Below are 57,671 nucleotides of genomic sequence, written 5' to 3'. Positions count from 1 at the left end.
TTCCCGTGAAAACGGGAACGACGACTTTTGGCGAGAGTAACAAGGTTTGATGTAATTTTTCACAATAAAAACTGGAGGTTAAAAATGGAACGTTCTTTAGTATTGGTAAAACCGGATGGCGTGCAGCGCGGTCTTACAGGCGAGGTCATCAGCCGCCTGGAAAGACGCGGGCTGCTGCTTGCGGGCGCAAAATTCATGCAGGTAAGCCGGGAACTTGCCGAGGAGCATTATGCCATTCACAAGGGAAAGCCCTTTTATGAGGGACTGATCGCCTATATAACTGCGTCGCCGGTCATGGCGATGGTCTGGGAAGGGCCGAACGCGATTGCCGCAATCCGGCAGACGATGGGGGCCACCCGTCCTATAGAGGCGGCGCCGGGGACGATCCGCCACGACTTTGCGCTGGAGGTCGGCCGCAATCTTACCCACGCCTCCGACAGCCCGGAAAACGGCGCAACGGAGGCGGCTTTGTGGTTTAAAAAAGACGAACTTGTTTCCTGGCGCCGCGCCGTGGATCCATGGATATTTGAAAAGTAAAGTTCCTGAAATTAAGGATATTTCAATGGCAACAGCGCGACGGGCACTAATAGCGGCTATTTTTATTTTGCTGCCGCTCGCAGCCTTGGCGGCGGGAGAGACAAGCGGCGATGAAGCTGTTGTGGCGGCTTACCGGGCCTTTTTGGCCCGCGATGAGGCCACTGTGTTCAGTCAGGTTGAACAAACAAAACACCACGTTCTTACCGCCTATGTCCGCTACTGGTCAATCAGTCTGCGCCTTAAAGATGTGGACCCTGCGGAAGTCAATGCCTTTCTGGACAAATACGCAGGAACCGTGCTCGCCGAGCGGTTTCGGCAGGAGTGGCTGCATGAACTGGGCAAGCAAGGCCGGTGGGAGCAGTTCCGACTGCAATTCCCGCTTTTGCCGAGGGCCGATTCCGAAAACAAATGCTACGCCCTCCAGGAAAGTCTGCGGCGGCAGGGGATAGACAATCGCCTTGCTGCTGACTTCAAAGGCTTCTGGAATGCCCCGCGCTCCTTGCCGGAGGGATGCCTACCGGTCGCCGCGGCATTGGTCAACGCCTGCCGCCTCTTTGCCCCGGACATCAAGGCGCGGCTGCGGCTGCTGCTAATGGAGAATCTTGTTTCAGCCGCGCGGCGTACCAGGGAGCTTTCGTCCGCAGATGATCTGCCGGGCGCAAAACAGATCGAGGAGGTTTTTCGATCCCCGGCCTCTTTTTTGGCGCAGGATGAAGCAATTCTCCAAACTGCGAAAGGTGCGGAACTCGCCTTTATTGCCCTTTTGTCTCTGGCCCGCAGCGACTTGCCGCGTGCGGCAAAATTGCTGGAAGGCAAGCTAAAAACAATCCTTTCCCTGCAGGATCAGCAGCGCTTATGGACGTATCTCGCAACCAGAGGCGCCCGCAGTCACCTTCCGGAATCACTGGAGTGGTTCAAAAAGGGCGAGAAGGAAGCGCTTGCCGGGGAACAGCTTGTCTGGCGAGCGCGCATCGCGCTAAGACAGGAAAACTGGCCTGAGGTAAAAACCGCGATAGAAGGCATGACCGCCCCGCTGCGCAACGAATCGGCCTGGACTTACTGGCTGGGGCGGTCGCTTGGCATGACTGGAAACAACGACGCAAGCCGGGAGCTTTTCAAGAAGATTTCCGGTCGTTATGATTTCTATGGACTGTTGGCCGCCGAGGAGTTGGGAATTCCGTTGCCGATTCCCGCCCAGGCGGCAGAGTCAACCAAGGAAGAGCTATCCCGGGTTGCAGGGCGCCCCGCCCTTCAGCGGGCGCTTGCCCTCTACCGGCTCAATTTACGAACGGAGGCAGCCCGGGAGTGGCGGTGGGGTTTGCGTTCGCTGAGCGACCGACAACTACTGGCGGCGGCGGAACTGGCAAGAATGAACGGCGTTTGGGATCGCTCCGCCAACACGGCGGAGTTGGCAGCTTCCGAACAAAACTTTTTACTGCGCTATCCAACGCCGTACAAAGACATCCTCATAAAGAATGCCCGCAACTGCAATCTCGACGAGTCGGTAGTGCTGGGGCTTGTGCGCCAGGAAAGCCTCTTTGCTGCCGAGGCCCGGTCGTCAGCCGGGGCAAGGGGGCTGATGCAGTTGATGCCGGAGACAGCGCGGATCACCGCCCGCAAAATCGGCATGGCTGGGTTCAATAACGCGATGTTGACAAGGCCGGAGGTAAATATCGAATTGGGGACGGCCTATCTGCGCGACATACTGAAACGGTTTTCCGCAAATTATGCGTTTGCCGCGGCCGCTTACAACGCCGGACCACGCCGCGCCGAGAAGTGGCGAAGCGCCAAACCGCTGGAAGGCGTGATCTATGTCGAATCAATCCCGTTTACGGAAACGCGCCTTTACGTAAAGAAGGTTCTGGCCAACGCCGTTTACTACTCGGCCCTTTATGGGAGCAAACAGCGGTCTCTCAAGCAGCTTCTTGGCACAATCGCAGGCAGCGCCGGGAAGAACGAGGCTTCTGCACCGAACCAGGGCGAGCAGGGTTATGATTACTGATAGGGAGTTTTACATTTGTTCGTCGAGCATGGCCTTGATTTTCGCCTCCGGAACGGCGCCGATGACCTGATTTGCCTTTTCGCCGCCCTTGAAAACCATCAAGGTAGGAATGCTGCGGATGCCGTATTTGATCGCGGTTTCCGGCGCCTGGTCAACGTTGATCTTGCAGAAGCCGGCCTTTCCCGCATATTCTTCAGCCAGTTTTTCGACAACGGGGGAAATCTTCTTGCAGGGACCGCACCAGGGCGCCCAGAAATCAACAAGCGTCGGCAGTTCTGCCTTGATAACCACATCTTGAAAATTGTTATCTGTGACCTCGTGAACCATCAGTCTTTGACCTCCTTTTGCCGAAAAATAATCCTTTGAGCCAATTGCAAAACTCCCCATTCTTGTCGTTCCCGCAACGATTCTGAGCGGTAATCTGGTTCTAACTGCTTGAAAAACCATATTCCCGATAAAGACATTATGGACATTAAGCTGCGCTTTCGGGAATGACAAATGGTTTTGCAATTTCCTCCTTTGTTTCGGTTTTACACTGCGAACCGCAGTGTTGGTTCATCCCCCTCAGGAAGAATGACAGGGCGCAGAAAAGGACGATAACGCCCCCGCTGCACTGCCGCTTCCTGAACAGGAAAAAGCCGACAACTGGATATCCGTTTTTTTATGCCCGCAATCAGGGCAGACAGCGTGATCCCTGTCATCGCTGCGCATGCACAGATATTCGAAGATCTTCCCGCATTTTCTGCATTTAAACTCGTGTATCGGCACTGCCTTCACCTCCTGAACATTGTGCAAAACAACCTTGAAGCCGTTCTTTTTCTTGCTGCGATTATATGGACGGACTTCTTCTCTGTCAAGCGAGCAGCCTTTCCGGTCCTTCAAACAGCCGCAGTCTTTACCTTTCTTTTGCGAAAGGTCTGCAACAGGAAAACCGCCAGCAGGACAAAGAAGCCGATAAAATCGGTCTTTGTTTCCGGCACGATCAGAAAGGCAGCGGCGATTCCGGTAAGAATCCTTTCCCAAACCGTAGAGATCGTCCGGAAATAGCCGATCATCGTTGCACCTAACGCCATGATTCCCAGGATGGCGGTAATCATGACCTGGGCAAACAGCCAATAATCAAACGGCGTTTTTCCATCGATTATGGTCGGATGCCAGAGGATGATCGGCGCGGAAACAAAGACATAGGGTATCAAAAAACCGGCAGACGAGAGGCGAAAGGCGGTGAGTCCCGTCCGGAAAGGATCGGCCCCGGAGACCCCCGAGGCGGCGTAGGCGGCCAGCGCCACCGGCGGCGTTACGTCGGCCAGCACGGCGAAATAGAGAACGAACATGTGAGATACCAGCGGATGGATTCCCCACTGCATCAAAGCCGGCGCGGCAATCATCGATGCCACAATGTACTGGGCGGTCGTCGGTATTCCCATCCCGAGGATGAAGCAGGCGATCATCGTGTAGAAAAGGGTAAAGAAAAGGATCAGCCCCTTGCCGGTGATCAGGTGGAAAATATCGAGCTGGGCGATGCCTCCCACCGTCGCCTGGGCAAGGTTGATAACGGTGGCAGCGAATTTGAGGCCGAGGCCGGTCAGCGTTGTTCCCCCGACTATGAAACCAACACAGGCTACTGCGGCGCCAATGGAAATGGCGTTTTTTGTTCCCCATTCCAGGGCGCTTAAGATGTCCGGCAGGCGCATTTTGCTTTCCTTGTAGGAAATGCCGACGAGAATAACCAGGATGTTAGCCCAGAAAGAGCATAAATACGGATTCATTCCCGACAGAAAGCCCGCCGCCAGCAACAGGGAAATTACAACGGATGCGCTCAGGGCGATGCGGTCGCCGCGGCGCAATGCCAGTGCCGCCCCCAGGATGAAGACGCCAATCCAGAGCAGCGCCTGAGTCATATTGAGCAGCGGATTGACTTCAAAGAGGATGGCCGGCAGCGACAGAACAATCGGCAGTAAGAAGGATGAAGTGCGCTTATGGATCTGACCCATCGAAACCGAGAGGATGATCCCCCAGTAGGCGGCAAGAAAAGGACTTCTCCCGGAGATCAGCAGATAGACGATAATCAAAAGGGGAACGACCAAAAGACCGCGCTCTTTCAGAACAGTGGAAACCCGGGGGAGCATCTCCCGCGGCAGACCGGTCAAGCCGTATTTAAGGGCTTCAAGGTGAACCATCCAGCCGACCGCCAGATAGTAAAGAAAGGCAGGGATGACGGCGGCGGCGGCGATTTTTATGTAGGGGATCCCCAGAAAATCAGCCATGATAAAGGCAGCAGCGCCCATAACCGGCGGCATCAGTTGTCCGCCGGTGGAGGAGGTTGCCTCCACGGCGCCGGCGAAAACAGGTCGATACCCCACCTTTTTCATCAGCGGGATTGTAAAGGAGCCGGTTGTCACCGTATTGGCGACGGAACTGCCGCTGATGGAGCCGAACATTCCGCTGGAGACCACGGCCACCTTGGCCGGCCCCCCCGGACTGCCCCCGGCGATTGCCATCGCCAGGTCCATGAAGAGCTGTCCCAGCCCCGTCCGGGAGATGAAAAGTCCAAAAAGGACAAAATGAAAGACGAAGGTGGCAACGACGCCCAGGGGAATGCCATAGATTCCCTCTGTGCCGAGATACATATAGTCGATAATGCGGGAAACGGGATAGCCGCGATGCGCGAACAGCGAAAGCCCCGGGATATTAAGGAAATAAGGCCCCAGATAGCAGTTTATCAAGACCAGGGTGGCGATGATCGGCAGCGGCGCCCCGATGCTCCTTCTGGCCCCTTCGAGAACAAAGAGAATGGCAACTGCCCCGATCAGGAGATCAGTCGGCACGGGGCTTCCCGCCCTCATGCCGATGTTGTTGAATTCCAGAAAAATGTAAATGGAAACAAAGGCGGACAGCATGGCGAAAAAGACGTCGAAATAGGGAATATTGTTTTGATTGTAGCAAAAGGTGCGTCTTTTGACAATGCCGGCAAGCGCATTTAGCCACTGCAACACAAAAAGCAGGATCAGGCTCAGAAACATTCCCAAAAGCAGGACGCCCCAAAAAATCAGGGAGGGGTTGAGATCATTAAACCAGCTCAGGAAATGGAGATCGGAAAACTGAAGGTAGGCGCCATAAAACACCGCCAGCAGCATTGCCGTAAAAATGGGGAAATCGATGGAGGCGGCGATTTTTTCAGACAGGAACTCCCGGCGTTTAAAATAAAGAATCATGGCGAATGACAAAAGCGCCGTCCCCCAGGAAGCGGCGGGAACGAGGTGGAAAAGCTCCCTGCTCATAACGGTAATAAAGCCGCTGCCGATGGCCGCGTAGATGATGTCGTAAATAACTATTTTCCTTCCCTCTGACTTGCCTTTCCTCATCGTATATAGAAAAAAGACGAGCGGCAGCACAAAGGCAAGATGGAAGGTGCGGTGACGCCACTCCTGAAGAACGCCAAAGCCGGCTGTGTAGATGTGGAACAACGAGAGGATGATCGTCATCGCGTACATGATTTTCAAGGTCGCGCCGGAAAGTCTCCGGAAACGGAGTTCCGGGTCGTACTTGGCAACCTCGTCTATCTCATCGATAACGTCGGCTTTTAAGGGGTCGGGATTCGCTGCTTCTTTTTTGGGCGCGTCATTCATAGCGGCTCCTCTTTATAATGGGGTAAACACCAGCACTTTTTTGCAGGCAAATTCAAACAATGAGGCTTTTTGGATACTGAGGCGCAGCAAGGAATCACCTGCCAGAGAGGGAAGATTGATATTGTCCCCGGCGAATTCCAGGGTGTTTTCGTATTTTTTGTTAACCCAAAAATCGACATGGGGAAGAACTCTCCTCATGTTGGCAATGCGGTAGTTATTTCCTGCGCGCGATAATATTTCCCCTTCGCCCAGGATGGCGGGCAACCCCGTATTGGACGAGCCAAACACCGTTTCATCGAGCACCAGACGGTATCGGTCGTCAACCAGATAGCCATCCCAGATACTGCACAACTCAACCGAATGCTTATACCTGAGGGAAAATTTATCTTTTGCCAGTACGCGCCGAACGAGCAATGCTTTCCCTGTTCGCTGGTTTTCGATCTGGAGAAAATGCAGCGGATAGAACCCCGCGGCGACCAGCATTGCGATCACAAACAGTGTCAGAATACCGTTTTTTACAACTAAAACCGGACGCCGCAACAGGGGCGCCCGGTTTGTTAGCGAAGCCATCGGCGCTGCTTATTTGATGAGGTTCTTTTCCCTGTAGTATTTTGCCGCACCTGGATGCAACGGAATCGCCATCCCGCTGAGTGCGGTTTTGAGCTGCACCTCCTTGCCCTTGGCATGCACCTTGGCCATGACATCCGCGCCGCTCAAGTTGTCCTTGCTTTTCTCCCACAGAGCCTTTGTCAATTTATACACCGTCTCTTCGGGCACTTGCTCGTCCACAACCCACTGGGCCATGGTGGTGATAGTGGGCACGTCCGCCGCCATTCCCTTGTAGGTGCCTTTGGGGAGAACCACCTTGCTGTAGAACGGATACAGCTTCGTGAGTTCGTTGATCGAGTTTTCGTCAATGGCCACGAGCACGATATTCGTTGACATGGCAAGTTCCGTGATCGCGGCGGTCGGCCAGCCGGCGGTTATGAAGGTTACGTCGGCCTGTTTGTCCTGAAGACGCTGCGCTGCGCCGGAGAAACCAAGCCAGTCAACGCCGGCGAAGTCCTTGTAGGTAAGCCCCATCCCCTTGATAACGTTCAGCGTATCGACCTCGGTACCACTTCCCCTGTCGCCGGGGATCAGTTTTTTACCCTTGATGTCCTTGATGGTCTTGATCCCGGAGTCACCCCGGGCCACGATCTGGATCGTTTCCGGGTAAAGCGAGGCGATGCCCCGGAGATTCTTCACGGGCTTGCCTGCGAACTGGTCTTGGCCGTTGTAGGCGCTGAAGGCCACGTTGTTCTGCACAAAGGCCGATTCAATCTGGTGGTCTTTGATGAGATTGCAGTTCGCGACGGAGGCGTTGCCTGCCTGCCCGGTCGCCACTATTTCCGGAACCCTGTCCGTCAGGGCCTGGGCCAGAAGCCCTCCGAGTGGATAGTAGGTGCCGCCGGTTCCCCCGGTCGAGATGGCAAAGAACTTCTTGTCAACAGCGCCAGCCTGTCCCGCAAACAAAACTGCCGCTGTCAATATGAACGCCGCAACGATGAGAAGATATCCTTTTCTGTTCATGACATTTTCCTCCTTAATTAGTTTATGCAGGCCGCGACTTGCGATTAGGTCTGCGCCATCCACGAAATACAACAAGCTTTTTTGATAATGACCCGGTTAAATGCTGCCAGAAAAACACAGCCGCGCCCAAAACGCGGCAAACATTAAAATGTTTTCAATTTGTTGTCAATCAAATTTGCCATCCTCAAAAATGCCCACCGGTTTGTTGAAAGATAAGATTTCCCGAAACCGCCCCTTCCCGGAGGATCCGAAAGGGAAAGACGGTGACATCGAGGATGGTTGAGCCTGCTCCACCAGGGGTTGCACCGCCCTCAATAATCAAATCGGGAAGGGCGCCGAGGGAGCTTTCCACCCCGGCGGCGGTGTCCTGCTCCGCTTCGCCTGAGCGGTTGGCACTGGTTGCGGTAAGAGGGGCGCCGAGTTCCCGGGCAAGCATGGCGGCGATTGGGTGACTGGAGATCCGGATTCCAATCTTCCCGGTTCCGGCGGTCAGGCGGGGGGAAACAGCGGGCGCTGCCCCAAAAACCATGGTGAGCGGACCGGGCCAGAATCGCTTCATCAATATTTTCGCCCCGTTCGGTATTTCCGCCACGAGGGGAAGCAGATCATTTTCTGCTGCAACTATAACCGCAAGGGGATTGTTGAAGGCCCGCCCCTTGATGTTGAATATTTTCTCAACCGCGTTTTCATTGTTTGCCGCCGCACCCAGGGCGTAGAAGGTCTCCGTCGGGTAGGCGACGACGCCGCCATCCCTTAACACGGCAACGGCCTCCGCCAGTTTTTCCTGGTCTGGATTTCGGGGATCGATCGCAAGTATGGCCATCTTCTCACTTTTGTAGATGGAGCTGTTTTTTCTCGACATCCTCGGCCATCTTGCCGATGTAGGCGTCAAGCTGCGCGGCAAGGCCGGGATTTTCGAGGGCGAGGATGCGGATGGCCAGCAGGGCGGCGTTTTTTGCCCCGGCCTTGCCGATCGCCATGGTTGCCACAGGAATGCCGCCGGGCATCTGAACGGTGGCCAAAAGCGCGTCAAGACCGTGGAGCGAGGTGGCATCGATCGGCACTCCGATCACCGGCAGCGGGGTCTGCGCCGCAATTACCCCCGCGAGATGAGCGGCAGCTCCCGCGCCGACAATGATTGCCTTTATCCCCCGTCCAGCGGCGGCGCGGGCAAACTGCGTCGTTCGCTCCGGCGTCCGGTGCGCCGAGGTGAGAAAAAGCTCATAAGGAACGGCGAAGGACTCCAGAATCTTTGCCGCTTCTTCCATTATGGGAAGATCGGAATCGCTTCCCATAACCACGCTGACCAGCAAAGCTGCTTTTTTTGGCATATTTTCACCTCAAAACGACGTTTAATGTTGAGCCAATTGCAAAACTCCCGACTCTGTCATTCCCGCGACGCTTCTGGGCGGGAAAACGAAGTTTAATGTTCATAATCCAGTTTTTAACTATTTGAAATCATGGATGCCCGACAAGAGCATTGTGTACATTAAGCTCCGTTTTCGGGGATGACGAAACGTTTTGCCATTACCTCAATGTTTGAAATGCCTCATGCCGGTAAACAGCATGGCTATGTTGTGCTCGTCTGCCGCCTTGATCGCCTCTTCATCCTTCAGCGAGCCTCCCGGCTGGACGATCGCGGTTATTCCCGCCCGGGCGGCGATGTCTATCCCGTCGCGGAAGGGAAAAAAGGCGTCCGAGCCGACCACGCAGCCGGAAGTGGGGATGACCGCCTTCATGATCGCCAGCTTGACCGAATCAACCCGGCTGGTTTGACCGGCGCCGAATCCGACAAGCTGATCGCTGGTTGTAAAGACAATCGCGTTGGATTTCACGTGTTTGACGATCCGCCAGGCAAAATCGAGCGCCTGGTATTCCATTTCAGTAGGGCTGCGGCGAGTGGCGACGCGGGCCTTTTTGATGTCATATTCAGCGCTGTCCCTTTCCTGCACCAGCAATCCGCCCATCACCCGTCTAAAATCATGGCCGGCGGTGCGCCGGTCGCACGCGGCTGGTATTTCCAGAACCCGGACATTCTGCCGGGTTCCCAGAATTTCTGTCGCGTCGGAGGAAAAGGCGGGGGCAATAATCACCTCAAAAAAGGTTTTAATCAACTCTTGGGCTGTTTTGGCATCCACCGGACGGTTCAGGGCGACGATGCCGCCAAAGGCGGAGACGGGATCGCCCGCAAGCGCCTTCTGAAAGGCCACAGTCATGTCCCCATCCGAAGTCGCGGCGCCGCAGGGATTGGCGTGTTTGACGATCACCGCCCCTGGGAGCGAAAAATCGGAGACGACCTGCCAGGCGGCGTCGCTGTCCATGATGTTGTTGTAGGAGAGTTCCTTTCCCTGGAGCTGGCGGGCGTTGGAAAGCGCGGAGAGGCTGGGATTGTTCTCCCGGTAGAAGGCCGCTTTCTGATGAGGATTTTCCCCGTAGCGGAGCTCCTGCGCCTTGGCAAACTGAAACGTGAAGGTGTCGGGAAAATCCTTTTTCTCCTCTTCGCCGGCGGCAAGCAGTCCGAGATAATTGGAAATTGCCCCGTCATAGCGCGCGGTAAGCTGAAAGGTTTTTTTGGCCAGTTCGAAGTTGGTTGCCGCCGAGATGCTGCCCCCCGTTTCTCGCAGCGCGGCGATAATTTTCGGGTAATCGGCCGGATCGGTGACAACGCTCACGAAGCGGTAGTTTTTGGAAGCGGCGCGCAGCATCGTCGGCCCGCCGATATCGATGTTTTCGATCGCCTCCTGAAGTGTGCAGCCCGCCCGGGCTACTGTGTCCTCAAAGCGGTAGAGGTTGATGACAACCATGTCGATCAGGCCGATTCCGTGCTTTTTCAGAGCTTCCAGATGCCCCGCGTTGTCCCTCAGCGCCAGCAGGCCGCCGTGGATTTTCGGGTGCAGGGTTTTGAGCCGGCCGTCCATCATTTCCGGGAACCCGGTGTAATCCGAGACATCGATAACGGCAATCCCGCCGTTGCGCAATTGCGCGGCGGTGCCGCCGGTAGAGAGTATCTCGACGCCGAATTCCTGAAGGCCCCTGGCGAATTCGACGATCCCCGTTTTGTCCGTAACGCTGATCAGCGCCCGTTTTATCTGATTTTGTTGCATCATAACCTCCCGTGCAGATTGCCGAAACGGCAGTTGCGGCCACCCTGGCCCTGTATCTTAAAATACGTTTTTCAGTTTTTTCATGTGCTCGATGCGTTTCTGAATGAGCTCTGCGCCGCCGATGTCCGGGCGGTGATCAACCGGCCCCCGGATCGCCTGGACGGCGCCCTCCGCAATTCTTTCCGCGGCGGCAATGTCGGCGGCGATTCCGACCACCCCGATCGCCCGTGACGACGTCATGTAGAGCCCATCAGGTTTTTGGTCAACGGAGGAGTAGTACAGCCTTGCCCCGCTTGTGTCGCCGATTTCGATCCGGGCAGCTCGGGACGCATCGCCCGAACCGGGTTCCGCCAGACCGTAACCTTGCGGAACGACATATTTGCAGACCGTAGCCTGGCCTGCGAATTTTACGTCGAGACCCTCGAGCCTGCCGGTTATAATCGCCTCGCAGATCTCGATGAAATCGGTTTGCAGAAGCGGGAGGATGTTCATCGCCTCGGGATCGCCGAAACGGGCGTTGTATTCGATAAGCCGCACCCCGGCGCTGGTTGTCATGAACCCGCCGTAGAGCACCCCTTTGTAGGGCGCTCCCGTTTCTATCCTCAGCGCCTCGGCCACCTTGCGGGTGATCGCAAGACCATCGGCGACGGCCTCGGCATCAAGAAACGGCAGGAGATGGTCGGCGCCGGAGTAGGAGCCCATTCCCCCGGTGTTCGGGCCGCGATCCCCGACAAACCGCCGCTTATGATCTTGCACCGGCGGAGTCGCGACGACCGTCCAGCCATCGCACAGACATTGCAGGGAAAACTCCTCCCCCTCTAGCTTTTCCTCAATGGTAACGCCTGGATGTGCGGCGATGATTTCACGGCAGAACTTGATTGCCTCCGCCTTTTCCTGAAAATGATCCCCCTGAACCAGCACCCCCTTGCCCCCGGTGAGGCCGTCCGGTTTGAGGACAACCTCTGCGAGCTCGTTGAGAAATTCCGGAATTCCGTCCATTGTCGTGAAATTCCGGAAGCGGGGATTGCCGGCGATGCCGTATTTCGCCAGCAGATTTCGCGTAAAAGACTTTGAGGTTTCCAGCCGGGCCAGAGAGCTGGTCGGCCCGACGGCGGGAATTCCCTTTGCCGCAAGCGCGTCCACCACGCCGTTGCCGAGCGGCTCTTCCGGACCGACGAAGGCGAAATCGGCTTTGCACTCTCCAGCGAACGCCGTTATCGCCTGCGGATCGTCATAGCGACCCAGATGAATTTTTTCCGACAGGGATGCTATCCCGGGGTTGTTTGCCTTCATAAAAGAGTAAAGGCAAGGGGACTGTTGCGAGCGCATGATCGCCTCCGCGAGCGCGTGTTCTCTTGCCCCGTTGCCGATGAGAAGGACTCTGGTCATAGGGTAATCTCCTTTTATTGCTCCAGCACTGAACAATCGAAAAACGCCTTTTTTCGCTACCTTTTGCGACGCCTTCAGGTTGAAAGGCACAAGTCTCCTGCGGTACATAACGGAAAAAGGGCTGTTAGTCAAATTAATCTGCTTCCAAGAGTTGACCAGCGACAGGATTGACAAAATTTCATCTATCATGATACCGTAGTACAAAATTGAGCGATAGAGGAAATGCCCTGCAATCGTTAACAGTATCGCCAAAATATCAGGCAGTTATGCCAAAAAATACCGGGGAGGCATTGAACATCCATCCGGGCCGAAAAATGCAGATTTTAAAGATATCGGCAATGTTGGATATTTCCCAAAGAAATACTGATTTATTCAGAGGTTATTGATGAGCGACAAAGGAACGGGATTTTCGACCATTATTCTCGCGGCCGGCAAGGGTACGCGGATGAAAGCGGAGATTGCCAAGGTATTGCACCCCCTCGGCGGCGTTCCGCTGCTTTCCTGGCCGATCAAGGCGGCGCGGGAAGCCGGCTCCAGTCGAATCGTTGTGGTGATAGGCCATCAGGCGGAGCGGATTCGTGCGCTGTTTCAGGAGTCGGATTTGCTTTTCGTGGAACAACGGGAGCTCCTGGGAACAGGACATGCCGTGCTTCAGGCCCGGGAGGCGTTTCAGGGGCAAAGTGCAGAGGTTGTCATCCTGTGCGGCGATGTCCCGCTCATCAGGCCTTCCACCATCAGGGCCCTTTACGAGAAGCGCAGAGGCGACCGGGCAGTGGTCACAGTGCTCACGACGGTTGTTGCTGAGCCGACCGGCTATGGCCGGGTGATAAAAACGGGTGATGGCCAGGTGGCCAGAATCGTTGAGGAGAAGGACGCGACCGCCGAGGAAAAGCTCGTCCGTGAGATAAACACAGGCATCTACTGCGTCGAGAGTCCCTTCCTTTTTACCGCCGTGGCCAGCCTCGGCGACAAAAACGCGCAACGGGAGTATTACCTCACCGATATAATTGAAATTGCCTGCAAAAATGGCCTGTTGGCCACATCTTTGCTGGTTTCTGATCCGGCGGAAGTCGCAGGGATCAACACCCCGGAGGACCTGCAGCAGGCGGCTCTCGTCCTTGCCAATCTCCCCTGACGGCACAGCTATTGAAAATCGGACATTTACAACTGAAAAGCAATGTTTTTCTGGCCCCGCTGGCGGGGATCACGGATCTGCCTTTCCGCACCATTGTGCGTTCGTTCGGCTGCGACCTCGCCTATACCGAGATGATAAGCGCGGTCGGACTGGTCAGGCAAACGGGCAAGACACTGCGGTATCTCGCTTCCAGCCCCCTTGACCGTCCACTCGGGGTGCAGCTTTTCGGAAATGACCCGGAGGTCATCGCCGAAGCGGCAAGAATCGCCGAACAGCACGGGGCCGATTTAATAGATTTTAATATGGGATGTCCGGTAAAAAAGGTGACCAAAGCCGGCGCCGGCTCAGCGCTGATGAAGGAGCCCCAACTCGCAGCGGCGATTATGCAGGCGGTGAGAAAGGCGACGGTCCTGCCCTTTACGGTAAAAATTCGTTCCGGATGGAGCGGCCGGCAGGTAAACGCCCTGGAGATCGGCAAAATCGCCGAGGATGCCGGGTGCGAGGCCGTTACCCTCCACCCCCGCACCGCCGACCAGGGTTACAGCGGTCACGCGGACTGGGATTTGATTGCAGCCTTGAAAGGGCACATCGGGATTCCCGTTATCGGCAGCGGGGATATCCGCAAACCCCGGGATGCCGCAAGGATGTTTCAGGAAACGGGATGCGACGGCGCCATGATCGGCAGGGGAGCTTTGGGAAACCCCTGGGTTATTGCCGAGACCTTGGCTTTTCTCGCAGGAAATACGTTTTCGGCGCCCACCCCTGCAGAAAGAGAGGAGATAATTATCCGCCATCTGGCTCTGGTCTCTGATTTCTATGGAGAACAGACCGGAGTCCGAGACTTTCGCAAGCACCTGCTGTGGTACACAAAAGGACTTGCAGGGGGCGCCCGGTTTCGGGAGGCGGCCGGGAAGATAAATAACCGGGAAGCGGCAATAACGGCCCTGCACAACTACTTTTTGGCGATTGAAAGCGACAAATGAGTCAAGCGCCTGCCGATAATTCCTGTAAATAATTCCTTGACTTTCCGATGGCATCCCGGCATAATCGCGCCGAATTTTGCCGTGTCGGAGTTTTTTCCGGCATGATAATAATATTAACTGAAAAGGAGATTTTAAGAGCCGTGGAATTTCAGAAATTTTCCGAGCTGGAAAGCAAGATAAGCGGTCTGTTGGGTGATTATGCCCTGCTGAAGAAGAGAAATCTCGAGTTGGAGGAAGAACTTCAAAATAAAACCAGTGAGTTGGAAGAGGCTAATTCGAAATTGGAGGGGTTAAAGGAAGACAAGGATGCCGTGCGCTCAAAGGTGGATTCGCTCCTTGACTTGCTTCAGGAAATAAAGGCGCCCTGACAACAAAGTCCATGTTCATAATTTGTTGAGAGGTTTATGGTGAACAAGCGCTTTGAATTTAATATCCTGGGGCAGCAACTGTCGGTAGTAAGCGATTCGGGGGATGAGCATGTAGCCAATGTTATACGGTATGTCGGCAGCAAGGTTGAAGAAGTGCAGAAATCAGCCGGTAGCAATACCCTTACTGTCGCCATTCTGGCCGCTTTGAATATTGCGGATGAGTATTTGCAGATTGCTGAAAAAAATGAGCATATTTACGAAAATTTGGAGAGTAAAGCCGAACAGTTGATACGTTCGATAAATGAAACAAGATAAGCGGGCAATCCCCTGAGATGTAAGTTATCAATATTATTTCTTTTTAGATGAGGAGTTACGGTCGGTCGCTCTTTAATGGCTGTATGCAAATCTGCCTTTTCGGAAATGATTGATATCATACGTCGCCTTTCCAAATAGTTCCAGACAACTGCCGATTACGACACAGGACTTTTTTTCATAAGCACCCCGCCAACGGCGCCTCTTGCATCCCTATCAATGCCAGACAGTTTTCCTCTGTCCAGTCTTTACGTTTGGACGCAAAAACAAGGAGGTGACAACTTTGTTATATACAACAATCTTTATACTGTCCCTGCTGGCGGCCCTTACCGCAGGCGGGATAATCGGCTTTGCCCTGCGGCAAAAACTCGCGAAAAAGAAACTGGAATCCTCCGAAAGTCTCTCGGCGAGAATCCTCAACGAGGCAAGAAAAGAAGCGGAGACAATCAAAAAGGACGCCATCCTGCAGGCAAAGGAAAACCTGCTCAAGGTCAAAACCGACTTCGATAAAGACGCAAAAGAAAGAAAGGAAGAGCTGGAATCACTGGAACGCCGGCTCCGGTCGAAGGAAGAGAACCTCGAACGGCGTTCCGATACTTTCGCCCAGAAGGAAAGCGCGTTGGAAAACAGGGAGCGCCTGAGTCTGCAGAAAGAGGCGCAGATTAACGAAAAAAATGAAAAGATTGAGCGCCTGTTGCAGGAGCAGCGGGTAAAGCTGGAGCAGGTCGCCGGCCTTACCGCGGAGGAGGCAAAAAATGTCCTCGTCCAGTCTATGGAAGCCGAGGCGAGGCGCGAAGCGGCGCTGATGATTAGAAAGATAGACGAGGAGGCCCGGCGCACCGCGGATAAAGCGGCCAGGGAAGTAATCGCCTACGCAATCCAGCGCTATTCGAATGATTATGTTGCGGAAAATACCGTTTCCGTTGTCAATTTGCCGAATGACGAGATGAAGGGGCGCATCATTGGTCGCGAAGGCCGGAATATCCGGGCCATTGAAGCGGCAACCGGGATAGATCTGATTGTTGACGATACCCCGGAGGCGGTCGTTCTGTCCAGTTTTGACCCAGTCCGGCGGGAAGTGGCGCGTCTTTCGCTGGAGCGCCTGATAACGGATGGGCGCATTCATCCCGGGCGGATAGAGGAAATTGTCAAAAAGGTCCGGTCGGAGGTGGACGCGATCATCAAGGAGACTGGAGAGCGGGTCTGCTTCGATGTCGGCGTGCACGATCTGCATCCGGAACTGGTGGCGATGATCGGCAGTCTCAAATATCGGACGAGTTATTCGCAGAATGTTCTCGAACACTCGATAGAAGTGGCTCACCTGACCGGCATGATGGCGGCCGAGCTCAAGATGAACGTGAAGGAGGCCAAACGGGCAGGTCTGCTGCACGATATCGGCAAGGCGATTGACCATAAAGTGGAGGGTTCCCATCCCGCAATCGGCGCCGATTACGCGAAGCGTTTCGGCGAGCCGGCGCGGATTGTCCAGGCAATCGCCGCCCACCATGAAGATCCGATGATCAATACCCCGCTCGGTGTCCTGATTCAGGCCGCGGACAGCCTGTCGGCGGCGCGGCCCGGGGCGCGCCGGGAGATGCTGGAAAACTACGTCAAGCGTCTCGAAGAGCTCGAAAGCATTGCCAATTCCTTCAGCGGCGTGGACAAATGCTTTGCAATTCAAGCGGGCCGGGAGATCCGCATCATGGTCGAAAACGAGAAGATTTCCGACAGCGATGCGGTCATGCTCTGCAAGGACATCGTCAAACGAATCGAAGCGGAATTGACGTATCCCGGCCAGATCAAGGTGACCGTCATCCGGGAAACGCGCGTTTCCGAACTCGCGCGATAGAGGCTTTCATGAAGATACTTTTTATAGGCGATATTGTTGGGAAACCCGGGAGACTCGCCGTCCGCGAACTGCTTCCCGAGATCATCGAGCAGCGTGGGATCGATTTTGTTATTGCCAATTGCGAAAACGCCGCTGCCGGGTTCGGCGTGACGGCTGATATCGTGAAGGAACTCTACAACGCCAATATCGACGTTCTGACCTCCGGAAACCATATCTGGGACAAAAAAGAAGTGCTGGGTTTCATCGATAATTACGAAACCCTGCTGCGCCCGGCCAACTATCCCGAGGGGGCGCCCGGCCGGGGGAGCGTCCTGGCTTATACCGAAGGCGGGGTTCCCATCGGGGTCATCAATCTTCAGGGTCGCATCTTCATGAACCCGCTCGACTGCCCGTTTCGCACCGCTGACCGGGAAATCGAAAAGCTGCAGAAGGCGCAGATCATTATTGTCGATATGCATGCGGAGGCTTCCTCGGAAAAGATCGCCCTGAGCTGGTATCTGGATTCCCGGGTAAGCGCCGTTTTCGGTACGCACACCCATGTGCAGACGGCTGACGAGCGCATTTTGCCCGGAGGAACCGCCTGCATCACCGACGCCGGCATGACCGGCCCCCTCGATTCGATCATCGGCATGCAAAAGGATGCGATCGTGCAGAGATTTTTACTACAGATCCCCAACAAGTTCGATGTCGCCAAAAACGACGTGCGCCTGCAGGGGGTGATTGTGGAAGTATCGCCGGCGGGCAGGGCACTGGAGATAGAGCGCCTGAGCGTGCCTTTCCGGATGCGCTGATTGCCCCTGCTGGGGCAGTCAAGCTATTAGAAAGTCATGAGGAAAAGAGTTTTGAGAAGCGTTTACGACATATTCCGAGAACGGGGTTTTATCGAACAGATCACCGACGAAGCGGAAATAGCGGAGCTCCTTCGGGAGAAATCCATAACCTGTTATATCGGCTTTGATCCGACGGCGGCTTCGCTGCATATCGGTTCGCTCGTCCCGATCATGGCCCTGGCCCACATGCAACGACAAGGTCACCGCCCCATCGCGCTTGTAGGAGGCGGCACCGCGCTGATCGGCGATCCGTCGGGGAAAACCGAGATGCGCAAGATCCTCTCCCGGGAACAGATCAACGCCAATGCGGAGGGCATTAAAAAACAGCTCTCCCGCTATCTGGATTTCAGTGAAGGCAAGGCGCTGCTGCTCAATAACGCCGACTGGTTGACGCCGCTCAACTATATAGAATTTTTGAGAGATATCGGACGGCACTTCAGTGTCAACCGGATGCTCGCCGCCGAGAGCTACCGGATGCGTCTGGAAAAGGGGTTGAATTTCATTGAATTCAACTACATGCTTCTCCAGTCTTACGACTTTCTGCATCTCTTCAAAAACTGGGATTGCCTGATGCAGATGGGGGGAAACGATCAGTGGGGCAATATGGTTGCCGGCATTGACCTTATCCGCCGGATGGAAGAAAAAAAGGCCTACAGCCTCACCTTCCCGCTGATCACCACCTCCCAGGGGCACAAGATGGGAAAAACGGAGAAGGGGACCGTCTGGTTAGATGCTGCTCTTACCTCCCCTTACGAATATTACCAGTTCTGGATCAACACGGAAGATGCCGATGTGGCGCGTTTTCTTTCCCTCTTCACCTTCCTGCCGAGGGAAGAAATTGACGCGGTGCAAGGGCTGGCCGATGCCCGCCTGAACATGGCCAAGACGGTGCTGGCCTTCGAGGCAACAAGGATCACCCATGGCGAGGAGGCAGCGACCGCCGCCTGGAAGGCATCCGCCGGCGCCTTCGGCTTAAAGCCGGTAGAAGCAGGGTTATTCCCCGCAAGCTCCATACCGCGCACAGCCGCAGGACTGGATACCGACGCGATTACGTCATTTCCAAAAAGCCGGGCTGAGCTGGAGGCGGGCATTCCCGCTTTCGAACTTTTTCAGGAAGCAGGCTTGTGTTCCTCGCGCGGAGAGGCCAGACGCCTGCTCTCGCAGGGGGGCGGTTATGTAGGCGACCGGCAGATCAAGGCCTTTGATGAAAAGATTTCCCTGGCCGACGCCGACGCGCAGGGTGAAATAAGGCTGCGCAAGGGAAAGAAGCATTACGTTATCGTGAACGCTGCTTAAAGCCCCCAAGCGCGGGGCGGCGCGACGAAAGCTGAAAACGTAGAGGTAATTGCAAAACTCCGTGTCATGCCCGAAAGCGGAGCTTAATGTTCACAAAGCGGAGCTTAATGTTCACAAAGCGGAGCTTAATGTTCATAAAATGGAGGGACGCGCTCCGTCGCGTCCGGTCAGCCTTTCGGTAAATTCATCAGGCTTAAAACTGTATTCCTGAGTGCCGTAACACTCCACCGCGAACGACGCGCAGACGCTTCCCATTTTCGCGCTCTGTTCAAGTTCCAGTCCCCGGACAAGCCCGCTGATCAGCCCTCCCCGGTAGGAGTCGCCGGCCCCGGTCGGGTCGGTAACCCTTCTCGTCTTTGCCGGAGCAATGCTTATATCGCCCTCCTTGGTGGATATCCGTGAACCTGCTTCTCCCAACGTGGTTATGATCGCGCCGGCCAGTTCCAGCAGGTCTTTTTGCTTCATCCCTGTTTTATTGACGATAAGCTCCAGTTCGTAGTCGTTGACGATCAGTATTTTACAGCCCGAGATCGCCCGGAGCAGTTCGTTTGCATCCCAGACAGGCAGCGATTGCCCGGGATCAAATATGTAACTGATTCCCTTTTGCTTGCAGGCGGTTGGGTAATTGATCATATCATCCATATTGCCGGGAGAGACGATAACAATGGTCTCTTCCGCCTTCATGCCCTCAAAATTCATGCCGGCGGGATGCTGCATGGCGCCAGGGTTGAACCCGGTAATCTGATTGTCGGCAAGGTCGGTCGTGATATAGGCCCCGGCGGTGAATTCCTCTTCGATGATTTTTATGGCCTCCGTTGATATCCCGTTCCGGGCAAGCCAAGCGAAGTAGCGCGCATAGTCCTGACCGATCGTCGCCGAGATGATCGGCTTTTCACCCATCAATCCCAGGGAGTAGGCAATATTTCCCGCGGTGCCGCCATACTTTTCCTTCATCCCGTTTACCTGAAAGCAGACGTTCAGAACGTGTATCTTGTCAGGCAGTATATGGTCGGAAAAATGTCCGGGAAAAGACATGATGCGGTCATAGGCAAGCGATCCGGAAACAATTATGTTCATAGCTGATCCTTTCTTGTGCGCTGTGGAGCGTTATTGGCGAAGACTAAGGAAGTTTTCCTTCATTTAACAGTTTCCGCTGAATTTCTATTATTTTCTTCATTAGATGCCGTTCATACTCCCTGCTGCTGCCGACAAATTTTACACAAACATGGCGCAGGCTGCGGTCATGAGGCAGGGGCGTCGTTATCCGCAAAACATTTGCCTTCAGCCGTAAAGAATCGCTATCTATAATCATGGTCATTTCAACATCTTCATTGATCCCCGGTAAATCATCGCCCCGATAGCTGAACCGAAATCCGCCGGAGGAAACATCGATGATGCCGAGTTTTCTGCCTTCCATTTCAATGGCGAAATTGCTGTCGGCGGGGGAATGGACGCGAAAATCCATTCGCAGGTTGCATATTTCCGGGTTGGTTGTACGTTCAAGACCGACGGCCATAACCTCGGTGGAAGCCAGCTTGTAATTGGGGATAAAATCGGTTACCCTGGCCTGCGAACCATAACGAAAGGGGGTTCCCCCTTGCTTGAGAATAAAGGTTAGCGTTATTTCCCGGTTTAAATTATATTTGGTAAGCGGAGGGGCGGTTTGGGCAATAATGATCCGGCGGTCTATTACGTCATAGGCGATGGACTTCATGTGTCTGTCCTGCTCCACCACATCGATGGGCATCCCTGGTCTGATTGCCGTCCTGCTTTTTTCCATACTATCTTCTCTTATCGCCTGTTGCCAAAGTTGCTGCTGCAAGTTTTTTACAAATGGCTAATGAAAAAATAATTGACCATTTGCGCGCCGGGTATATAGAAAGAACGGACGCCGTCCGTCAAGGAAATTTTTCTTTTTCGGAGGAGCAGGCGGGTAGATGGGAAGCAAGCATGACATTGCCGAACGGGGGAAATATAGACATGGATTGCCGGAACCAGGCGTAAATTACCAAGCTGCAACTGGAGAGAACCAATGAGAAGAGCGGACAAGGAAATAACAGAGCGGCAGCTGATTGATTCCATTATCCACCAATCCCTCGCCTGCCGGATAGCCCTGTGCGACGGCAAGATGCCCTATGTCATCCCCATGTCATTTGGCTATGACGGGAAAAACATCTACCTGCACAGTGCCAAAGAAGGAAGAAAAATCGAGATACTCAAGGGCAATCCCCTTGTTTGCTTTGAGTTTGAAACGGACTGCGAGGTTATCCCCACTCCCCGGGCCTGTTCGTTCACCATGCGCTACAAAAGCGTGATCGGCTACGGAACTGCTTGTTTTATCGATGATATTGAAGAGAGAAGCGCGGCGCTCCGGACAATCATCAGTCAATATACGGACAAAATCGTTGTCTTGAGTGAGAATGATCTGGCAAAAATAACAATTATAAGGATTGATTGCGTGAGCGGTTTTCTGACATCCTCAAGGAAGCCCTATTCAAGAATGATATCAAGAGCGGTAATTGCAAAACGTCTGTCATCCCCGAATTCTTTTATCGGGGATCTGATTTTTCGAGGCTTTTAACCCTACAACGATACATAATGTTCAGCTTCCAACGCAGCAAGTTTTCGTTTCCGATGAGAGAGATAAGCCCGATGGTTCTTCATCTGTATCCATGAGACAAGGTTAATGAGATCAATAAGATCCAACTTTTTCATGGGCAAGACTGCGCTGATGAGCAGCCTAAGCTGCGACAGCGTAATAGCTGGTGCTTTTTTTCCCCCACCGGATTCTCATGTGCCAGAGGAAAAAATGAGCCAGCATGCAGGTCAACATATGGTGTCGCCACCCGGGAAACTTCCTCACCTCGTAGTGATCCATCCCGAGATCGGATTTGGCCTCCTCAAAGCACTGCTCGATGGCCCAGCGAACTCCCGAGAGCCAGACGAAGTTATTCAAGTGGGCGGATCTGTTTGCGTTCGAGATGAAGTAGGAATAAACGGCACCTTCTCCAAGAGTCCTGCGAACGATAAGCCAAACCGTCCGGTAGGGCTGCGCGTCTTTACAAAGAACAATCCGGCGCTTCATAAACTCATAGGACACTGGCCCCTTCGTCCCTTCGGAAACCGTCCTGCGATACCAGAAGTAGTCGTTCGTCCCCTTGGCGATCTTATCAAAAGTGATAGGCTTCTTCTCAGTTTCAACAAGGATCCGTTTCGTCCTCTTCTCCCCGCCATACCGGTAGGACTTCTCCATCGTGGCCGGGTTTTGCAGCCAGCAGAGGGTGTCATGGGGAAGGGCGACAAGGAACGACACTCCAGGAATCTTTTCTACCGCCTCCAGAAACTCCGGGCTGTTCCCGTAAATCGAATCCGCTACCACATATCGGAAAGGAATCACCCCCTCGCCAACAATCTTCTCGAGCATCTCCACAGCCAACTGTGGTTTCGTCTTGAAAGAAATCTCGGCAGGAAGTCTGCACTTCTCCCGGCGCTCGGCGTAATCCGAGCCGAACCACTTCTCCGGAATGAACAGTCGGTTGTCCAGGAAACCGTAGCCGTGGCGCGAAGCATAAGCCGCATAGACCCCTACCTGGCAGTTCTCCACTTTTCCGACATTGCCGCAGTACTGCCGGGAAACTCCGACGGAATCATTCCCCTTCTTCACAAAGCCCGATTCGTCGATAATCAGCACCCCCTCGGCATCGCCAAGATCATCGAACACCAGACCGTGGTATCTGGAAAGAATCCGCTCCTCCTCCCAGACGATATCGCTAACAAAGTGCTGCATGGCCCGAACCTTGGCGCTCTCCACGTTCAGGGCGATCGGCTCGATGGATTTTCTCTCCAGTTGGCTCATCTGGCCTGCCATGTACTGATAAAAGTTTTCCCGCGGTTCCTCACGGGAAAAACAATCGGCAAAATGGGCGTGAAATCCCTTGAAGTCCTCCATAAAAAGGGTAATATCCTCTTTGTCAATAAACAGTTTCGGGATGGGAAAGCTACCATTCTCAACACGATTTTCCGGTATCATGGCCTACCTCCTGTCCTTGTTTTTTTAAACAAGTAACAGAGTCAGACCCATTTGTCAAGCATTTATTTCATTATGTATCGTTGTAGGGCTGATAAGGTCGGTGAACTTCTTCATGGCATTGTCCTTCATGGTTTACGGATGTCTGGTCAGGCTAACCCTGCACCCGTTTCCTTCTTTAATAAAAAGAGCTGCCGCCGGCATTCCGGGGAAACGATCTTTACCCCGCGGACGGAGTCTGTTCCCACGCAAGAGATGCGAAATTTTTCCGGCGTGCATGGGTATTCAAAATATTATGATTTGTCAATAGAGATTGTGCATCACGCCCGTCCGGTTAATTGTTGAATGATTTAACCGGTTGGATGGACATGGTTCCGGTTATTGCTTGCAGGCATCTTTTTCCAGCGGGAGGATATCCCGGACATTGACATCGTGTACGTTGCCGGCAGTCAGGCTGATAAACGACGGAATACTCCCCGCAGAGCGAGGAAGGCGTGCATCTTGATGGCGGCTGGCGTGTGCGTATAACTGCTTTTTCTTTCGACAGGCAGCCAATTTTATTTTTTACAGACAGCCTTGTGTTTTTCTTCTTTTCGTGTTTACTCTCACTGTCAAGCTTCCGTGTTTTGTAAGACACCCCCTTGGGAATTTTTACACAACAGGAACCAGACTGAAATTTTCAATTTAAAACTATGTCCATTGCCAGTAATGATGGCGGCCCGATTTATGGAAAATTTTCTCATCAAGGACAGAAGGGGAAAATGGAAAAACCGATTTTTTTAGACTATAGCCTGTTGCTGGATTCAATTTATAACGGCATTATCGCGATCAATGCCGAAGGCATTATCGCATATTTTAATAAAACAGCAGAACGGATATTCAAAACACCTGCTCGTGATGCTTTGGGTCAATACATACTTGATATTCTGCCAAATACGGGCGGGAAAATCCTCGAATCCCTGAAAACAGGGAAGCCCTTCCACGGAGAAAAACTCAAAGGCAAAGAGGTAAACCTCATTTCCAATATCAACCCGCTCATGAAAAACGGAGCGATTACCGGCGTCGTCAGCGTTTTTCATGACATCTCCGACATTGAAACTATTTCCAAAGAACTGGATATGTTCAAGAATATGAAAAGCTGGCTGGATACTATCATCAATTCGTCCTATGATGGCCTCTGGATATGTGATCACGAAGGCAACGCGCTTATGCTCAACAAGGCGTCGGAACGGATTAACGGGGTGGAGGCTGCGAATATTATCGGGAAAAACATGAGGGAACTGGTACGTGCAGGCCTGTTCGACAAGTCAGTGACGTTAGAAGTTCTCCAGAAAAAGGCCCCCGTAACGATGATTCAACGGGCTCATGGAGATAAAAAAATCCTGGTTACCGGCAACCCAATTTTCAATGACAAGGGAGACATTGTTTTTGTTGTAACAAACGACCGGGACATAACCGAGCTGGATAATCTGAGAAGCCAGCTCCAGGAAGCGCAGGCGCTGGCGAAAGGCTACATCTCAAGGCTTTCCAATCTTCAACAGGAAGCGGCCGACCTCGCGAACATTATTTTCCGCAGTGCAGAAATGCAGAGAATCATTGAAATGGCGATGCGGGTGGCCCAAGTTGACTCAACTGTTTTGCTTCTTGGAGAATCAGGGGTAGGAAAAGGCATCATCGCTACCTTAATCCACAAGCAATCGGATCGGAGCAAGTGCCCGTTCATTCGCGTTGATCTTACGGGCATTCCAGATTCTCTGATTGAATCGGAATTGTTTGGATACGAAAAAGGGGCCTTTACCGGGGCAAAGGCGGAAGGGAAACTTGGATTATTCGAACTTGCCAACAAAGGAACCCTCTTTCTGGACGAAATCGGGGAAATTCCGTTTGCCTCCCAATCAACGCTTTTACGATTTTTGGAGGATCACAAAATAACTAACGTCGGGGGAACAGAATCAAAGGAAATTGATGTGCGGATTATTGCGGCAACAAACAGGCAGATCGAAGAAATGGTAGCCTCTAAAAATTTCAGGGCAGACCTGTATTACAGGCTAAACGTCGTTCCCATCCATATCCCCTCGCTAAAGGAAAGGACGGATGATATTTTACCCATAGCTTTTCATTATCTGAGAAAATTCAACAAAGCCTACAAGAGAAAAAAGATCCTCTCTCCCGGAGCAATCGATGCTCTTTGCAACTATGGTTTCCCGGGGAATATCCGCGAACTGGCCAACCTAATTGAACGTTTAGTTGTTTCAACCGACAATGACTACGTTGAGTTGCGGGAGTTGCCTGGCTATCTTACCGAAAAGTACCCCCCCCCAACAGTACCCGCCTCATTGTTATTCGAAGGCCTCCCCCTCAAGGAAGCTCTGGAAAAATGTGAATGTGAGATTATCCAACGGACAATTAAACAATACGGTTCTCAGCGGGAAGCCGCACGAATACTGAAGATAGATCAGGCAACAGTTTCCAGAAAAAGTAAAAAATATTCGAAGTTGCGCCCTGATGCGCTATTGCATAAATAGATGTCATCCTGCATGCATTTATATCGTATATATTTCAATATCTTAAAAATAAAAAGACAAACATAAAATGTTTTTGATGTATAAACGCATATATCCTTAGTGCCTTCACTTATTTTTGCTCCTCCAATCAAGTCTGCGAATAAAGGGCCTCGATGAAATTTTTGAAAGATGCTCGCGAGTTAATCAAATATATCCCGCGAGAAACCGGGGTATTCTTTCCACTAAAACCATTCATCAAATTTTGGCATATAAAATGCTTTTCAGTAGCGTTTAACATCATCGAAAATGGACGTCTCTCGTTCCCCGTGGATGCCTTGTCCCGGAGATATTTGAGGTCATTCAGAAATCGGACATAGAGGAATACCTGAGAATTTTCAAGACTGTGCCTGCTTTCACTGGGGAACAAGAACTGTTTCTTCGGAGCATAAAGGCAAGAACGGAAGATTAAGGAGGAAACAACGAGATGAAAGCCACGAACAAATCAATCGATAAATTGAGAAACACCGTTATGGCAAAGGGTTTTTCCAGCGCCAAACCAGCATACATTGCATCGGCAAAAGGGGCCCTGCTCTACGACGTGGAAGGCAACGAGTACATCGATTTCGGCGGCGGCATCGGCGTGATGAACGTCGGTCACTCCCATCCGCAGGTAATCAAGGCCATCCAGGAACAGGCCGAAAAGTTTACCCACACCTGCTTCATGGTAACGCCTTATGAGACCGCCGTGAAGCTGGCGGAAAGACTCTGTAAACTCGCCCCGGGCAAATCCCCCAAGCGCGCCTACTTCGCCAACAGCGGCGTTGAGGCGGTCGAAAACGCGGTGAAGATCGCCCGCTACTACACCAAAAAGCAGGGGATCGTCGTTTTGGATCACGCCTTCCACGGCAGAACCCTGCTCGGCATGACCATGACCAGCAAGGCAAATCCCTACAAGTTAGGGTTCGGGCCATTCGCGCCTGAAGTTTACCACATCCCGAATGGTTACTGCTACCGTTGCCCTCTCGGTATTACCTATCCCAAGTGCAACTGTGCGTGCGCGGACTCCCTGCAGGACTTTTTCGGCAAGATCGCACCCGAAATGATCGCCGCCGTCGTTGTCGAACCTGTTCAGGGCGAGGGCGGATTCATCACCCCGCCCAAAGAATATTTCCCGAAGCTTGCCAAAATATGCAAAGATAACAGCATTCTCTTCATCGCCGACGAGATACAGTCCGGAATGGCCAGGACTGGCGGTAAAATGTGGGCCATTGAGCATTGGGGCGTAGAACCTGATATGATAACCGTAGCCAAGAGCCTGACAGCCGGCATGCCACTTTCCGCCGTGGTGGGAAAACAGGAAATCATGGACTCCGTACATAAAGGAGGCATCGGCAGCACCTTTGGAGGCAACCCGGTGAGCTGCGCAGCGGCGCTGGCGGTACTGGACATCTATGAGGAAGAAAAAATCATTGACAAAAGCGAGAAACTCGGCAAGAAACTCAGTAAATATCTGGATGAACTCAAGAGCAAACACGATGTGATCGGAGAGGTGCGGGGGATCGGTTCCATGCTTGCACTGGAACTGGTAAAGAGCCGCAAAACGAAAGAGCCGGCTCCGGAAGAAACGGCCGCGGTCGTAAAATACGCCTTCGAAAAGAGGCTAAATATTCTCTCTTGCGGCCAGTACGGCAACGTGATACGCATCCTGATGCCTCTTGTAATCACCGATGAGCAACTGTCGAAGGGGATCGGCATTCTCGACGAGGCCTTTGCCTCGCTTGATAAAAAGTAATTTAAACATAGAGCCATCTGGAGCTCCGGGGAAAAGTCATGAGCAGTCTGAACGATATCGCCGCGCGGAGCATTCTTTCTCTGGATAAGCTTGTTCGTATTGAAGAATATATCGTCAATACCGGCTATATGAATCCGGAAAAGGCGCGCCGCGAAATGGAGTGGTTCATCATTGATCTCGGCCTCGACGAGTATTATTTCCGCACGACCTCTGAAACCGACATAGCCCGGCAACTGATTTCCCTGAGCGCCTCGGAGTTCATCGCCCGGCACGGCGGCGGCTCAGGGGCGCAGCTCATCAGCGAGCGTGAGGATCAGGCCGTCTATATCGTGGATGATGTAAACCAAAAGACACTGGAAATCGAGGAACGGATCGAAAAGAATTATCCGGCCTTTCACCTGGAAAGCTACATCACACGGAAGACTGCACGTAATAGTCCTTTCCGTTTCTATGTTCTGACAAAACCCGCCTTCACTGCTGAAAATAAGAAGGGGGCGGTTTTATCCTTTGAAGGTGCGGCCGATGTTGCCTTTTTCTCCCGCGCCGTCCCGGAGACCGTGACCCGTTACCGCGAGTTTTGGGAGAGAATGAACACCATGGAGGTGCCGCATATCTCGGTTTCCTTAAAACCGGAGACTGACGAGACGCGGATCATGATCGGCGTGAAAGGCAGTCAACAGCGCCGGTTGCTAACGACCTTCGCGCATCTGGTGGTAAGCTGCGGGCTCACGATCAGACGCAAATATGTGGAACCATTCGCCGATGAGAAGAAGATCGCCAGTTTCTATTTTTCCAGATTGCCCGACAATGTCGTCGGAGACCTGACCCGCAGCATCAACGTCTCTCTGATGCTGCCGGATGATCCGGTAACTGCCCTGTTCCACGACGGCCTCATTTCTGCGCAAACGACGATGTACGCAATCTCGGCCGCCGCGTTTACTCACCATTTCCTTTCCCTGCTGACAGAGGAATACCAGATTCTTCTGCGGGCTTTGAAAGACCAGCCCGAGGCTCGCGGAATCGCATATAACATGAAGATGCACCTGATCAAGGATACCTATTCTACCACGCGCATCTCAGATACTATCGCAAAACATCTGAAAGTCGTGGAGATGCTCTTCAACCACTTCGAACTTCGTTTCAAAGGAGGGAATCAAGAGCTGTGCGTAGAAACGGAAAAACACATACGCCGGACGCTTGAACGGGAGGTTCTTTACGGAAAGGAACGAGCCATCCTCAATTACTTTCTCATGTTCAATAATTCGATACAGAAGACAAATTTCTATAATAAAGAAAAGGCATGCATGGCGTACCGTCTGGATCCGGGAATCGTCGATCCTGTCGATTTTCCGGAAAAAATTTTCGGACTCTTTTTACTCATCGGACATGATTTTCATGGTTTCCATGTGCGTTTCCGGGACATCGCCAGGGGCGGCATCCGCATCGTCAAATCGCCTTCCATTGACCTGTACGCCCACAACATCGACACGATATTCACGGAAAATTACAATCTGGCCCTTACCCAGCAGCGAAAGAACAAGGATATACCCGAAGGAGGAGCAAAGGGGACAATTCTGCTTAACCGCAACAGTCAGGAGTTTGCCGAGCGGGCTTTCAAGGATTACATCGACGGTCTGCTCGATTTGCTCATAGAAACCGACGAAAAGGGAAACACACAGGTGCGGGAGATTCTTTTTTTCGGTCCCGATGAGGGAAGCGCCGGATTCATGGATTGGGCCGCCCTCCATGCCCGATCGCGCGGGTACCCCTTCTGGAAGGCGTTCAGCACCGGGAAAACGCCGGAGCTGGGCGGGATTCCCCATGACCTGTTCGGAATGACCACAAACGGAATTCATGAATACGTCCTCGGAGTCCTGAAAAAACACGGACTGAGGGAAGAGGACGTCGTCAAGATACAGACAGGCGGACCGGATGGTGATCTGGGCAGCAACGAGATACTCATCTCTAAGGACCAGACTATTGCAATCGTCGACGGAAGCGGCGTTCTCTACGATTCCCGGGGGCTAAACCGGGAAGAACTCATCCGCCTTGCACAAAAACGGGTCATGGTCGAGAAGTTCGACCGGGAAAAACTTTCCAGAGAAGGCTTCTTCATTTCCGTAAACGACCGAGACGTCTCCTTGCCAGACGGAGAGCTGGTAAAAAACGGAGAGGAGTTCCGCAATAATTTTCATCTGGGGAAATACGCCGTCGCCGATCTGTTCGTGCCTTGCGGGGGACGGCCGGGCGCAATCAACATTGGCAACTGGAAATCCCTGCTTGACGACCGGGGACGGCCCAAATTCAGATTCATCGTGGAGGGCGCCAACCTCTTCATTACGGAAGACGCCCGACTCAGACTTGAAGAGCAGGGCATTGTCGTGATCAAGGATGCATCCACGAACAAGGGCGGTGTAACATCCTCTTCGTTCGAGGTTTTCGTATCGCTTGCCATGAGCGACGAGGAGTACAACAAGTATCTGCGTGTGCAAAAAGACAAGATTTCGCCGTTCCGTCAAGCCTACGTGGAATGGATCATTCAGACTATCCGGACCTATGCCCGCTCCGAGTTTGAGCTGTTGTGGCAAGAACGGACGAACACCAAGTCGGCGCTTACGACGCTCTCCAACGCCATCAGCGACAAGATCAACCGGCTTGCCGACTCCATCCGGGAATCCCCCTTGGCGGACGATCCGGCAATACGGGAAAAGATCATGAGGGAGTACGCGCCCCGCATCCTGCTGGAACTGCTTGGCCTTGACACCATCCTGAAGCGGGCGCCTGTCTCTTACATAAAGGCAATTACGGCAAACAAAATGGCTACCGATTTTGTGTACGGACGCGGCCTTTACGCCAACGAGGTTGATTTCGCCGCTTATGTGGAAAGCCTGAAAAAATAAAACTTTATTAACTTGGCACATTGGAGAGACATCATGAGAAGACAGGAAAAAGAAATAACCGATAGAAATCTTATCGATTCCATAATCCGTAAATCCCTGGTTTGCCGGATAGCCCTGTATGATGGGGAAATGCCCTATATTGTCCCTCTATCCTTTGGGTACGACGGCACGAGCATATATTTACACAGCGCAACCGAGGGCAGGAAGATCGATATACTTAAGACGCATCCCCAGGTCTGCTTTGAGTTTGAAGCGGACTGCGAGGTCATCCCCGCGGAACGCGCGTGTTCGTTCACCATGCGCTACCGGAGCGTGATCGGATACGGAAGTGCACATTTCCTGGAGAACAGCGAGGAAAAGCTCGGGGCAATCCGGATCATCTTAAATCAATACACGGACAAAATCTTTACCATGACAAAACAGGATGTGGTAAACATTGCCGTCGTCAGGGTTGATATCGATCAGATCGCGGGAAAGCAGTCCCGGTTCAACCGCGACGTCTGATAAGAACAACTAAGGAAGTGCTTCCTTCTCACAACGAAGGGGGAGACGCTTCCTGAGAGAGAAACCTTTTTACCTATGAAACATTGCACAATAACTTTTACAGGAGAATCAGATGTACGGTTTTTTCAATCTCATTTTAAAAATTGATGTCGGCGAGCGTTCCTTTTCGATCCGGGAGTTATCCGACGGGGAACTGGAAGAAACCCTCGGCGGAAAAGGGCTGGGCGCAAAGTTGCTTCTGGAGGAAAACCCGCCCGGCGTCGCTCCCCTTGCCCCGGAGAATAACCTGATCATCGCCGTCGGCCCCGTCGCCGATACCCTGATTTACGGCGCCTGCCGTCACGGAATTTTTACTAAAAGTCCGCAGACAGGGCTTTATTCCGAATCATATTCCGGGGGCAAGGCGGCGGAGGTAATCAGCCGCACCGGCTACGATGCGATCGTCATCCGGGGCGCTTCTTTGGAACCGATTTTTCTCGAGATCAGCGACGAGACCGTCCGCTTTCATTCCGCGGTGGATTTGTGGGGCCTGGACACCTACGCCACGGAGGACAAGGTCCTCGAAAAGATCGGCAAAAAACGCACCGGCGGGGACTCGCAACGGGCCGCCGCTCTCGTCATCGGTCCGGCGGGGGAGAATCTGGTCCGGTTCGCGCTGATCGAAAACGATTACTGGCGCTCGGCGGGACGTACCGGCGTCGGGGCGGTGCTGGGCTCAAAAAAGATCAAGGCCCTCTGTTTTCATGGAAAGCGGAAACGCCCCATCGCCTTTCCCGACGAGGTTGCAGCCTTTGCCCGGGAGATTCTGGAGAAGGGCAAAACCGACGCCGGGGCCGCCAAATACCGGAAGCTGGGAACGCCGATGATGGTGGAGGTATTGAACAAGGCACAGGGGTTTCCGACGCAATACTGGTCAAAAGGGGTTCTCGACGGCTGGGAGGCAATCAGCGCTGAATCGCTCAACGAACGGTGCGACGTAACCCCGCGGGCCTGCGCCCGCTGTTTTATCGCCTGCGGACGGCTCAGCACGGTCAAGGTAGGCCCCCACAAGGGGTTGCAGATAGAAGGCCCGGAATATGAAACCTTGTATGCTTTCGGCGGTTTGTGTGTCATTAAAAGCATAGAGGAGATCATCTATTTGAACGACCTCTGCGACCGGCTGGGAATAGACACGATCACTGCCGGCAATCTGGCCGGTCTGACAATCGAGGCCTCGCGGCGCAACAAGATAAAAGAAAAGTTTGCTTACGGCGATACCGCCGCGATTGCCGAGTTGCTCACGCAGATCGCGTATCGTCGGGGAATAGGGGCCGTGCTGGCCGACGGGATTCGCGGCGCCGCACAAGCGTGGGGGCTGGAGGGAATCGCCATCCACGTCAAGGGAATGGAGCCGGCCGGCTACGATCCGCGGGTATTCAAGGGAATGGGGCTCGGCTACGCCACCTCCGACCGGGGCGCCTGCCACCTGCGCTCCACCTTCTACAAGGCGGAATTGGCAGGACTGATTGCCCCCGAGCAGATCGCCGGGAAGGCGGAACTCTTTATTGATTTCGAGGATCGTCTGCTTCTTGCCGATTGCCTGATCACCTGTCGTTTTTACCGGGATCTTTATTCCTGGAAGGAACTTTCCCGCATTGTGCGCATGACAACCGGATTGGGCTGGGGGAAGGAGGAAATCGGCAAATTTGCCAACCATGTCCTCTCCCTCTGCCGAGCGTTCAACCTGCGAGAGGGAATGACGCCGGATGACGATTCGCTGCCGGAGCGTTTTCATAACGAACCCCTGCCGGAAAGCGGCAACGCGATCGCCAAGGCTGACCTGAAGCGAATGATCGGGGATTACTATCGTCTGCGGGGATGGGATGAACAGGGGCGGCTGCCGGATCGTTGAATTCGGAATGAACGGCTGACTGGCTGACAGTCCCAAATAATCCTTGACGAAGGGGGATTTATCTGATTATCCTCGCCTGCATAAATATTTGATCTTTAACCCTTTATCTAATCCAGTCGGAGACCCTTTTAATGTCGTCTGACCTAACCTTTCTCACAAATGAATCCGGAAACAGTCTGCGTGAGCGGTTTTCTGACATCCTCAGGGAAGCCCTATTCAAGAATGATATCAAGAGCGGTAATTGCAAAACGTCTGTCATCCCCGAATTCTTTTATCGGGGATCTGATTTTTCGAGGTTTTTAAGTCTACATTATGAACATTAAGCTCCGCTTTCCCGCAGAAGCGTCGCGGGAATGACAGAGTTCGGAGTTTTGCAATTAGCTCATATGGAATACTTTTTTTGTGCAATGATTGGAGTAAAAATCCGATGACAAATGCCTCTATCAGAGATAATCATCAGTACGGCAATGTAGGCGATTTCTTAAAGGAAATTGTAAAAGGCAGCTCAAGCGTTTCCATTGTCTCCGCATACTTCACGATCTACGCTTATCATCATTTGCAAGCGGAGCTTGAGAAAATAGAACGGCTGCGGTTTTTATTCGGCGAGCCAACATTTATCAAATCGATAGATCCCAGTAAAAATAATCATAGAAGTTTTAAAATAGAAGATGATCAATTGATTATCCCCCTTGAACAAAGGCTGACGCAAAAATCAATTGCGGCCGCCTGTTCAAAATGGATTAAGGAAAAAGTCGATGTCCGCTCAATGGTTAAGCCCAATTTTCTGCACGGCAAAATGTACCATGTAATTCAGGAAAGCGGCATTGAGAAGGCGGTTGTCGGCAGCTCAAACTTTACCGTCAATGGTCTTGGCCTCGGTGGAAACAACAATATAGAACTGAACATGATAATCGATAGCGACCGGGACCGGCAGGAATTAAAGCAGTGGTTTGACGGCATCTGGAATGACGCAACCGGGCTTGTAGAAGATGTAAAAGATGATGTTTTAAGGTATCTTACCCAGCTTTTTGCTGAGAATGAGCCTGAATTTATTTATTTCAAAACGCTGTATCATATTTTTGAAAACTATCTCGATGACCAGGCCAAAGGAGGACTGCTTAACGAAAAAACCGGCTTCTTTGAAAGTGAGATATGGAATACCCTGTACAACTTCCAAAAAGACGGCGTTAAGGGCGCTATCAACAAGATATTAAAACTCAACGGCTGTATAATTGCCGACAGCGTCGGGCTCGGCAAGACCTATGAAGCCCTTGCTGTTATCAAATATTTTGAGCTTTTAAACAGCCGCGTTCTCGTTCTTTGCCCTAAAAAGCTTACCGGAAACTGGACCATTTATCAGGCCGGCCAAAATCATGCCCTCAATCCTTTTGTTAAAGATCGGTTTAACTACACAGTCCTCTATCATACGGACATGGGGAGAGAGATCGGGAGGTCCGATGCGAACGGCGTTGAACTCGGCAACTTCAATTGGGGCGCTTATGATCTTGTTGTCATTGATGAGTCGCACAACTTCCGAGGCAATCCTGTGGAGAGGGCAAAGGAGGACGGAACCAGTAAAATGAATCGGGCCAAATGGCTCATGGAAAAGATAATCAAGTCCGGTGTAAAAACAAGGGTGTTGATGCTGTCGGCGACGCCCGTCAATAATACGTTGCGGGATTTAAGGAACCAAATTGCCCTGATTACCGAGGGAAGGGACGACGCACTGCTTGAGACTTGCGGCATTAAAGACATTTCCCTGACCCTCAAAACGGCCCAGACAAATTTTACCAACTGGGCGGATCACAAGAGGAATCCGCACCGAAACCTTAAAGACTTGCTGGAGCGGCTCGATTCGGCTTTTTTCAAACTGCTTGATGAATTGACCATCGCGCGCAGTCGCAAGCATATAAAATCGTTCTACAAACTTGAAATGATCGGCTCATTTCCGGAAAGACTAAAACCTTCTTCAGTTTACCCGGTCATTGATTTAAAGAGCAGATTTCCCACCTACGACCGTCTGAATAAGCAAATTTTAGAATACAAATTCTCCATATTCAATCCTTCCGCTTATGTATTAGAAGAAAAAGAGCAGAAGTACGAAGAATTAGCTAAAACGGAAGTTCTGGCTTTCAAGCAGGCCGATCGTGAAAGCTTTTTGATTGGCATGATGAAGGTTAATTACCTCAAAAGGCTGGAGAGTTCGATTGAATCATTTGAGATTTCGCTGGATAGGACAATTCAAAAAATAGAAGTCCTGGAGAAAAGGATTGATTCCTTCATGAAGCAGAAAATCCCTGCTCAGGAAACAGCCCTGGAGGCGCCCGAACCGGATGAAGAGGAACTTGAAGAGAACGGAGAAGAGCACGATCAATGGCAGGTAGGGAAAAAACTCAAGTTTGATCTTGCCGATTTGAAGCTTAAAGAATGGCTTGAGGACTTAGGCCGGGATAAAGCCGCGCTTGTAGATTTGTATAATAACGCCCTTGCCGTGACGCCGGACCGGGATGCAAAACTGTTTGAATTGAAAAGAATCATTGGAGACAAAATCGCGCGCCAGACGAATAACGGAAATAATAAAGTCCTTATTTTTACCGCTTTTGCTGATACCGCTCAATATCTTCATGACAACTTATCAAGTTGGATAAAAACCGATTTGAAACTTAATTCAGCCCTGATTACGGGAACATATACGCAAACGACCTTCGGCAAAAGCGATTATGACAGCATTTTAACCAATTTCTCGCCAGTATCCAAAAACAGAGCAAAGATGAAAGCTGCGCCGCAGCAAGGGGAAATAGACATCCTGATCGCCACCGACTGCATCAGCGAAGGTCAGAACCTGCAAGACTGCGATTTTCTTATCAACTACGATATTCATTGGAATCCGGTACGCATCATCCAGCGTTTTGGCCGCATTGACCGCCTGGGAAGTATAAACGCAAAAATCCAATTGGTTAATTTCTGGCCTACAAAAGACCTCGATAGTTATATCAATCTCAAGGAACGGGTCGAAGCCCGCATGGCGTTGGTGGATATGACGGCGACCGGGGAAGACAATATTCTCAACACGGAGCAGCTTGAAGACCTAATATCTGAAGACTTGAAATATCGTAATCGCCAACTCAAGAAACTTCAGGAGGAGGTTCTCGATCTGGAAGATATGGATGAAACGGTATCGCTTACCGATTTTACACTCGATGACTTCCGCATTGAACTGCTCAGTTACATTAATGCCAATCGGCAAAAGCTGGAAAATGCGCCGTTCGGCCTCTATGCAGTCATACCTTCGCCGGCAGAGGAAGCTTCAATTGCAAGCGACAACAGAAGTTTTTCTCCGGCGGAGAGGGAAATTATCAAGCCCGGGGCTTTTTATTGCCTGAGACAAAAAGGTGTGACGGATGGAAACGAAGCGATAAATCCCCTCCAGCCATATTTTCTCGTTTACATCCGCGATGACGGCACAGTACGGTATAATTACACCAATGCCAAACAGATACTGGAAATATACAGGCTTTTATGCCAGGGACGAACGGAGCCTTACCGTGCTCTATGCGAGTTTTTCAACACCGAGACCGATAATGGGCAGCGGATGGATAAATATGCCGATCTCCTGAAAAAGGCGGTTGCGGAAATAATCATTGTGTTTAAAAAGCGTGGCGCTCAGAAATTGTTGAGCGACAGAAGCGCGCTCATCATCCCCAGATCGAAACAAATAAATGAAATTGATAACTTTGAGCTGATAACGTGGCTGGTATTGAGGTAATGTGAATGGCAAATCCGGACGTAAAACAAAAAATTATTACTTCCCTTGGTTCCTTTAGCGACGGACAACTGTCTGCCAACGCCCTCAATCTTTTTCAAACGCTTGGCTATAATACCGAACGCCAGGCGCCCTTCGATAAACCCAACTATGCCACATTCAAAGAATTTTTCGTTGATACTCAAGCTAAATTCAATGAAGAAAAAGCTTTGGTGAAAGACTGGGAATATGTTGATTTGCTGTTTCAGCTCTCCAAGGAAGAGGTGCGCAAGCAAATTTCCCTGTTTGATACAGTAAAAGTTGACCGCACAGTAATTGAGACCTACCTGTTCTTCACCATCGGATTAGTCAAAGACCAATACAGCCGCACGGAACTGAGCAATATTACACGCGAAGTGAACCACATGTTCCCGATGCCGGTAATGATTCTGTTCAAATATGGCCAATTTCTTACGCTCTCGGTCATTAATCGCCGACAGCACAAACGGGATGAAATCAAAGATGTTCTGGAAAAGATCACCCTCATTAAGGATATAAATTTTGAAAATCCGCACCGGGGACATGTCGAAATACTTTTCGATCTATCCTTCGAGCAACTTCACCATCGTCAAGGCTTCACAAATTTTGTCGAACTCCAACGGGCTTGGCAGCAAACACTGGACACATTGGAATTAAACAAGCGTTTCTTCAAAGAAATTGCAGACTGGCACTTCTGGGCTGTTAAACGGGTCCTCTACCCAAATCCCCATAAATTGGCAGAACATCATAATTGCTCACTTAATGTTATTCGGTTGCTGACTCGCCTCATTTTTTGCTGGTTTTTGAAGGAAAAAAACCTGATTTCGGCAACTCTTTTTGACACAGCAGAGCTGGCAAGAATACTGGTAAAATCTCCAATACTAAGCAAAAACGGTGATCCGAGCAGTTATTATAAGGCCATTCTGCAGAACCTCTTCTTCGCCACCCTGAATACGGACATGAATAAGGATGTTGCCGACAGTAGACATTTTATTACCAACAAGAAAAGCGCATCAGGCGTATCCGAGGAATATTCTATCCCGACAGCATTTCGATATAAGGACCTTTTTCAGGAAAAAGGTGAGGCAATAAGGTATTTTGAAGATATACCTTTTCTCAACGGCGGTCTTTTCGAGTGCCTCGATACCTTTGAGACCATCGATGGCAAGAATGTAGAAACTCGCATCGACGGTTTTTCTTCGACCTTCACCAAACAGCCAGTTGTGCCTGATGAACTTTTCTTTGCTGAGAACACCCATATTGATCTATCAGAAGATTATGGCAGTCCTAAATACAAGGATGTCACTGTCAATGGCTTGATACGCATTCTGGAAAAGTACAAGTTTACCATTGAGGAAAACACGCCGGTGGAAGAGGAAATTGCTCTTGACCCGGAACTTCTGGGAAAGGTCTTTGAAAATCTTCTGGCAAGTTATAATCCCGAAACTCAGACAACCGCACGCAAGCAGACTGGTTCCTTTTACACTCCCCGCGAAATTGTTAACTACATGGTGGATGAAAGTCTGCTGCATTATTTGGAAAACCAATTAATAGAATTTTACGATAAAGAAGCGGCATCGTCTTCAAATCCTGAAAAACTCTCTCCAGGGGAGAAAAAAGCCGTTCATGACAAACTGAGTCATCTTCTCTCGTATAATGAGACTGGACATTTATTTAAAGATGAAAAGGATTCAGACACGGCAGAGGTGAACGTCCTCATCGAGGCCATTAATAACTGTAAAATTCTCGATCCCGCTTGCGGTTCCGGCGCTTTTCCGATGGGTATTCTCCACAAGATGGTCTTCATTCTGGGAAAGCTCGACCCCTATAACAAGCAGTGGGAACAGGCCCAATTAGATAAGGCTATGCGCGACCGGCAACGTGCGGAAAAAATGGAGGATGAAGATATCCGCAGAAGGACACTGGAGAATGTTGAGCAGCGCGTCCGGGCAATCGAAGAGGCTTTCAGCAGCAATCGGCATGAACTGGACTATACCCGCAAGCTCTTTTTGATTGAAAACTGCATCTACGGCGTGGATATCCAGAACATCGCCGTTCAGATCGCCAAACTCCGGTTTTTTATCTCTCTAATTGTCGACCAGAAGGTGATAGACGAGCGGCCTAACCGCAACATCCTGGCCCTGCCCAATCTTGAAACCAAATTCGTCGCTGCCAACACTCTTATCGGGATCGACAAGCCCCAGCAGGAACTCGAATTGGGAGGCGGCAAGGTTTATACTATTGAGGATGAGCTGAAGAATTTGCGGCAGAGGATGTTCTATACGCGTAAATACACTGATAAAAAGAGACTGCGACAGGCCGACAGAGTAAAAAGGGAAGAGTTAAAGAAGGCGCTTATCGAAAACAAATACAGCACGACAAACGCCGGACTGATCGCCTCCTGGAACCCCTTCGACCCCATCCATGCCGCCGGATTCTTCGACATGGAAACTATGTTCAATGTCCAGGATGGTTTCGATATTGTGATCGGCAATCCTCCATATTTTAACGTCAGCACCATCGGTAAAGAGCTATATAATTATCTGGCAGATCATTACAAGGTTATTCATACCGGATATAATGATATTGTTTACTACTTCATTTATCTGGGTATCGAACATTTACGGGAAAACGGTTGTTGCGCGTTAATTACTTCCAACTATTTCCTCGGCAACGAGTACGCCAGAAATTTGAGGCGTTATCTAAAAGACCATATTTCCAAGGCAATCAATTTCAAGGATCGCATGGTATTTGATGCGGCAAGTATTCATACTTGCATCTCTTTTTCTTACAAAGGGACAATGCCCAGCGAAATCATCTTTTTTGAGGCAGCCTCGGATGAGAAAATAACATCAAGTGACATTGAAAAACACCTACGATCCTTTGCGATCAAACGGGAGGATTTAAAAGATGATTGGATTATAGCAGATCAACGGGCTTCATCGATTATTGAAAAACTAAAAAAAGATTCCGTCTTGCTTGGAGATATTGCAGGAATTGAACAAGGATCGAAATCCGGGAAGAATACTGTTTTCACAATTACAAACAAGTTTGCAGAGGAAATGGGGATTGAAAAGGAGGTTTTAAGAAGGAATTTAAAGAATGGCGATATTGGAAGATATGCAATTCGCGACAGAGGAAATTGTTTGATTTATGTGGATAATCATACGGATATAAAAAAATACCCACAGGCATATTCATATTTAAAGTTGCATGAAGACACGTTACAAGACCGGAATGAAGTGGCAAGCGGATTATATCCCTGGTACAGATTCGATCGGCCCCGAAATAAAGAAATATTTGACGCCAAGGAAAAAATTGTTGTCCCCTATAGGGCTGAGGGAAATCGTTTTGCCTTTGATAATGAGCAATACTTCAACGATGGTGGCGATATTCGAGCAATTGTAATTACTGATAAAAAGATAAACATCAAATATGTTTTATCCTTGCTGAATTCGAAGCTTATCGACTGGTTTTATGGATTTATCGGCAAACCAAAGGGAAAAGTCAGGGAATATTTTAACAAGCCGCTCTCGTTTATCCCGATAAAAAAAATCTTGCCGGCCGCTCAGGAGCAGTTTATCACACTTGTTGACCAGATTATCGCCGCAAAACGGCAGAATCCCGATGCCTTCACCTTGCCGCTGGAGGCCCAGATCGATGGTCTCGTCGCCCACCTGTACGGCTTGACGGAAGAAGAATTCTTGTATGTACTTTCCCAATTGTTTTTGCCTGACCCGGAGCGTATTGCTGCCGCCAATGCCTACCGGGACGTAGAAAGGGGGTTAATAAAATGAGTGTGCCCAAATTGCCGTTGCAATCTTTCCGCCTGAGTAATTTTAAAGCCGTTCGCGATAGCGGCGTGATCCGCTTCACTCCGCTCACAGTCTTTATCGGCAATAATGGCTCCGGAAAAAGCAGCTTGATCGAAGGACTCGAGATGTTTCAACAAATTGTTCTTAGCGGGATAGACGCGGCTATTCAGCCGTGGCGGGGTTTTGAACACGTCTGGAACAAGGCGGTTGAACATAAATTGAAGAAGAATAGAAAGACCTCTAATCCTATGTCTTTTAAAATCAAAGGAACTTTTCGTCGCGGGCTTGTCAGTGATATTCCCGTGGAAGTTAATTTATTACTCGATATGGATCGCCAAGGCAACACTATCGACATCAGAGAACTCAAGGTTAAGTCCCCTGAGGAAGGCCCCCAAATTGGTTTGATGGGAGATTCTTTCTCTGAATACAGAATAAGTAGTGATAAACGTCTGCAGATGCTTGCCTCCTCATGGCAATTCCTTACCATTCTGCCACAGCAGATGCAGTATCCCGTTCTTCAGAAGAGAACAAAAGGGGGAGTGGAATTATCGAAGGACGGCGCCAACATCGCAGAGTATTTTGAAAGCATAAGAAATGCGGATGTTTCGACATTCCGCGGCATCATCGAAACATTGCAAAGCGTTCTGCCCTACGCCGATGATCTGCAACCGGCCATAACCTCGGAATTGGAGCGAAATTTTTATTTGACCTTAAAGGAAAAAGGCCTTGCCGATAAGCTGCCCGGTTGGTTATTGTCTCAGGGGACCCTACGCGTTTTGGCTCTCTTGTGTCTTCTCCGCCATCCTAATTCTCCGTCCGTCATAGTTATAGAGGAAATTGAGAACGGTCTGGATCCGCGGACAATTCATCTCATCATCAATGAAATTCGCACGTTCGTTCAAACGGGAAAGGGCCAGGTCATTGCCACGACCCATTCACCGTATCTTTTGGACCTTCTGCCGCTTTCGCAGATCGTTGTTGTTGAACGGGATGAGGAAGGTTCCCCCGTTTTCAGCAGACCGGCAGACAACAAGGATTTAGTTGAATGGGCAAGAAAATTTGCCCCTGGAAAGCTCTACACAATGGGAAACCTAACACGGGCTTAAATGATGAGAGTAGGCTTAATCTTTGAATGCGGGCGGGGTGGGGCTGACGGCCAGGTGTGTCGCTATTTTCTGGAGAAATTAAGGCCTGGTGTCGAAATCGTCTCTCAATATATGGATGTCAAAACGAATCTATTGGAGGACTGCGGCCTTGTTGCATCCACATTGGTTAACAGTTGTGACAAGGTGGTCATTATCTGGGACCTCTACCCGGCATGGCGGGAAAAACATATCAAACCTTGCCGAAAAAATGACAGACAGAAAATATTTTCGTCGCTTCAATCCAGCAATGTGCCGCTGAGCAAGGTAGCCCTTGTCTGCATAGAGGAAGAGCTTGAAGCCTGGCTGTTAGCAGATATAAGGGCGATACGGAGTTTCATAGCGTCTTGCAAACATCCGCATCGGGTGGGAAGGCTGACAAATTATAAAGACCCTGAGAGGGTCAGAAAACCAAAGACTTGCCTCACTAAAATCTTTAACCAGGAACTGGGCGCCCATCGTTGTTATGAGGATTTTCGCGACGCCCTAAAGATTGCTAAAGCTATGCCTGATTTCAATCGGCTCAAACGCTCCTGCACATTCCGGCGTTTCGCAGAGAAAGCGGCAGGCATCTCGCTGTAAAAGGATGGCCCTTGTCTATTTGCGCCATTTTAAATTTCACCTGAAAATGCGTGCATAACTTGTTGATTTATAATTCGTTATTTTTTAGGGAATCGCTCTGAAAATCGGACTTGGTGAAAAGCTTGACTGCGTGGCGATTCGCGGCGTATTCCCTTTTGATTCCTGAGTGATCCGTATCAGCCGATTGAGCACACGAAACGACTGACACGGCGGGTGCTGGGAATTTTCGCAAAATACTATATCAAAAATGGAGGAAGATTGTGCCCGTACTACATAAATACAAAGATAAAGGAGAATATTACATTAAAACCGCCATCCGGGGAAATATCATCACGTTTCATCTTACTCCGGACGGGAAAGACAAGATTCTCAAAGCAGGCATAACACCTGAACAGCCTTTTCGACGGGCTATTTTGTTAGATCTTTATCGTTCCGGTGAGGTTTTTACTTACGGATCAGGCCCCGGTGAAGTTATCGACGATCGTCAAACGGAGTTAGATTTCTCGAATGATCCTGATTCTGAAAAAATGTTTCCGTCGTGTGCCAGTTGCTCATCCATACAAGATCTTCATTTAGTTGAAATAAAAGATAAAGATCACCGCGCCAGTATTTTATGTGGGGGATGTCGTTCTAAAAAAATCGCTACTTTTGATACCAGCATTCCTCTCGCGCTGGTATCACGCGCAATCCTGAACCGCGTGATAGCAATGAAGGAAATAAACCAAATAGACGCCTCAGTTACGACCTATAAAGAATTGCTGGATGCCGAGTTTAAATCGAAATGGGATGCCTATAGAAAGGGAAAACCGGTGCAAGGAGTAATGGACATTGATACCGGCAATCAAGGTGAGTTGATCTGATTACCCCGTTAGGAGAGTTAAGTCGTCAGAGGAGTGTCTCATGAAGGTAGATCATCTTTCACTATCAACGACCCCTGCACACTTATTATTCATGGGAAACGAGAGCGTGTATTGCCGATCAAATAGAGGCAATGCCAAGCGTCTATTTTGAAACATCGAATAGCGACTTCAAGGAAGCATCTGAGAAATGGCGCCCAAAAATGAAAGGCCGCTGTGCCAATCTTCTGTTTCTTGCTCAGAATGGTGTGAATCAAATTACGGAATCTATCTTTCAAGGCATTGTAGAACTTCCCAAGACGGATTTCATATTTTTCATTTCCTCGTCCATCATCAACCGTTTCAGAACAACGCAGGGGATTCTGGATAATTTACCTGTTACCAAAGAGGATTGTTTCAGGATGAACGGAACCAATGTGCATCGGATTGTTACGGATGCTTATCGTCGCTGGCTGCCGAAAGACACCGAGTATTATCTTGGTCCGTTTTCCATCAAGAAGGGTTCGAATGTCTATGGATTGGTTTTTGGATCAGCTCATCCACTCGGCATAGACAAATTTCTTCGGGTGGCATGGAAACGAGGCGGCGATGCGAACTTCGATATTGACAGGGATGGGATTGACCCGTCAAAGCCATCATTATTCCCAGAAGATGACAAACCGACTAAAATTAAAGATTTCGAGAAGGAACTTGAGTCCGCCTTGCTTGAGCATCGCTTAAAGACAAACAAAGATGTCTATCTGTTTGCCCTGAGGAATGGCGTAATGGCATCGCACGCTAAGGCCGCGCTAAATCAGATGGTAAAAGAAAAAATACTACCCGAACAAACATTTCACGTTTCATACGATGCATGGAAGAAGGCTGCTACGGAAGCAATCAAACATTTTTAGGGAGTTTGAACATGAATGTCGTCTATGAACCAAAAGGACGGGCGCGGGAATACTCCGAGCTGGCCTGCAATCTTTATCGCGGCTGTACGCACGGCTGCCGGTACTGCTATGCGCCGTCGTGTATGCGAACGACAGGGGAAAAGTGGCATGCGACAGCGGCGCCGCGGCGTGATGTGCTGCAAAACCTCGAAAAAGACGCCATGAAACTGCGTGGAGATTCGCGGCGCATTCTCTTTTGCTTTCTGAGTGATCCGTATCAGCCGATTGAGCGCACGGAACGACTGACGCGGCAGGCGCTGGGTATTGTCGCAAAACACCGGCTGAACAGCCAGATATTGACCAAAGGATGTGCGGATCTCATCCAGGAAGACATGGGACTGATGAGGGATGCTCACACGCAACTGGGCATTACGCTTTGTTTCGCCGATGACTCTATCCGCAAGGATTGGGAAACGTTCGCCTCGACCGTGGATGACCGGCTGACCGTTTTGAAAAATGCTCACAAAGAGGGCATTTTTACATGGGTCAGCCTTGAACCGGTGATCGATCCCGCGCAAGCGCTTACGGTAATCCGCATGGCGCATCCGTATGTGAATTTCTGGAAGGTCGGCAAGCTAAACCACATGAAAGAACACGAAAAAACTGTGAACTGGGGTAAATTCCTTTACGATACGGAAGAACTTTTTACGAAACTTGGCGCAAAATACTATATAAAAAATGACTTGCAAGCTTTTGCACTGAAGCAATGAAGGCGGCGGCAGGGAGGAAAAACATGGGGCTAAGTGCTGAGCTGGGGGACGGGGGACGGCTGTTTTTTGGGGGGATGCCGGAGCTCCGGAATATATAAAGCTATTGTTATAATTAAATTATTGACGACAACAAAAAAGTTTTGCCCTGTTGAAAACCGGCCTGCAATCAGTCGGAAAGCCGGGACAGTTCGGGATCAGGTTTGCAAGGCGACAACCTCAATTATTTTTGAATTTTGGGGAAAGGACAGGAGATATTGCTGCTATGGAAGGTGATTTCAATCTTGAAGAAATGAGCGACCGACTATGACTACGAAACGTAAACCCATTCTTATGGTCTCCTCTGCCGTTTTCGGCTTTGAGGAGCTGCTGGATCGAATCTATGCTTCTCTTGCCCAGATGATGAACTACGAGATATGGATGTCTTACAAAGGGACGATGCCGGTCTATCCCGAGCTCACGGCCCTGGAGAGCTGCAAGCTTGCCGTTAGGGAGTGCGATCTGTTTCTCGGCATCATTCTTCCGCGATATGGAAGCGGTAAGGAGAAGCCGGAGGACGATTCTATTACCCATGACGAAATGCGGGAAGCCATCAGATTGAAAAAGCCTCGCTGGATTCTGGCCCATGATCATGTGGTCTTTGCCAGGGGTTTTCTCGACAAGCTGGGGTTTACAACGAGAGAAAAACGTCATAAACTGAAATTGGTCAAGTCGCCTATCTTCGAAGATCTCCGTATCGTTGATATATATGAAATGGCCACGAGACGCGATGTTGAGGTCTATAAGGACCGTGTCGGCAACTGGGTGCAGACGTTCGGATCGCCTGAAGATGCGCAACTTTTTGCCGTCAGCCAGTTTCGTCGCTTCCAGGAGGCCGAAGCCTTTGTCAAGGATACGTTCGGCGATGTAAAGGCTGTACGGAAAGCTCTGCAGAAGGGAGGTCCAGTATGAATTCCATCGAAAGTCTGATCAAACAGGGGGAGTCCCAAACACTTGAATTCGTGGCATCTCTGAACGATAAGGACATTATTGCCTCGCACGTTGCAGCATTGCTCAATAGCGGCGGGGGGAGGCTGTTGATCGGGGTTGACGATAATAAGCGCGTAGAGGGGATTCCAGAGGCCGAAAAGGTAGTTGATGAGCTTCATTCGTTCCTGATGAAGGCCATTTCGCCGAGATCGCTGTTTTCTGTGGGGATAGAACAGGTTCAGGGTGAAAATCAGATTATCGTGATTGACGTTCCGGGAGGGAAAAACACCCCTTTCGTGGCAAACGAGCGTGTTTACCTTCGCAGTGGTTCCCGCACTTTGACGGCTTCGGGTGATGACCTGCAGATGCTGCTTCAGAGGCGGTCCGCCGAGGTTGAGCGATGGGAGCGGCGAGGCGCGCCTGTATTAACGATGGAAGATCTGGATAAATCGGAGATACAGAGAACCGTCCAGGATGCATTGACGGGAACTCGTTTTGAGTTCCGACACCCGGAAGACTCGGAGGCAGTTTTTTCAGACCTTGGCATGTGGAATCGCGGCATGCTGACAAATGCCGCCGACGTCTGTTTCGGTAAGCGGCCGGCCGTGAGGAACCCCCAGATCCGCGTCAGGGCATTTGCCCTTCAGACCGACAAGGGTGGAGATTACCTCGATCAGGCGGATCTGAACGGGCCGGTGACGCAGGTCATCGAGCAGGCGCGGGCGTTCATTCATCGCAACTCGCCGTTAACGGCTCAGTTTCTCCCTGATTCATTGCTACGCCAGAATCTGGAAGCATATCCGGATTATGTCGTCAGGGAAGGGTTGGTAAACGCCCTTGCCCATCGTGACTATGCCTCGTTTTCCAGCGGCGCGACGGTTCTGGTCTATCCTGCTCGCGTGGAAATTTGGAACTCAGGACGGCTGCCTATGGGATGGAGGGCAGACAAATTACGGCTGCCCCACGCATCAATACCCGCGAATCCGGACACCGCCCATTTCCTCTATATCCGGAACTACATGGAACGGATCGGGCGGGGCACTAACAAGATGATCGAAACCTGTCGGGAAATGGGACTTCCGGCACCTACCTGGGCCGTGGACGAGGACGGGATTACGCTCACACTTCACAGCCGGGCGTCGATTGAAGCGCCGGAATTGAATCTGAACAAACGGCAGAACCGGCTTCTCGCCGAACTCAACCCTGGCAGCACCATCACCCTGAGCGATTATTTGAAGCGTTTTGCCGGTGACGTCGGCGACCGTCAGGCTCGGCGCGACTTAAAGGAACTGGAAGCCGCCGACCTCCTCAAGCTGATTGGAAAAGGACGGGCCGCGCACTATGAGAGGACAGCGAGGAACTGGAAGGAATAAACCCGGACATAATCAGGACATTTTCAGCCGAGAACCGGTTTGGTCAAGACCAATAATTGAACCGTGTAATTAGATGTTTGGGCAATATGTCGTCCAGAAAAATCTTTTTTTACCGGACATCATCAGGACATTTCACAGGGTGAAGTAAAACAATCGGGAACGGGTTCACATTTTAAATTTCAATGAACTACCCCGCAGCAAGCTACGGGGTATCTAAGACATCAAAGAACGAAGAAAGCTTCGGGGAATATGACCCGGAGCATATTGGGGATGACCGATAAATTAAACAGTCTTATCCGCTGATTGGTACCAGTCGCCCCGTGTCAACGGAAGACCGCTTTTCCCCTGCGCCCCGGGCTTGCTGAGCAAGGCCTGATAGACGTTAATTCTGCCGCGGGCAAAGCCGTTCGCCGAGCCGGACATATACAGCCTCCATACCCGGTAGGTGGGCTCATCGACATAATTGAGCGCCTCTTTGTGGGCCCCTTCGAGGCGCCTCACCCAGTGGCGCAGCGTCAGCGCGTAGTGTTCGCGAAGACTTTCCAGATCCCGAATCTCAAACCCGACGTCTTCTGCCGCTTTCAGGGTGACGCTGACCGGGATAAGCTCGCCATCAGGGAAAACGTATGTGTCAACAAAGTTTCGACCGGCGTGGGGAACATCCCCCATGCGCCGCACAATTCCGTGATTGAGAAAAACCCCGCCCGGCTTCATCAGGTCGCAAGCCTGCCGGAAATATACGGGCAAAAGCGCTTCGCCGACATGTTCAAACATGCCCACGCTCGCCAGCGCGTCATAACCTTCCTTTGTTTCAAGCTCGCGATAGTCGGCAACCAGGACGCGGCAGCGATCGCCAAGTCCCGCCGCTACTATCCGCTCATTGGCCAGTTCCGCCTGAGGTTCGGACAAGGTAATCCCGGTGGCGTCAACCCCGTAACGCTCTGCCGCATGCAGCACTAAGGCCCCCCAGCCGCAGCCGATGTCGAGAAATTTCTGCCCGGGCTTAAGGCGCAACTTCCGGCAGATGTAATCCAGCTTGCCTTCCTGCGCACTATCGAGATCTTCCTTGGGCGATTGAAAATATGCGGAAGAATAGACCATTCTCCGATCGAGCCAGAGTTTGTAGAATTCGTTGGAGACGTTGTAGTGAAAAGTTACCGCCTGGCGGTCCCGCTCTTGTGAATGAGGTTTGCCGGTAAGTTTGACCGGGGGGCGGCGAAATGCGTCGCCATGAGCCTTTAACCAAGGGTGCTCGCCCTCTGCCGGCAGGCTCAGCAGCTCCTTGGCTGCCCGCAATTTGACGCGCCACCCGGAGGTGCGGCGCGCCAAATCCTCGGCGAGATCGAATACCTCCTCGCAATTGCCCTCTATGTCGAAATCGTCATAGAGATAGGCCTCGCCCAGTCCCAGCTCATGCCCGGGCAGAAACATGGCCCGCAGGGCCCCCGGGTGCTTCAAGACGATCTTTGTGGAGGTGGCAACATCTCCCGGCCAGTTTGAGCCGTCCCATAAGCGAACGCCGATCCGCGGCCCCTCGTCAACACAAAACAACTCGTCCAGCAAATGGACGGTTCTTTCCTTTTCATGACTATTCCGGTTAGCAGTTGCTGGCGCCATATTTTCCTCCTTGTCCATGAAAAATCCTCGCAATCAACCATGCATAAACTGTCTGCCGCATTTATAAAGAGCTATTTACCTTAATCAATTAATTGCCCATTGCCGAGGACAACATCCTACTTCATATTTCGATTGTCAACATTTTAATTATAAAATATTTCAGGATGAACGCCAATATCTCCTCGGCAGCGAAGGTTTATTTTTTGTGGCAATACTTCATGAAAATTGATATACGGCGCCACTGAATATAATGTATCGGGAAATCACAGATTTTACGTCTGTTTTTCCTTAAACAGGATGGAAATAATAATAGTTAAGGAGGGAAGCAATGGATAGTTATGTTCCCAAAAAGATGTTTTTCACGAAGGGAGTAGGAACGCATAAGGATGAACTCCATTCCTTTGAACGGGCGCTGCGCGACGCGGGGATTGAAAGGTGCAACCTCGTGCAGGTTTCCAGCATTGTGCCGCCAAACTGCAAGATTACCTCGAAAAGTCAAGGTCTGAAGGAATTGGTTGCAGGGGGAATCACCTTTTGCGTTATGAGCCGCTGCTGCAGCAACGAAACAAAACGGCTATTGGTGGCCTCCGTCGGGTGCGCAATCCCGGCGGATCCCCGTTCCTATGGATACATCAGCGAACACCACTCCTTCGGCCAGACAGAAAAACAGGCCGGCGATTACGCGGAAGACATGGCTGCGGCGATGCTTGCCTCCACCCTCGGAATAGATTTCAACGTCGATGAAAGCTGGGATGAAAAAAAGGAGATCTTCAAGATCAGCGGGAAGATCGTAAAAACACGCAATGTCACCCAATCGACCATCGTCAAGGATGCCGGCTATACAACGGTGCTTGCGGCGGCGGTGTTTATTTTTTAATCTTGCGGGAGGAATGAGCGATGGATGTCATGAAAGCAGTAACAACGCGCAGAAGCATCAGGAATTTCAAGGCGGATGCCGTTTCGGAATCGCTAATCAGGGAAATCCTGGAGGCCGCCCGCTGGTCCCCTTCCTGGGGAAACACACAGCCTTGGGAAATCGTTGTCGTTACCGGGGAGAAGCTGGAAAAATTCAAAAAAGCGAATCAACAGTTGCAAAGGGAGGGCGCCCTGCCTCAACCCGATACCACAATGCCGGCAACCTGGCCGGAACATATCAAGCAGCGTTATAACGAAATCGGGAAAAAGGTGCTGACTGCGCTGAATATCCCCCGGGGAGACAAAGAAGCCAGGCTGCGCTATTACAGCGACATGGCCGCCCTGTTCGGCGCCCCCGCGATGCTGCTTTTTTGTCTGGACAAGGAAATTGCCCGTGAATACGGGATGCTGGACATTGGCGCCATTCTCCAGACAACCTGTCTGCTGGCGCATGACCGCGGCCTCGGCACCTGTATTCTTTCCGCAACGGTTCTTTACCCGTCAATGGTCCGTGAAATTATCCCGCTTCCGTCTTCCAAGGCCATCATAATGGGCGCAGCCCTCGGTTACCCGGCCGCGGGGAAGCCAGTCAATGAATTTGAGAGAGAACGAGCGCCCCTGGACTCCATAACCCTCTGGGTAAAATGAGCCAAAGGAGCCAATTGCAAAACTATTTGTCATTCCCGAAAGCGGAGCTTAATGTACACAATGCTTCTATCGGGAATACGGTTTTTCAAGCAGTTAGAACCAGATTCCCGCTTAAAATAATTGCGGGAATGACAGAATGTGAGAGTTTTGCAATTGCCTCAAAGGTGTCCTTTTAAAAAATTGTTTGCAATTTCATACGGAAATGTTGTACCCATCAGCAGAAGATTCAAGAATGGCGAGTCATCCGGGAAATGTGCATTCACTTCCTGTCGCTGCTCTTGGCAGTTCCCATAGCCGTAGCCCCGGACATTGAGGCCTGTAAACAGGTAACGATAACTGGTGGGGTGGCATATGAAGGTTCTGGTTATTGACGACGAAAAAGTTGTGCTTGACAGCTGCCGGAAGATTCTCTGCTCGGAGGGTTTCGATGTTGTGCCAGTGTCAAGTGTAGATGATGCCCTCGCGCTTCTTGAAAATGAAAGCTTTCCCCTCCTTCTGATTGACATCAAGATGCCCAGACACGACGGACTTTACCTGATGAATCTGCTTCGGGAACATGGGGTGCTCATCCCCATGGTGGTAATGAGCGGTTACACTACAGCTGAGACGATGGACAAGGCCAAGAGCATGGGCGCTACCGCCTTTCTCCCCAAACCCTTCACCCCTGACGAGCTGATCGAGACGGTGCGGCAAGCAATTGGAGAGGGGGCGCCATTGACAGCTCCCCTCCCCTAATGATTGTGAGGCTGCGAATTATCCTCAACTCTCGAAATAATCATGTGCAGGGATACCGAGCGATGTTGACGCTATCCGAATGACAGAAAGGGACTTGCCAATGCCCTTGAAAACGAAAGACGCACGCCTGTTTTATCCCGGTCTTCAGCTTGTCCGCCAATTCGCGCCCAAACAGACTTTTTTGATCCGTAAACAGCAATTCGCATCCAACATAATGTTGTCAGGGGCGAATCCAAACTCACACCCCCTAATCCGGATTCACTGTATTTTAAGAAGGGCTCCGCAAACTTCAGCAGTCTGCGGGACAGTGATTTTATCGTTGGATTTTATCGGAACGCCAGAAAAATAGGACATATTCCATGTTTTACTCTACACGAGCCAAGCTGATCGCCAGTTTCCTGGCCGTAGTCTTTCTGGCTGGGTTTGTTTCGCTGTTGATAGGAGGCCAGCTTCTCTACGAGAGCGTCTTGGACGAGGCAAAAAACCGTGTGCGGTTAGACCTTAACACTGCGCGTGAGATATACCTGAACCGGATAAAAAGCATCGCCGGTCCCATGTCGGTATCTTCGATGGAACCGACGTTACTGGTCGCCGTGAAAAAATTGGACGTCGCGGAAATCATCCCGAGATTACAAATTGTCAAGAATCGTGCCGATCTTGATTTTATCGGGGTCGTCAATAAAGAGGGAAAAATGCTCTGCAGAATCGGCAGGGGGGATGTCCGCTGCGAAACGGTGGAGGTGAAAAACCCCATTGCAGAGCTTGTCTTTGCCAGGCTGGTGTCCGTATCCGGCACGATAATCGTCAGCAAAAGTTTTCTTGCCGCCCATAGCCTGGAGCTTGCAGATATGGCGCGAGTCAGACGGCTTCCCGTAACCGGTGAAACCCAGCAGAAAGAGGAAGTGGAGACATCAGGGATGGCGCTCGTGGCCGCATTCCCGATATTCGACAAGGGGAATATTGTAGGGGTTCTATACGGAGGAGCGCTTCTCAACAGGTCCGATAAAATTGTCGATACGGTACGGAACACGGTTTTTCAAAATGAAATCTACAAGGGGCGCAATGTCGGGACGGCCACTATCTTTTTCAAGGACATGAGGATTTCAACGAATGTACTGACTCCGAAGGGTGCACGGGCCATTGGCACACAGGTTTCACGGGAGGTAAAGGAACACGTCCTGGTCAAGGGCGAGCGCTGGACGGGTCGGGCAGTCGTGGTGAGCGACTGGTATATAACCGCGTATGAACCGATTGAGGATATCTTTGGCAGCCGCGTCGGCATGCTCTACACCGGTGTTCTGGAGCAACAATATGTCGATATCAGGAACAAGGCCCTCTTCATGTTCATTATCATCACCGCCGCAGGCATGCTGCTGGCAATCGGGCTTGGGTATTTTCTATCCGACAGGCTCACACAACCTGTAAACCGCTTGATAAAGGCCAGCCTGGAGGTTTCAGAAGGCAATCTAAATCCCGAAATCGGCCCGATATCCAGCGATGAGATTGGAGTCCTGCAGACAACCTTCAGGAATATGGTCTTATCTTTGGAGGATCGCGACAGGCGAAGAAAAGCGGAGAGCGAAAACCGGCTATTACAGTCTGAAAAACAGGCAAGCGTCGGCAAACTGGCCGCAGGCGTTGCTCACGAGATCAACAACCCGCTCACCGGGGTTCTGACCTACACCCACATGCTGCTACGGCGGAAGGATCTGGGGGATGATATTCGCTCTGATCTTGAGGTTATTGTGCAGTCCACGGAGCGGGTGCGTAAAATCGTCAAGGGTCTGCTCGATTTCTCCCGACAAACAAAACTTGACCGGGAGCCGACCGATGTAAACCGCCTTGTGAGCGCCACTGCATCAATGATGGAAAATCAAGCACTTGTCAAAGGGGTTAGTATAAACTTCAATAAAGGGGAGGCCCTGCCGCAGGTCACTCTGGACCGCAATCAAATTCAGAGCGTATTGTTGAACATGATTCTCAATGCCCTTGATGCGACAGAACCGGGGGACAACATCAACATCAATACGGCAACCGATCTGTCCGCGAGCGAGCCTCGCCAAATGGGAATAGAGATTACCATCGCGGATAACGGTTGTGGCATTCCCCCGGAAAACCTCGACAAATTGTTCGATCCTTTCTTCACGACAAAAGAGGTGGGGCAGGGTACCGGCCTTGGCCTCTCTGTTTCTTTAGGCATCGTCCACGAACATGGCGGCGCCATCCGGGTGCAAAGCGAACCTGGAAAGGGAACAAGATTTTTTATCTGGCTGCCGGTGGAGAAACAGCATAGTGAAACCGCGATTACGCACTGACACATTTAATTCTCTCATAATCTTTTTAAAGAAGGAGGGTAAAGATGGAAAAGAAAAGGGCGCTTGTGATTGATGACGAGCAGATCGTGCTCGATAGTGTGCAGAAGATTCTTGCCGACGAGGGCTACGAAGTCGATTCCACCTTGAGCGGGCGCGAGGGAATCGCTCTTGCCGTCAAGGCAAACTACGACATTGTGCTGACCGATATCCGCATGCCCGATATCGGCGGCATGAGTGTATTACGGGACGTAAAACGTGCCAAGCCAGCGCTTCCGGTCATCATGATTACCGGCTATGCCTCGATCCAGTCATCGGTTCAGGCCATGAAAATGGGGGCAACGGACTATATCGAAAAACCGTTTACCCCGGATCAATTGATCAAAGCCATTGCTGCGGCGCTGGAAACAGCAGCGGTCCAGGAGCCCGAAGCGCAGGTTGTTACCCACAGGGAGGAGATTCTGAAGGTGCTCGAACGGGCTTCATCAGACAGCGATTTTATTGCCGATTTGCTTTATCACGGCTCAGATGCGCTCGATGAATACGAGCTGACCCGCCCCGAAAGACTGGCTGTGCTCACGGGCGACATTGATTGGATCGAAAGCCAGATTGGTCCGTTGACGCCGAATCAGCGGCGATGGCTCGAAAAGAGACTCAGTGCCGAAATCTGGTAGCGACAGGGATCCCAGCTCAATGCAAGCCATCACAAAGGAGGCGCTTAATGGTGCAAAGGATGCTCGTTATAGATGACGAAAAGATTGTTCTGGAATCGTGCCGCAAGATATTTTCGAGCGAGGGATTCGACGTGACGGTCACCTCAAGTCCCCAGGAGGGTCTGAGCCTTGCGTCCCTCTCCCCCTTTGATGTTATCCTTGTTGACTGGAAAATGCCCGGTTTCGATGGAATGGACGTGATCGCCGAGCTGGACCGCCATGCCCCTGATTCGGCTGTGGTGATGATCAGCGGATACCCTTCGGTGGGTCGGGCGGCGGAGGCGATGAAAAGGGGCGCAATGGATTACGTCCCCAAACCTTTTACTCCTGAGGAAATCTCCGAAACGGTCAAAGGGGCAATCCAGAGAAAACTGACCGAAGAAAAAAAGGCCCTCGGCCGCTTCGAAAAAATCATGCAGTCGGTTCAGTTTCCCACTGCCACCATGGAGGACAAGCCACCTCAGACGATAGCGGAAACCGTTGCCTCGACGGTGGGTGTGGGCAAGACCACGTCGCCCTGGATTACCGTGTTTGTGCTCGGCATCCTTGCCGGCGCATACATCGGATTCGGAGGACTTCTTTCCACAACCGTGACCTTCGATCTTCCCAAAATCATGGGGATCGGCTTTACAAAATTTCTCGCCGGCTCGGCCTTCAGCGTCGGCCTGATGCTTGTGGTAATCGCCGGCGCAGAGCTCTTTACCGGAAATAATCTGATGCTTTCGAGCGTCATGACTGGGAAAATCACCTTGGGCGCCATGTCGGCGCGATGGGCGGTGGTCTGGTTTGCCAATCTGCTGGGATCAGTCCTGCTTGCCCTAATCCTTTATTTATCGGGACTCTGGAAAACCGGCGACGGGGCGCTCGGCGCGTCCGCCGTGGGTATCGCCTATGCTAAGGTAAACCTTACCTTCGTGGAGGTGCTTGTCCGCGCAATCGGCTGCAACTGGCTCGTCTGCCTGGCGGTCTGGATGGCGCTTGCCGCCCGCCAGACGGTGGGCAAAATCTTCGCGATCTACTTTCCAATTATGGCTTTTGTTGCAATTGGCTTCGAGCACGTTGTGGCGAATATGTACTTTATTCCGGCAGGGATATTTCTGCACAACTGGGCTGGGATTGCGGCTCCGGCGGTCTATGACACTGAATCGCTCAACTGGATAAGTTTCTTATGGAAAAACATGGTTCCTGCGACGATCGGCAATATCATCGGCGGCGGTGTATTTGTCGGAATGAGCTACTGGGGGGCCTACCTCCGGCCACGCTCCGTTAAACCAGACAAACCGTTGTGATGGGGGAAGCTGAAGGAGACACTATTTTTTCACCCTCCTTAAATCTGCCGCAGCACCACCAGCGCATCAACCGCCACCGGTTCGCCTTGCCTGACGATCAGCGGATTGATATCAATCGCCATGATGTCGGCCCGTTCCAGCCCGATTTTGCCGACCGCCATCAGGCAGCCGAGCAACGACTCCCTGTTCACCGCCGGCATTCCCCTGACCAGGTCAAGAATTTTGTTGCCTTTTATCTCCTGCAGCATCGCCGCCGCGTCCCTTTCGCTGAGCGGCGCCGGCCGAAAAACGACGTCGCCGAGAATCTCCGTAAAAATTCCCCCCAACCCAAACATGACACAGGGGCCGAACTGGGCATCCCGGACCATTCCCACCACCAGTTCCCGACCCCCCTTAACCATCTCCTGGACGAGATATTCCGGTTTGGCTATTGCTGATGCCTCCCGTATCCGGTTAAAGGCAAGCCCCAGCTCAGCCTCATTATGCAGGTCAACCGCTACGACCCCTTTTTCGGTTTTATGACTTATCTCGGAGGAAGAGAGCTTCAAAACAACGGGATAGCCGATAGTTTTTCCCGCCCTTTTGACCGCCTCCCAATCGTGTGCCAGCATCGCCTTCGCTGTCGGAATGCCATAGCCCGCCAGAAGCTTTGCGCTTTCGAACTCGGAAAGATTATTCAAGCTTTGTTCCGCTTGCCTGTCGCCAAGGCTTTTCTTATTCATATCAACTCCGTTTATTCTGTAAATTAATCGGGTTTTATGTCGCCGCCGCACGGCTCTGAAAAAAAGCTTCTCAAGCCCCGGGGACATCCTTTTGCAATTTTCTCGTAAGGGCAGATTTTACTACCACAATAATGCGAGAATAATCAATTATTGGCTGAATCTTCAATAGAGGACGGCCTGCGGTTTGCCTTGACGCACCTTCTTTTTTATGTAAATAAACCGCGACTGGGAATAAGGGTTTTGTAATCAGGGGAACTTTTGAAGAGGATTCGGCGCGCTTTTTTAAAAGATTGAATTGATTAAATTTTGAATGAGGGGTTGGCATGATCGAGGAAGAACTTTGGCTGGAATTGGAAAACGTCTCCCCGCAAGAGGTGGCTGTTCGCGCCATAGCTGAATATTATGAGAATAATGGAACGTTTGCAATCAATGTTTTCAATAAAAGGTATGTCGTTGACGTAAAGAAAAGGTTAATTGTCGAACCTGAAAACACTAAAAAATCAGGTCTGTTAGACGAGATACTTCTGCACTACCTGTCCCACGCGCAGGATGTTCCGCTGAGCAATAATCTGATTTCTCCCAATCAGTTGACTGACGGCAGCTTTTTCTTCCGGGCGAGTCATGAACTGCCCCTGCCGAAGCTCGCCGATAAATATGGCTCTGACCCCAATAAATTTATTGAGAAGGGCCTCCAGTTGGGGGGTGAAAGGGCAGATTTCGGCGATGCCGCCGTAAGGCTGCGGCTCTTTCCGCGGGTGCCGCTCATCTTTGCCCTCTGGAAGAAGGACGAGGAATTCGACAGCGAGGTCCGCGTGATTCTCGACAGCAGCGTCGAACAGCAGATGAGCCTCTATGGCGTATTTCTGGCGCTGCTTTACTCTATCGGAAGAATGCTCGCCGATTGAACCGGAAAACCCCTATTCCTCTTTCCATTCAGGGGCTTTTTTCTCCAGGAAGGCCCTGATCCCTGCGGCGGCGTCTTTTGTGGAGCAAAGACGGGCGAAGGGAGAAGGCGCCAATCAGCGCAGTTCTGCACGCATTTCCACGGTTACATGACCCCATCCTCCGCAGGCAGGTCCAACATCGAAGCAGGCGGTGCGGTTGAACATCACCTCGTTGGGATCCCTGCCGTTCATGATGTTTTCGAAGAAGGCATTGATAAGCACCGCGAGGTTCGGCATCAGAAAGGCGCAGACCCGCTCCGGGCACTCGCGGGTTAAAAGGTTTCCCGCCGAGTCAAAAATCAGTTTCTGCCCCACCTGATGGCCTGATTGACAGCCCTTGGATTCTATTACCTTGGCCACCAGCCGGTATCGAGACCCTTTCAGGGCGTTTTCGAAAATGTTTTGAAACCTGGGATTATCCCGAACGAGTGAGAACTCATTGTCCTCCAGCCCGAGTCTCCGCTGTATAATCTCTGTCAACTGTTTTGCATCCATGTTTTTACTCATCCGCGTTTAGTTGTGCGCAGTGAATCACCCGACTGCCCGCTGTACGATTCCCTGATTGCGCTTCCTATCGTTGCTTCCTCTGATCCGTCCAGTTAAGACGGGGTGAAAAGCTGACAGTGCTACATGATAATGGCAGCGAGTTTTTTTAATAGCATGAATGCCCACAATGCACAGCAAAAATTGCGAGGCAAATTATGGAAGCCATACACCATAAGCACCATTCACGGGATAGGAGCGCATGGATAAAAACAAAGAACCGCCTTCAAGTGCGATTGAACTTTTCGAAAAAAACGGTCTTGACAAAGAGGCTCATCATAGTTCATCCTACGCCAATCCTGCGGGGAAAGCGGCCAGAAAAAAGAAACAGATGAGCCAATTGCAAAACTATTTGTCATTCCCGAAAGCGGAGCTTAATGTACACAATGCTTCTATCGGGAATACGGTTTTTCAAGCAGTTAGAACCAGATTATGAACATTAAACTTCGTTTTC

Annotated in this window: 47 protein-coding genes; 32 read left to right on the top strand and 15 right to left on the bottom strand. The window is 51.2% G+C overall.

The genetic code is table 11. From position 1 onward, the window contains the following. The first annotated feature begins 84 nt into the window (after positions 1-84). Together ndk and K0B01_07620 are read left to right on the top strand one after the other, a co-directional pair. Positions 85-537, top strand: a complete 453-nt coding sequence (ndk, locus tag K0B01_07625) for a nucleoside-diphosphate kinase (GenBank protein ID MBW6485998.1) — start codon at positions 85-87, stop codon at positions 535-537. A gap of 25 nt (positions 538-562) precedes the next feature. Further along, positions 563-2,539 carry a lytic transglycosylase domain-containing protein gene (locus tag K0B01_07620; protein MBW6485997.1) on the top strand — a complete coding sequence of 659 codons (1,977 nt, stop codon included), beginning with the start codon at positions 563-565 and terminating at the stop codon, positions 2,537-2,539. Positions 2,540-2,548: 9 nt separating this feature from the next. Here the strand turns inward: K0B01_07620 and trxA are convergent, their stop codons facing one another. The 9 genes from trxA to purD form a co-directional block, all read right to left on the bottom strand. Beyond that, positions 2,549-2,866 (bottom strand): thioredoxin, encoded by a 318-nt coding sequence (trxA, locus tag K0B01_07615; GenBank protein ID MBW6485996.1) that lies wholly within the window; start codon positions 2,864-2,866, stop codon positions 2,549-2,551. Positions 2,867-3,103: 237 nt separating this feature from the next. After that, a complete protein-coding gene (locus K0B01_07610; GenBank protein MBW6485995.1) occupies positions 3,104-3,421 on the bottom strand; it encodes a zinc ribbon domain-containing protein in 318 nt (105 codons plus the stop codon). Continuing rightward, positions 3,418-6,168, bottom strand: coding sequence for a TRAP transporter permease (locus K0B01_07605; GenBank protein MBW6485994.1), 2,751 nt, complete (start codon positions 6,166-6,168; stop codon positions 3,418-3,420). Before K0B01_07605 ends, K0B01_07610 begins: the two co-directional genes overlap by 4 nt. A gap of 12 nt (positions 6,169-6,180) precedes the next feature. Continuing rightward, a complete protein-coding gene (locus K0B01_07600; protein MBW6485993.1) occupies positions 6,181-6,738 on the bottom strand; it encodes a DUF1850 domain-containing protein in 558 nt (185 codons plus the stop codon). Positions 6,739-6,747: 9 nt separating this feature from the next. Further along, positions 6,748-7,740 carry a TAXI family TRAP transporter solute-binding subunit gene (locus tag K0B01_07595; protein ID MBW6485992.1) on the bottom strand — a complete coding sequence of 331 codons (993 nt, stop codon included), beginning with the start codon at positions 7,738-7,740 and terminating at the stop codon, positions 6,748-6,750. A 184-nt stretch (positions 7,741-7,924) separates the two neighbouring features. Continuing rightward, on the bottom strand, positions 7,925-8,602 hold the full coding sequence (locus K0B01_07590; protein MBW6485991.1) for a threonylcarbamoyl-AMP synthase: 678 nt from the start codon (positions 8,600-8,602) through the stop codon (positions 7,925-7,927). After that, positions 8,568-9,071, bottom strand: coding sequence for a 5-(carboxyamino)imidazole ribonucleotide mutase (gene purE, locus K0B01_07585; GenBank protein ID MBW6485990.1), 504 nt, complete (start codon positions 9,069-9,071; stop codon positions 8,568-8,570). Before purE ends, K0B01_07590 begins: the two co-directional genes overlap by 35 nt. A gap of 201 nt (positions 9,072-9,272) precedes the next feature. After that, a complete protein-coding gene (purH, locus tag K0B01_07580; GenBank protein MBW6485989.1) occupies positions 9,273-10,844 on the bottom strand; it encodes a bifunctional phosphoribosylaminoimidazolecarboxamide formyltransferase/IMP cyclohydrolase in 1,572 nt (523 codons plus the stop codon). Between the two features lie 57 nt (positions 10,845-10,901). After that, the gene (gene purD, locus K0B01_07575; GenBank protein MBW6485988.1) at positions 10,902-12,233 is read right to left on the bottom strand and encodes a phosphoribosylamine--glycine ligase; all 1,332 of its coding nucleotides are present in this window, start codon (positions 12,231-12,233) and stop codon (positions 10,902-10,904) included. Positions 12,234-12,618: 385 nt separating this feature from the next. Here purD and K0B01_07570 point away from each other — a divergent pair, with 385 nt between their 5' ends. The 7 genes from K0B01_07570 to tyrS all read left to right on the top strand — a co-directional run bounded on the left by K0B01_07570 (position 12,619) and on the right by tyrS (position 19,006). After that, positions 12,619-13,368, top strand: a complete 750-nt coding sequence (locus tag K0B01_07570) for an NTP transferase domain-containing protein (protein ID MBW6485987.1) — start codon at positions 12,619-12,621, stop codon at positions 13,366-13,368. A gap of 11 nt (positions 13,369-13,379) precedes the next feature. Then, positions 13,380-14,351: a tRNA dihydrouridine synthase DusB gene (gene dusB, locus K0B01_07565; GenBank protein MBW6485986.1), complete on the top strand. Its 972-nt coding sequence runs from the start codon at positions 13,380-13,382 to the stop codon at positions 14,349-14,351. A 140-nt stretch (positions 14,352-14,491) separates the two neighbouring features. Beyond that, positions 14,492-14,719: a cell division protein ZapB gene (gene zapB, locus K0B01_07560; GenBank protein ID MBW6485985.1), complete on the top strand. Its 228-nt coding sequence runs from the start codon at positions 14,492-14,494 to the stop codon at positions 14,717-14,719. A 36-nt stretch (positions 14,720-14,755) separates the two neighbouring features. Further along, positions 14,756-15,034 (top strand): cell division protein ZapA, encoded by a 279-nt coding sequence (locus K0B01_07555; GenBank protein MBW6485984.1) that lies wholly within the window; start codon positions 14,756-14,758, stop codon positions 15,032-15,034. 295 nt (positions 15,035-15,329) lie between these two features. Then, complete coding sequence (rny, locus tag K0B01_07550; protein ID MBW6485983.1) at positions 15,330-16,880, top strand: ribonuclease Y; 1,551 nt, start codon at positions 15,330-15,332, stop codon at positions 16,878-16,880. An 8-nt stretch (positions 16,881-16,888) separates the two neighbouring features. Continuing rightward, a complete protein-coding gene (locus tag K0B01_07545; protein MBW6485982.1) occupies positions 16,889-17,671 on the top strand; it encodes a TIGR00282 family metallophosphoesterase in 783 nt (260 codons plus the stop codon). Between the two features lie 36 nt (positions 17,672-17,707). Beyond that, the gene (gene tyrS, locus K0B01_07540; protein MBW6485981.1) at positions 17,708-19,006 is read left to right on the top strand and encodes a tyrosine--tRNA ligase; all 1,299 of its coding nucleotides are present in this window, start codon (positions 17,708-17,710) and stop codon (positions 19,004-19,006) included. Between the two features lie 132 nt (positions 19,007-19,138). Here tyrS and K0B01_07535 read toward each other — a convergent pair whose 3' ends face one another. Both K0B01_07535 and K0B01_07530 read right to left on the bottom strand, forming a co-directional pair. After that, positions 19,139-20,083 (bottom strand): carbohydrate kinase family protein, encoded by a 945-nt coding sequence (locus tag K0B01_07535; protein MBW6485980.1) that lies wholly within the window; start codon positions 20,081-20,083, stop codon positions 19,139-19,141. Between the two features lie 43 nt (positions 20,084-20,126). After that, on the bottom strand, positions 20,127-20,786 hold the full coding sequence (locus tag K0B01_07530) for a PilZ domain-containing protein (protein MBW6485979.1): 660 nt from the start codon (positions 20,784-20,786) through the stop codon (positions 20,127-20,129). A gap of 252 nt (positions 20,787-21,038) precedes the next feature. Between K0B01_07530 and K0B01_07525 the strand changes: the two genes are divergently transcribed. Beyond that, positions 21,039-21,587: a pyridoxamine 5'-phosphate oxidase family protein gene (locus K0B01_07525; protein MBW6485978.1), complete on the top strand. Its 549-nt coding sequence runs from the start codon at positions 21,039-21,041 to the stop codon at positions 21,585-21,587. 159 nt (positions 21,588-21,746) lie between these two features. On the opposite strand, the gene K0B01_07520 is transcribed toward K0B01_07525, so the two are convergent. Then, positions 21,747-23,036: an IS701 family transposase gene (locus K0B01_07520; GenBank protein MBW6485977.1), complete on the bottom strand. Its 1,290-nt coding sequence runs from the start codon at positions 23,034-23,036 to the stop codon at positions 21,747-21,749. Between the two features lie 758 nt (positions 23,037-23,794). On the opposite strand from K0B01_07520, the gene K0B01_07515 reads away from it, so the two are divergent. The 14 genes from K0B01_07515 (at position 23,795) to K0B01_07450 (ending at position 46,779) form a co-directional block, all read left to right on the top strand. Further along, the gene (locus K0B01_07515; protein ID MBW6485976.1) at positions 23,795-25,558 is read left to right on the top strand and encodes a sigma 54-interacting transcriptional regulator; all 1,764 of its coding nucleotides are present in this window, start codon (positions 23,795-23,797) and stop codon (positions 25,556-25,558) included. Positions 25,559-26,021: 463 nt separating this feature from the next. Beyond that, entirely contained in the window at positions 26,022-27,329 is a 1,308-nt protein-coding gene (gabT, locus tag K0B01_07510) for a 4-aminobutyrate--2-oxoglutarate transaminase (GenBank protein MBW6485975.1), read from the top strand. 38 nt (positions 27,330-27,367) lie between these two features. After that, positions 27,368-30,229, top strand: coding sequence for an NAD-glutamate dehydrogenase (locus tag K0B01_07505; protein ID MBW6485974.1), 2,862 nt, complete (start codon positions 27,368-27,370; stop codon positions 30,227-30,229). Between the two features lie 33 nt (positions 30,230-30,262). Further along, entirely contained in the window at positions 30,263-30,733 is a 471-nt protein-coding gene (locus K0B01_07500) for a pyridoxamine 5'-phosphate oxidase family protein (protein MBW6485973.1), read from the top strand. Positions 30,734-30,845: 112 nt separating this feature from the next. Beyond that, a complete protein-coding gene (locus K0B01_07495; protein ID MBW6485972.1) occupies positions 30,846-32,624 on the top strand; it encodes an aldehyde ferredoxin oxidoreductase family protein in 1,779 nt (592 codons plus the stop codon). Between the two features lie 427 nt (positions 32,625-33,051). Next, positions 33,052-36,390: an ATP-dependent helicase gene (locus K0B01_07490; GenBank protein MBW6485971.1), complete on the top strand. Its 3,339-nt coding sequence runs from the start codon at positions 33,052-33,054 to the stop codon at positions 36,388-36,390. Between the two features lie 5 nt (positions 36,391-36,395). Continuing rightward, positions 36,396-40,202 carry an N-6 DNA methylase gene (locus K0B01_07485; GenBank protein ID MBW6485970.1) on the top strand — a complete coding sequence of 1,269 codons (3,807 nt, stop codon included), beginning with the start codon at positions 36,396-36,398 and terminating at the stop codon, positions 40,200-40,202. Continuing rightward, positions 40,199-41,326 carry an ATP-binding protein gene (locus K0B01_07480; GenBank protein ID MBW6485969.1) on the top strand — a complete coding sequence of 376 codons (1,128 nt, stop codon included), beginning with the start codon at positions 40,199-40,201 and terminating at the stop codon, positions 41,324-41,326. The genes K0B01_07485 and K0B01_07480 overlap by 4 nt, the downstream gene beginning before the upstream one ends. Then, a complete protein-coding gene (locus K0B01_07475) occupies positions 41,327-41,944 on the top strand; it encodes a DUF4276 family protein (GenBank protein ID MBW6485968.1) in 618 nt (205 codons plus the stop codon). 260 nt (positions 41,945-42,204) lie between these two features. Next, entirely contained in the window at positions 42,205-42,804 is a 600-nt protein-coding gene (locus tag K0B01_07470; protein MBW6485967.1) for a hypothetical protein, read from the top strand. Positions 42,805-42,935: 131 nt separating this feature from the next. Next, positions 42,936-43,691, top strand: a complete 756-nt coding sequence (gene tcmP, locus K0B01_07465; protein ID MBW6485966.1) for a three-Cys-motif partner protein TcmP — start codon at positions 42,936-42,938, stop codon at positions 43,689-43,691. A gap of 11 nt (positions 43,692-43,702) precedes the next feature. Next, complete coding sequence (locus K0B01_07460) at positions 43,703-44,440, top strand: radical SAM protein (protein ID MBW6485965.1); 738 nt, start codon at positions 43,703-43,705, stop codon at positions 44,438-44,440. 303 nt (positions 44,441-44,743) lie between these two features. Beyond that, positions 44,744-45,388: a DUF4062 domain-containing protein gene (locus tag K0B01_07455; GenBank protein ID MBW6485964.1), complete on the top strand. Its 645-nt coding sequence runs from the start codon at positions 44,744-44,746 to the stop codon at positions 45,386-45,388. After that, a complete protein-coding gene (locus tag K0B01_07450) occupies positions 45,385-46,779 on the top strand; it encodes a putative DNA binding domain-containing protein (GenBank protein ID MBW6485963.1) in 1,395 nt (464 codons plus the stop codon). Before K0B01_07455 ends, K0B01_07450 begins: the two co-directional genes overlap by 4 nt. Before the next feature lie 282 nt (positions 46,780-47,061). On the opposite strand, the gene K0B01_07445 is transcribed toward K0B01_07450, so the two are convergent. Then, positions 47,062-48,396: a cyclopropane-fatty-acyl-phospholipid synthase family protein gene (locus K0B01_07445; GenBank protein ID MBW6485962.1), complete on the bottom strand. Its 1,335-nt coding sequence runs from the start codon at positions 48,394-48,396 to the stop codon at positions 47,062-47,064. Between the two features lie 328 nt (positions 48,397-48,724). Between K0B01_07445 and K0B01_07440 the strand changes: the two genes are divergently transcribed. The 6 genes from K0B01_07440 (at position 48,725) to K0B01_07415 (ending at position 55,008) form a co-directional block, all read left to right on the top strand. Further along, on the top strand, positions 48,725-49,273 hold the full coding sequence (locus K0B01_07440; protein ID MBW6485961.1) for an arginine decarboxylase, pyruvoyl-dependent: 549 nt from the start codon (positions 48,725-48,727) through the stop codon (positions 49,271-49,273). Between the two features lie 20 nt (positions 49,274-49,293). Continuing rightward, the gene (locus K0B01_07435) at positions 49,294-49,959 is read left to right on the top strand and encodes a nitroreductase (protein MBW6485960.1); all 666 of its coding nucleotides are present in this window, start codon (positions 49,294-49,296) and stop codon (positions 49,957-49,959) included. A gap of 351 nt (positions 49,960-50,310) precedes the next feature. Next, positions 50,311-50,694, top strand: a complete 384-nt coding sequence (locus K0B01_07430) for a response regulator (protein MBW6485959.1) — start codon at positions 50,311-50,313, stop codon at positions 50,692-50,694. 359 nt (positions 50,695-51,053) lie between these two features. Beyond that, positions 51,054-53,009, top strand: a complete 1,956-nt coding sequence (locus K0B01_07425) for a cache domain-containing protein (protein MBW6485958.1) — start codon at positions 51,054-51,056, stop codon at positions 53,007-53,009. 44 nt (positions 53,010-53,053) lie between these two features. Next, positions 53,054-53,680 (top strand): response regulator, encoded by a 627-nt coding sequence (locus K0B01_07420; GenBank protein MBW6485957.1) that lies wholly within the window; start codon positions 53,054-53,056, stop codon positions 53,678-53,680. Between the two features lie 47 nt (positions 53,681-53,727). Further along, a complete protein-coding gene (locus K0B01_07415) occupies positions 53,728-55,008 on the top strand; it encodes a formate/nitrite family transporter (GenBank protein ID MBW6485956.1) in 1,281 nt (426 codons plus the stop codon). Positions 55,009-55,046: 38 nt separating this feature from the next. Here K0B01_07415 and K0B01_07410 read toward each other — a convergent pair whose 3' ends face one another. Then, positions 55,047-55,730, bottom strand: a complete 684-nt coding sequence (locus K0B01_07410) for an acetate--CoA ligase family protein (protein ID MBW6485955.1) — start codon at positions 55,728-55,730, stop codon at positions 55,047-55,049. Positions 55,731-56,053: 323 nt separating this feature from the next. Here K0B01_07410 and K0B01_07405 point away from each other — a divergent pair, with 323 nt between their 5' ends. After that, complete coding sequence (locus K0B01_07405; protein ID MBW6485954.1) at positions 56,054-56,635, top strand: DUF3786 domain-containing protein; 582 nt, start codon at positions 56,054-56,056, stop codon at positions 56,633-56,635. Between the two features lie 114 nt (positions 56,636-56,749). Here the strand turns inward: K0B01_07405 and K0B01_07400 are convergent, their stop codons facing one another. Beyond that, complete coding sequence (locus K0B01_07400; GenBank protein MBW6485953.1) at positions 56,750-57,154, bottom strand: hypothetical protein; 405 nt, start codon at positions 57,152-57,154, stop codon at positions 56,750-56,752. A gap of 265 nt (positions 57,155-57,419) precedes the next feature. Here K0B01_07400 and K0B01_07395 point away from each other — a divergent pair, with 265 nt between their 5' ends. Continuing rightward, positions 57,420-57,653, top strand: a complete 234-nt coding sequence (locus K0B01_07395; GenBank protein MBW6485952.1) for a hypothetical protein — start codon at positions 57,420-57,422, stop codon at positions 57,651-57,653. Positions 57,654-57,671: the final 18 nt, after the last annotated feature.

It is taken from the genome of Syntrophobacterales bacterium (assembly GCA_019429105.1).
Lineage (GTDB): Bacteria > Desulfobacterota > Syntrophia > Syntrophales > UBA5619 > DYTH01.
The sequence above is the reverse complement of the archived record's forward strand: the minus strand, read 5'-3'. Positions and strand labels throughout refer to the sequence as shown.

Excerpts from the sequence above, each read along its gene's own strand:
- purD (MBW6485988.1), bottom strand. The coding sequence starts at position 12,233 with ATGACCAGAGTCCTTCTCATCGGCAACGGGGCAAGAGAACACGCGCTC.
- K0B01_07495 (MBW6485972.1), top strand. The coding sequence starts at position 30,846 with ATGTACGGTTTTTTCAATCTCATTTTAAAAATTGATGTCGGCGAGCGT.
- K0B01_07545 (MBW6485982.1), top strand. The coding sequence starts at position 16,889 with ATGAAGATACTTTTTATAGGCGATATTGTTGGGAAACCCGGGAGACTC.
- K0B01_07490 (MBW6485971.1), top strand. The coding sequence starts at position 33,052 with ATGACAAATGCCTCTATCAGAGATAATCATCAGTACGGCAATGTAGGC.
- K0B01_07605 (MBW6485994.1), bottom strand. The coding sequence starts at position 6,168 with ATGAATGACGCGCCCAAAAAAGAAGCAGCGAATCCCGACCCCTTAAAA.
- K0B01_07505 (MBW6485974.1), top strand. The coding sequence starts at position 27,368 with ATGAGCAGTCTGAACGATATCGCCGCGCGGAGCATTCTTTCTCTGGAT.
- K0B01_07600 (MBW6485993.1), bottom strand. The coding sequence starts at position 6,738 with ATGGCTTCGCTAACAAACCGGGCGCCCCTGTTGCGGCGTCCGGTTTTA.
- K0B01_07425 (MBW6485958.1), top strand. The coding sequence starts at position 51,054 with ATGTTTTACTCTACACGAGCCAAGCTGATCGCCAGTTTCCTGGCCGTA.
- purE (MBW6485990.1), bottom strand. The coding sequence starts at position 9,071 with ATGCCAAAAAAAGCAGCTTTGCTGGTCAGCGTGGTTATGGGAAGCGAT.
- K0B01_07570 (MBW6485987.1), top strand. The coding sequence starts at position 12,619 with ATGAGCGACAAAGGAACGGGATTTTCGACCATTATTCTCGCGGCCGGC.
- ndk (MBW6485998.1), top strand. The coding sequence starts at position 85 with ATGGAACGTTCTTTAGTATTGGTAAAACCGGATGGCGTGCAGCGCGGT.
- K0B01_07460 (MBW6485965.1), top strand. The coding sequence starts at position 43,703 with ATGAATGTCGTCTATGAACCAAAAGGACGGGCGCGGGAATACTCCGAG.
- K0B01_07485 (MBW6485970.1), top strand. The coding sequence starts at position 36,396 with ATGGCAAATCCGGACGTAAAACAAAAAATTATTACTTCCCTTGGTTCC.
- K0B01_07445 (MBW6485962.1), bottom strand. The coding sequence starts at position 48,396 with ATGGCGCCAGCAACTGCTAACCGGAATAGTCATGAAAAGGAAAGAACC.
- K0B01_07515 (MBW6485976.1), top strand. The coding sequence starts at position 23,795 with ATGGAAAAACCGATTTTTTTAGACTATAGCCTGTTGCTGGATTCAATT.
- K0B01_07475 (MBW6485968.1), top strand. The coding sequence starts at position 41,327 with ATGATGAGAGTAGGCTTAATCTTTGAATGCGGGCGGGGTGGGGCTGAC.
- K0B01_07395 (MBW6485952.1), top strand. The coding sequence starts at position 57,420 with ATGGATAAAAACAAAGAACCGCCTTCAAGTGCGATTGAACTTTTCGAA.
- K0B01_07535 (MBW6485980.1), bottom strand. The coding sequence starts at position 20,083 with ATGAACATAATTGTTTCCGGATCGCTTGCCTATGACCGCATCATGTCT.
- purH (MBW6485989.1), bottom strand. The coding sequence starts at position 10,844 with ATGCAACAAAATCAGATAAAACGGGCGCTGATCAGCGTTACGGACAAA.
- K0B01_07410 (MBW6485955.1), bottom strand. The coding sequence starts at position 55,730 with ATGAATAAGAAAAGCCTTGGCGACAGGCAAGCGGAACAAAGCTTGAAT.
- tyrS (MBW6485981.1), top strand. The coding sequence starts at position 17,708 with ATGAGGAAAAGAGTTTTGAGAAGCGTTTACGACATATTCCGAGAACGG.
- K0B01_07590 (MBW6485991.1), bottom strand. The coding sequence starts at position 8,602 with ATGTCGAGAAAAAACAGCTCCATCTACAAAAGTGAGAAGATGGCCATA.
- K0B01_07420 (MBW6485957.1), top strand. The coding sequence starts at position 53,054 with ATGGAAAAGAAAAGGGCGCTTGTGATTGATGACGAGCAGATCGTGCTC.
- K0B01_07440 (MBW6485961.1), top strand. The coding sequence starts at position 48,725 with ATGGATAGTTATGTTCCCAAAAAGATGTTTTTCACGAAGGGAGTAGGA.
- K0B01_07455 (MBW6485964.1), top strand. The coding sequence starts at position 44,744 with ATGACTACGAAACGTAAACCCATTCTTATGGTCTCCTCTGCCGTTTTC.
- K0B01_07525 (MBW6485978.1), top strand. The coding sequence starts at position 21,039 with ATGAGAAGAGCGGACAAGGAAATAACAGAGCGGCAGCTGATTGATTCC.
- trxA (MBW6485996.1), bottom strand. The coding sequence starts at position 2,866 with ATGGTTCACGAGGTCACAGATAACAATTTTCAAGATGTGGTTATCAAG.
- K0B01_07415 (MBW6485956.1), top strand. The coding sequence starts at position 53,728 with ATGGTGCAAAGGATGCTCGTTATAGATGACGAAAAGATTGTTCTGGAA.
- tcmP (MBW6485966.1), top strand. The coding sequence starts at position 42,936 with ATGCCAAGCGTCTATTTTGAAACATCGAATAGCGACTTCAAGGAAGCA.
- K0B01_07530 (MBW6485979.1), bottom strand. The coding sequence starts at position 20,786 with ATGGAAAAAAGCAGGACGGCAATCAGACCAGGGATGCCCATCGATGTG.
- K0B01_07405 (MBW6485954.1), top strand. The coding sequence starts at position 56,054 with ATGATCGAGGAAGAACTTTGGCTGGAATTGGAAAACGTCTCCCCGCAA.
- K0B01_07500 (MBW6485973.1), top strand. The coding sequence starts at position 30,263 with ATGAGAAGACAGGAAAAAGAAATAACCGATAGAAATCTTATCGATTCC.
- K0B01_07435 (MBW6485960.1), top strand. The coding sequence starts at position 49,294 with ATGGATGTCATGAAAGCAGTAACAACGCGCAGAAGCATCAGGAATTTC.
- K0B01_07555 (MBW6485984.1), top strand. The coding sequence starts at position 14,756 with ATGGTGAACAAGCGCTTTGAATTTAATATCCTGGGGCAGCAACTGTCG.
- K0B01_07595 (MBW6485992.1), bottom strand. The coding sequence starts at position 7,740 with ATGAACAGAAAAGGATATCTTCTCATCGTTGCGGCGTTCATATTGACA.
- K0B01_07480 (MBW6485969.1), top strand. The coding sequence starts at position 40,199 with ATGAGTGTGCCCAAATTGCCGTTGCAATCTTTCCGCCTGAGTAATTTT.
- gabT (MBW6485975.1), top strand. The coding sequence starts at position 26,022 with ATGAAAGCCACGAACAAATCAATCGATAAATTGAGAAACACCGTTATG.
- K0B01_07430 (MBW6485959.1), top strand. The coding sequence starts at position 50,311 with ATGAAGGTTCTGGTTATTGACGACGAAAAAGTTGTGCTTGACAGCTGC.
- K0B01_07450 (MBW6485963.1), top strand. The coding sequence starts at position 45,385 with ATGAATTCCATCGAAAGTCTGATCAAACAGGGGGAGTCCCAAACACTT.
- K0B01_07520 (MBW6485977.1), bottom strand. The coding sequence starts at position 23,036 with ATGATACCGGAAAATCGTGTTGAGAATGGTAGCTTTCCCATCCCGAAA.
- K0B01_07620 (MBW6485997.1), top strand. The coding sequence starts at position 563 with ATGGCAACAGCGCGACGGGCACTAATAGCGGCTATTTTTATTTTGCTG.